The following is a 54,087-nucleotide window of genomic DNA, read 5'->3' on the forward strand; positions in this document are numbered from 1 at the left end:
GGGGGAGCTTGTGGCGGGCCTTGAAAGCCCACTCCAGGGCGGCATAGCCCATCTCAACGGCACTCGGAAAGGGGTGATCCGGCGCCAGTGGATAGTCCAGCGACATCACCACCGCGCCGGCATCGGCCAGCAGCCCGGCCACGCAGGAGCCGCCCTCCAGCGAGCCGCCCACAAAGGCGCCCGCGTGGAAATGCAGCACCAGCGGCGACACGCCCGCGCTGCCGCGGCGGCCATAGAAACGCACGTCCAGCGGCTTTTTCAGCGCAAGCTGGATCTGCTTTTCGACCCACGGGGGGCTGGTTTTGTCGTCGCCTGGCGTGGCGGGCTGCTGGCTTTTCATCGTCGTGAACCGCGTAGGGCTCCGGTTTGTTGCAATGCAGCAGAAGATACGCCCGGGGTGTCACTTAATAAATAGCCGTTCTGTTTATTCTTTATTTCACCAGTGCAACAATCGAGGGTATGCCTGTGCCCCCCACGCTGTCGTACCGGGCAATTTGCCGCGCAAGCCCCTGCCCGCTTCATTGCCGCGACTTGAGGCTTGGGACGCGAAGTGTGGGCCTTGCCCCCATGGCAGGGTCCACAGACCTCGGGAAAACCCGGACACGACCAAGGGCTATTTGGCGGCCGTCACGGGAAGCCGCCATGATGGTCACAATCGCCCCTCGCAGTTCCCCCGCGGATCTCTGTTCACGGACCTCCCCGGCTTTTCCCAGGACCCTCGCGGCCATCCACCGCCGGGGGATGAGGCAGCAGGCCTACCGGCCCGCGGCGCCTCAAATGCATTGACAGACCCTTACCAGGACCACAGGACAGGACTTTTCATGGACAAGTTTTCCGCAATGCAGGCCTTTGTACGGGTCGTGGAAGCCGGCACCTTCACCAAGGCCGCCGATTCCATGGGCATGCCCAAGCCGACCGTGACGCGGCTGATCCAGACGCTGGAGCAGTCGCTGGACACCAAGCTGCTCAACCGCACCACACGCAAGGTCACGGTCACGGCCGACGGCGCGGCCTACTACGAACGCGCCGGCCGCCTGCTCGGCGAGATGGAAGAGCTCGAATCGAGCATGTCGCGCGCCAAGGCCAGCCCGCGCGGCCGGCTCAAGGTGGACATCCCCTCCTCCCTGGGCATGGCAGTGGTGATCCCGGCCCTGCCGGATTTTTATGCGCGCTACCCCGACATCCAGCTGGAGCTGGGTGTGAGCGACCGCCCCATAGACATCCTGGCCGAAAACGTGGACTGCGTGATACGCGGCGGCGAGATCACCGACCAGTCGCTGGTGGCACGCCGCATCGGCGAGTTCTATTTGATGTCCTGCGCCTCGCCGGCTTATCTCAAGCGCCATGGAACACCGCAACATCCGCAGGAACTCGCGCATGGGCACAGGCTGATCCGCTATGTATCGCCGCGCGACGGCAAGCTCTACGGCGTGACGCTGCACAAGGACGGCGAAATGGTGGAGGTCGAGGGCTACCACCAGCTCTCTGTCAACGATTCGAACGCCGGCGTGGCGGCGGCGCTGGCCGGCCTGGGCATCCTGCAGACGGTCACCTTCCTGGTACAGCAGCACATCAGCAGCGGCGCGCTGGAGCCGCTGTTCAACGGCTGGTGCTCCGCGGCCAAGCCGATTCACGTGGTCTACCCGCCGAACCGCCACCTGAGCAACAAGGTGCGCGTCTTTGTCGACTGGATCGCCGACCTGTTCGCCAGGCACGACCTGATCCAGCGCAAGAGCAGCCTGCCGGGGCGCGCCGCGCGCGCACAGCCCGTTGCCGAAGCGCTGGTCGAGTAGCCGCCGCCCCGGCCCGGCATCTCCTACAGACGGCGTCACTGACAGCCTACAGCGCAAGCGGCATTCGCCGATTAAGGTTAAGGCCTGTCCGAACCGTCCTGCACTGCTTGCGAAAGACCTCACATGCCAAGATTAAAAGCCCCAGCGCCCGATGCCGAAAGCCGCAAGGCACTGGAGCAGCGGGCACGGGAAGCCGTGTTGCCCACACCGCCCCGGCAAAAAGGGCGCTGGCCCTTTCCCGTCACCGATGACCAGCCCGCGGGCGAAGCCGGCGACAGCCAGCGCGAATCGCCGGACGGTACACCGGCCCGCAAATCCGACTAGGAGCGCGGCTTCAGGCGTTTGGCCAAGCTGACCAGCAGCAGCACCAGCGCGCCCGCCACCAGGCCGACCAGCGCATCCATCAACAGCGGCGTGAGCGCGGCCAGGAATGCGCCGGCACCGGTTGCCACTTGCTGCGTGAGCGCTTCAATGAAGTGGTGCAAGGGCGCGAAGCCGTGCGTGAGTATGCCGCCGCCCACCAGGAACATCGCGGCCGTGCCGGCCAGCGACAGCCCCTTCATGAGCCAGGGCGCGGCCCACAGGATCGCCCGCCCCCCGCGTCGCTGCAGGCGCGGCCAGGCACCCTCGCCCGTGCGCTGGCTCAGGTAAAGCCCGCCGTCGTCGAGCTTGACGATGCCGGCCACCAGACCGTACACGCCGACCGTCATGGCCACGGCAATCCCGCAGAGCACCGCCACCTGCGTCACAAAGGGGCTGGCCTGCACCGTGCCCAGCGTGATCGCGATGATCTCGGCAGACAGGATGAAGTCGGTGCGCACCGCGCCCTTGATCTTGTCCTTTTCCAGCGCCACCAGGTCCACCGCGGGATTGGACAGCGCGGCAGCCAGCGCCTCGTGTTCGGCGGCCTGCTCGTGCGCGCTGTGCATGAATTTGTGCGCGAGTTTTTCAAAGCCCTCGTAACAAAGAAAAGCGCCGCCCACCATCAACAGCGGCGTCACCGCCCAGGGCGCGAAAGCGCTGATGGCCAGCGCCGTCGGCACCAGGATGGCCTTGTTGATGAAGGAGCCCCTGGCCACGGCCCAGACCACCGGCAGCTCGCGATCGGCCTTGACGCCGGCAACCTGCTGGGCATTGAGCGCCAGGTCATCGCCGAGTACGCCGGCGGTTTTTTTGGCGGCGACTTTGGAAAGCAGCGCCACGTCGTCGAGCACGGTGGCGATGTCGTCAATCAATGCAAGCAGGCTGCTGGCCATGGTGTTCTTTTCGTCAGGGCTGCGGCGTCGGATCGCAGCAATGTGGAAGAGGCATCCGGCGCGTGGTGTCGTATTTATGGCGCCGAGGAAGAGCCGCCACTTTACCCAACTTCCACGACGGCAAAAGAAAAGCCGCCCGCAGGCGGCTTTTCCGGATGATTTCCGTCAGGAGCACTGGCTCAGCGCGCGGTCAATCGTCCCAGGATAAAGCCCAGGGCCAGGGCCGCGCCCACGGCTTCCAGCGGCCTTTCCTGCACCCAGGATTTCGAGACTTCCAGCGCATGCGCAGGCGCCTCGCTGATGCGGCGCGTCTGGTCGGCAAAACGGTCGGCCACGCTGCTGGCGGTGCCCGCGAGCTTGTCGACACCCTGGTGCGCCGCCGAGGAAGCGCGGTCCACCGCGCTGCGTGCCGGATCGGCCACCTTGTCGATGCCGCTGTGAAGCGCCGCGCCGGCGGACTCGACACCGCGCTGGATGGGATTGCCGCCGGCGGGTGATGCTGTGGTTTTGTCCATGGTGCTTCTTTCAAAAATATTCCACAAAATACGGATGTCGCGTTGCCGGTGGCATAGGCCATCAAAAGATCATCCGGCGCGTCCGACCACTGTAGGCACAACCCAGGCAGCGGGCTGTGCGCGGCCGGACAGGCTGCATGTAGGACAAGGGAGTGTTGCAAGGCCCGGCCGGCTGTCGGACCGGGCTGACAGGAGAACGGTCACTTGGCTTGGCGGGCCGCGCCATACAGGCCCGCATCATCAAGGCCTGACCAAACCTCATCCGGACCCAAGGAGAGTTTCATGTCCAGGAATGCAAGACGCACCCCAAAATCCCGCCTGAGCGACAACGGCCAGCCCCGCTACGGCCCACCCGAAGAAGCCGCCGAAGACGACGAAGGCCTGGAGTTGCCGGTGGAACCCGATGAGGGGACGCCGCTCATTCCGGATGATGAGCGGGTCGTCAATGTGCCTTCATAAGGTCGGGATTTTCCGCTCCCTGTCCTCTGCTAGGCTTGCTGGCCACCAGGACCCGGCCAGCAGGACTCAAACTCAATCAACCAGGCGCTTGAGCCGAATCTCCTCAAGCTTGGCGCTGCCAAACGCCACCGTCTTGAGGGAGGGCATCTCCCTCTTGAAGCCGGCGGCGTGTTCATAAAACGCCAAGGCCCGTTCATTGCGCAACAGCACCCACAGCGTGACCTGGGTGCAGCCTTCATCCTTCAGGCCTTCACGCGCACCGTCCCAGAGGGCCAGGCCGGCGCCTTTGCGCCAGTGATCGGGGTGGACGTACAGAGCCCAGATTTCGCCGACGGTGGATTTGGTGCCGGCGTCACGTGAGCGGTCAAAGCCGACAAAACCCACGACCTGTTCGCCTTCGGTGGCCACCAGCAGTTGCGGTTCGCTGAATTCGATGGCTTCGCGCCAGTAGGCCTGGCGTTTTTCGACGGTGATCTTGGCCAGATAGTCCTCGGGCAGGAGGTCCTTGTAGGCGGCTTGCCAGGTGGCGACATGGATTTCGGCGATGGCTTTGGCATCGCGGGACGTGGCAGGACGGATGGAGTAACTGGACATGAAAAATCGGGGGGTTTGTTCTGGGGGTCGAAAAAAAAATCCGGCGGAGCGGAATTGTCGCCCAAATTGCCGCCCAGGCGGCAATACATTGACCCACGCCCGCCGAACGGCGCGCCGATGGCCGGAAGCGGCCGGACCTCGGGTACATTCGGCGCACCATAACCCTTACAAGTGCTCGCACCATGGCCCAACGCCTTCAGTTTCCCCTGCAAATGTCTTTCAAGCTCATGGCGTTTGCGCCGCAGTTCCTGGTCAAGGACGCCCGCGACCAGCCGGTGGCATATGTCAAACAGAAACTCTTCAAGCTCAAGGAAGCCATCTCGGTGTTCACCAACGAGAAGCAGGACCAGTTGCTGCACCAGATCAAGGCCGACCGGGTCATCGATTTTTCGGCGCTGTACCACTTCACCGATCACCAGGGTGCGGCGCTGGGCGGCATCAAGCGGCGCGGCATGCGCTCCATGTGGCGGGCCGGTTTTGAGGTGCTGGACAACGGCATCACGCTTTTCAGCATCAATGAAAAAAGCGTGACGACGCGTTTCCTGGACGGGCTCTTCAGCCAGATTCCCCTGATCGGGATTTTCTCGGGCTATGTGTTCCACCCGGCCTACCAGGTCACCCGGCCCGACGGCACGCTGGTGGCCGAACTCACCAAGCAACCCGCCCTATTTGAGGGCCGGTTCGCCGCTGCGCAGATGGCGCCGTTCAATGAGCGCGAGGAGCAGCAATTGCTGCTAGCCCTGATGACGGTGCTGCTGCTCGAGCGCATGCGCGGCTGAGGCGAACGCCACCGCGAACAGACGGCCATGGACGACGAAACCCAAGCTGGCAAGCCCGCCGCCGCGCCGGTGTTCAGCGCCCGGCTGGACCCGGAGGGAGCGCGCTTCAGCGCCTCGCCGTCCCTGCCCCTTCTTCAGTCGGCGCTCCTGGCCGGCGTGGCCATGGACAGCTCCTGCCGCAACGGCACCTGCCGCACCTGCATCCGCCGGCTGGCCAGCGGGCAGGTCGCCTACCGCATCGAATGGCCGGGCCTGAGCGCCGAGGAAAAAGCCGCAGGCTACATCCTGCCCTGCGTGGCCTACCCGCTGTCGGATGTGGTGATCGCGCCGGCCGACTGAGAGCAGCGCTAAACGGCCTGGGCCACGGGCCGGCCTCCGGGTGATGCCGCGCCCTCGCCGAGCACGCGCTGCATCAGCACCGTGTCCACCCACTCACCGAATTTGTAGCCGACGCAAGCCAGCGTGCCGACGCGCGCAAAGCCCTGCGCCTCGTGCACCCGCAAGGACCCCGTGTTCGCGCTGTTGCCGACCACCGCCACCATCTGCCGGAAGCCGCGCTGTTCGCACTCGCTGATCAGCTCGCGCAGCAAGGCGCTGCCAACGCCGGTCTGGCGCATGCCGGGCGCGACGTAAATCGAATCCTCCACGGTATGCCGGTAGGCCGGCCGCGCACGCCAGGCGCTGCCATAGGCATAACCCACCACCTCGCCGCCCTGCTGCGCCACCAGGTAGGGATAGCCGCCGCGCAGGATGTCGGCGCGGCGCGAGCGCATCTGCTCCACGGTGGGCGGCTCGAGTTCGAAGGTGGCCAGGTTGGTCGCCACGTAGTGGGCGTAGATGGCCTGGATCGCCACGGTGTCGCTCTCGGTGCAGGGGCGGATGGAAAGCGCGCCGGCCATGGGACTGGCGCAGGGCGCGAGGGGAGTCTGTGAAGAAAAATGCTGCATGCCGCCATGGTTGCGCAAGGCTCAGCATAAGTAAATATGTGAAAACTTATGATTTTCATTAGAATTTCTTTGCATGCTCAACCTGGACCACCTGCGCACCTATGCGCTCATCATCGAAACCGGCAGTTTTTCGGGTGCGGCCGAAAGGCTGGGGCTGTCGCAACCGGCCATCAGCCTGCAGGTGCGGCAGCTGGAGCAGCGGCTGGGCGTGCGCCTGGTTGAACGCGTGGCGCGCCGGGCCGCGCCCACGCCGGCGGGGCTGGACCTGCTGGCCGGCATACAGCAGGTCAACACGGCGGTGGACGGCGTGATGGCCGCCATGGCCTCGCATTCGTCCAACGTCGAGGGCCGCGTGACGCTGGGGACCGGCGCCACGGCCTGCCTGTACTTGCTGCCGCAAATCCTGCGCTCGCTGCGCAGGCGCTTTCCCAAGCTCAGCGTGGTGGTCAGCACCGGCAACACGGCAGACTTCGTCAAGGCGGTGGAAGGCAACACCCTGGACCTGGCGCTGGTGACCCTGCCGGTCAAGCGCCGCGCGCTGGTCACCACGCCGCTGCTGAACGATGAGTTCGTGGCCATCGCCTCCAAGCGCGAAGCGCCGCTGCCCACCAGGATCACGCCGGCCTTCCTGGCCAAACGCGAGCTTGTGCTCTTCGAACCGGCGGCCAACACCCGCGTGATCATCGACCAGTGGTTTCGCGATGCCGGCCACGCGCCCCGGCCCGTGATGGAGCTGGGCAGCGTGGAGGCCATCAAGGAGATGGTGGCCGCCGGCCTGGGCTGCAGCATCCTGCCGGCCATGGCCGTGACCGGCCCGGGCCAGCACCCCGAACTCGTGGTGCACCCGCTCTACCCGCGGCTGCAAAGAACGCTGGCGCTGGTGATGCGCGGCGACAAGCCGGTGAACAAGGCCTTGCACCAGGTGATCGCCGCAATCGCCCAGCGAACCGGCAACTGAAGGGGCTGCAGCGGCATTCGATACAAAAAACCCGGCCGGCATGTAGCGCGCTGTCAAACAACTGTGCCAGCATGTCAGGGATGGAAATCCCGCCGTCGACCGCCGCCGTGCAAAGTCCCCGCAGCCTGCACAGCCCCTACAGCCTGACGCCGGCGCGCGACGCGGCCGCGAGTTTTGCGGAGCTGGAGGAACTCAAGGCGATCCTGCTGGCGGGCAGCGCACACTTTGAGGTGGACGTGGTGGCCGAGGCGCACACGGCCGGGCCCTCGTTTCCGCTTTACACGGCCAGCATAGGCTCGGCCGACCCGCAGGCGCCGGCCGTCGGTTTTTTCGGCGGCATCCACGGGCTGGAACGCATAGGCACGCAGTTGATCCTGCATTACCTGCGCGCGCTGCTGTTCCGCCTGGAGTGGGACGAGCTGCTGCACCGCCAGCTCGAAAAAATTCGGCTGGTTTTCATGCCCATCGTCAACCCGGGCGGCATGTGGGCGCACAAGCGCGCCAACCCGCAGGGCGTGGACCTGATGCGCAACGCGCCGCAGCGGGCCGAAAGCCAGGTGCCCTTTCTCGCGGGCGGGCAGACCATCAGCCCCCTGCTGCCCTGGTACTGCGGCCGGCCCGGCGCGCCCATGGAGGCCGAAAGCGCGGCCTTGCTGCGGGTGGTGAGCGAGCAACTCGCCAGCCGCCCCTTCAGCCTGGCGCTGGACTGCCATTCGGGTTACGGCTTTGACGACAGCTTGTGGTTTCCCTATGCCAAGACGCGCCGGCTGATGGCGCACCTGCCCGAGATGTTCGCGCTGCGGACCATGCTGGAGCAGTCGCACCCGCACCACGCCTACAGTTTTGAGCCGCAGAGCAACCAGTACCTGCTGCACGGCGACCTCTGGGACCATGCCTACGACCACGCGCCGCCGCGCCATGTGTTCCTGCCGATGACGCTGGAGCTGGGCTCCTGGCTGTGGATACGCAAGAACCCGCGCCAGCTGTTTTCGCGGCACGGCATCTTCAACCCCATGAAGGCGCACCGCACCAAGCGCGTGTTGCGCCGCCATGCGGACTTGCTGGACTTCCTCACACGCGCCGCCTTTGCCGCGCCGAACTGGCTGCCCTCGGAGGAGCGGCGCGCACAGCTCGCGCGGCTGGCCACGGCGCACTGGCGGCCCAGGCGGGTGCTCGCATGAGCTGGGTGCTGCTCAGGGGCCTGACCCGCGAGGCGCGGCATTGGGGCGATTTCGCGGAGCGGCTGGCGCGCGCCTTGCCGGGCTCGGCCAGCGCCGCCACCCGCGTGCTGGCACTGGACTTGCCGGGCAACGGTGTGTTCCGCCGCGAAACCTCATCGGCCACAGTGGGTGCCATGGCCGACTTCGCGCGCGGACAGCTGCGCGCGCGCGGGCTTGCGCCGCCCTACAGCCTGGTGGCGATGTCGCTGGGCGCGATGGTGGCCGCCGACTGGGCACAGCGTTATCCGCAAGAGATCGAACGGCTGGTGCTGGTGAACACCAGCATGCGACCGCTGGGCCGCACGAGCGAACGCCTGCGCCCCGGCAACTGGCTGCCGCTGGCGCTGGTGGCGGCGCGCTGGAGCAACGCGGAGCATGCCGAGCGCGTGATCCACCGCATCACCTGCAACCGCACTACTTCGCTGGAGCAGGACATTGCAGCGTGGACCCGCATCCGCCAGGACGCGCCCGTGAGCATCGCCAACGCCTGGCGCCAGCTCAAGGCCGCGGCCGCCTTCAGCATGGCCGTGCCGCCGGCCTGCCCGGCCCTGGTGCTGTCGTCGTCGGCCGACCACCTGGTGCACCCGCGCTGCTCGGCCCGGCTGGCCCAGGCCTGGCAGGCCGCCCACCACGAGCACCCCTGGGCCGGCCACGACCTGCCGCATGACGATGCGGACTGGGTCTGCAGGCGCATTGCCGACTGGGTCGATGGCGGCTGAACCGGCGCCCTTTACATTCAGCTGTCAACGCTTTCCTTGGTGCCAGACCGGGTTTTGCCGGCCCGGGCCGGCGCGGCCAGGCGACTCGGGCAGAATATTGCCTTGTCTATACAAGACACGCCCGCCATGAAGAATCCTTCCCCTCCCGAGATCCAGCCCGCCGGGCCGCAGCCAGCTGATGGCGGCCAGGCCGCCGCCGCGCCGACGCGCAACAAGCGCATGTGGGCGCTGGCGCTGGGCACGGCGGCGCTCTGGAACCTGGACCCGGCCTTTGGCGAAATGGCTGAGATGATTGGCATGATCGCCTGCGCCGGCAACAAGACCCTGGCCAAGGACGCCATCGCCCAGATGCGCAGCAAGGCCGACACCCTGCGCGCGCAGATCCCGCCCCTGCCCGCCAGCGCCTTGACCAAGGTGGTGCGGCGCGCCGAAGCCGCCTGCGGCGCGGTGCTCGACAAGGGTGTACGCGTCAAGGAAGTTCAGGCCAGCTGGGACCATTTTGTGGCCTGCGTGCGCGCCTTGCCGGACAAGCACCGCTAGGCAAGCCGCCAACGCTCAGTTTGCGGCCTCTGTGTAGGGGCTCTGCCGCCGCGCCAGCATTCCCAGGCCCTGCATCGCCGCCTCAAAACGCTCGCTCCACGGATGGCCGTAATTGAGCCGCAGGCAGTGCCGGAAGTTGCGCCGCGCTGAAAACACCGGGCCCGGCGCCACGCCTATGCCCAGCTCCAGCGCCGCCTGGTGCAGAGCCAGCGCGTCAAAACCCTCGGCGAATTCCACCCACACAAAATAGCCGCCCGCGGGGCGCGACACACGCACGTCCGGCGGGAAATGGCGGGCGATGGCGGCCAGCAGGCTGGAGAGCTGCGACTCCATCGCATGCCGCAGCTTGCGCAGGTGTTTGTCGTAGCCGCCGTGCTGCAAGTAGTCGGCGATCGCCATCTGCGCGGGCAGGCTGGCCGACAGCGTGGTCATCAGCCTGAGCCGCTCTATCTGCTGGCCGAAGCGCCCGGGCGACACCCAGCCCACGCGGTAGCCGGGCGCCAGCGTCTTGCTAAAAGAGCTGCAGTGCATCACCAGGCCCTTGCGGTCAAAGGCCTTGGCCGGCAGCAAGCCGCGGTGGCCGAAATACAGCTCGGCGTACACGTCGTCCTCAATCAGCGGAATGTCATGGGCCGCCAGCAGTGCGACCAGGGCCTTCTTTTTCTCCAGCGACAGGCTGGCGCCGGTGGGGTTCTGGAAAGAGGTCATGAACCAGCAGGCCTTGACCGGGTGGCGCTGCAGCGCGTCGGCCAGCGCCGCCAGGTCCAGGCCATCCTGCGGGTGCACCGGAATTTCCAGCGCTTTCATCTTGAGCCGCTCCAGCGCCTGCAGGCTGGCGTAAAAGCCGGGCGACTCCACCGCGACCAGGTCGCCGGGCTGGGCCACGGCCGCCAGGCACAGGTTCAGCGCCTCCAGCGCGCCATGCGTGACGATCAGTTCCTCGGCCGGTTGCGCCAGCCCCAGGCCCAGGTAGCGCAGTGCGATCTGCCGGCGCAGGCCCTCGTCGCCGCGCGGCAGGCTGGCCACGGTGTCCGGCCCCTGGATAAAACGCGCGCTGCGGGCCAGCGACTTGCCCAGCCGCTGCAGCGGAAACAGCCCCGGCGCCGGGAAGGCCGAGCCCAGCGGCGTGATGGCCGGGTCCTGCGCCGCGCCCAGCACCGAGAACACCAGCTCGCTGACATCAGGCCGCGGCGCCACCCGGGCCGACTTGCCGGCCCGGCCATCGGCCGCGCCACGCGCCGGCGCCGCCAGCTGCTGCATGGCTGAGGCCGTCACGTAATAACCCGAGCGCGGCTGCGCGCGCACCAGGCCTTTTTCTTCCAGCCGGTAATAGGCCTTGAAGGCGGTGGAGGCGCTCAGGCCGTGCTGCGCCGTGATCGTGCGTATTGACGGCAGGCGCGTGCCGGGGGCCAGGCGCCCGTTGCGGATGTCGGCGGCCAGCAGTTCGACCAGTTGTTCGTAGCGCTTCATGAAATGCGTATGGGGGGCGCCCGGCTTGAGTCCGGCCAGCGCCCAATCTGATATCGCAATTTTCCGCTGTTTTTCATCTGATACGCTTTTTTCATCGGCAACTGATGCTTACGCGGACTGACCATGTGGGGCATGATCCCCTCATGCATGAGACCTGTTCTGGATATTCTTGGCTGCGCGCGTTGGCCCGGCATGCGCTGCCGGCCGCCCTGGCCTGGGTAGCGGCCGGCACCGCCGTGGCCGCGCCGCCTCCCTTTGAAGACAGCATCGCCCAGCGCGCCATGGCCTGCACCGCCTGCCATGGGCCGCAAGGCCGGGCCGCGCCCGACGGCTACTACCCGCGCCTGGCCGGCAAGCCGGCCGGTTACCTCTACAACCAGTTGCTCAACTTCCGCGACGGGCGCCGCCACTACGGCCTCATGACGCAGCTGATTGAGCCGCTGAGCGACGCCTACCTGATGGAGATCGCCACGTATTTTTCGCAGCTCGAAGTGCCCTACCCCGCGCCCCTGCCCGCCGCCGCCGCGCCCGAGGTGCTGCGCCACGGCCGCCAGCTGGTGCTGGAAGGCGATGCCGCGCGCCAGTTGCCGGCCTGTGTGCAATGCCACGGCAAGGCCATGACCGGCGTGGCGCCCGGCATCCCCGGCCTGCTGGGCCTGCCGCGCGACTACCTCAATGCACAGCTGGGCGCCTGGAAGGCCGGCCAGCGCCGCGCGCACGCGCCCGACTGCATGAAGGAGGTGGTGGCGCGCCTGACCCTGGAAGACATCAATGCCGTGGCCAGCTGGGCGGCCGCGCAGCCCCTGCCCGCCAGCACCAAGCCCGCAACCAGCCTGCCGCCACTCCCCCCGGGCGCAAGCGCCATCACCTGCGGCAGCGCGCCCGCGCCCACGAAGGCGCAAAAATGAAAAAAGCCTTGAAATTTGTCCTCATCCTGGCGCTGCTCGCCGCGGGCGCCGGCGCGCTGGTCTGGGCCCTCAATGTGCGCGACGAGGTCGACGTGAAGGCGCCGGTGGCCAACGCCGCGCCCAGCGACGGGCTAATCGCGCGCGGTGCCTACCTGGCGCGGGCCGGCAATTGCCAGGCCTGCCACACCGCGCAGGGCGGTCAGGCCTATGCGGGCGGGCGCGGCATCGCCACACCCTTCGGAACGGTCTTCACCTCCAACCTCACGCCCGACGACAAGACCGGCATAGGCGGCTGGTCGGCCGCCCATTTCTGGCGCGCCATGCACAACGGCCGCTCCAGGGACGGCCGGCTACTCTACCCGGCCTTTCCCTATACCAGCTACACCCAGGTCACGCGCGAGGACTCGGACGCGCTGTACGCCTACCTGCGCAGCCTGCCCCCGGTGGTTGCGCCCAACCTGCCGCATGCACTGCGCTTTCCCTACCAGTCGCAGGCCGCGCTGGCGGTGTGGCGCGCGCTGTTCTTCAGCCCCGGCGTGTATGAGCCCGACGCCGCGCGCGGCGCCGAATGGAACCGCGGCGCCTACCTGGTCAAGGGCCTGGGCCACTGCGCGGCCTGCCACACGGCGCGCAACGCGCTGGGCGGCAGCGACCAGGGCCTGGACCTGGCCGGCGGCCTGATCCCCATGCAGAACTGGTACGCGCCCTCCCTGGCCTCGCCCTATGAGGCGGGCGTGGGCGACTGGGACAAACAGCACATCGTGAGCCTCCTGAAAAACGGCGTGTCACCGCGCGCCTCGGTCACCGGCCCCATGGCCGAAGTCGTGCAGCGCAGCACCCAGTATTTAAGCGACGCCGACCTGGGCGCAATGGCGCAGTTCCTCAAAGAATTGCCCCCTTCGCAGACAGCGCCCCCCGAGCCGGCCGCCATCAAGACACAGGGTGAGTCGGTGCAACGCGCCGCCAAGCTCTACGAGCAGCACTGCGCCCAGTGCCACGGCGCCAAAGGCGAAGGCATCGCCAATGCCTACCCGGCGCTGGCCGGCAACCGCGCCGTCACCATGGGCCAGGCCTCCAACCTCGTGCAGATCGTGCTCAACGGCGGCTACGCACCGGCGACTGAAGGCAACCCGCGGCCCTTCGGCATGCCGCCTTTTGTGCTGGTCCTCAATGACGCCGACATGGGGCTGGTGCTCACGCACATACGCCAGTCCTGGGGCAACCGGGCGAGTGAGATCACGCCGCTGGAGGTGAACCGGATACGGGCGAGTTCCAAGCAGTGAGCGACCGTGGAGGCTATTTAGTCACCATGCGGTCGCGGCGCGACAGCGACGGAAACATCCTGAACCAGGCCGCCGCCACCAGCAGCGTGCCCACGCCGCCGGCCACCACCGAGCCCACCGGCCCCAACAAGGCAGCCGTGGCACCGGATTCAAATTCGCCCAACTGGTTGGAAGCGCCTATGAACACCGAATTCACGGCGCTGACGCGGCCTCGCATCTCGTTGGGGGTTTCGATCTGCACCAGGGTCTGGCGCACCACCACGCTGACCATGTCGGCCCCGCCCGAGATGGCGAGCACGGCCAGCGACAGCGCAAAGCTGGTGGACAGGCCGAACACCACCATGCAGACACCGTAGACCGCCACCGCCGACAGCATGGTCGGCCCGACGCGGCGCTCCAGCGGCCAGCGCGTGAGCAGCGCCGACATCAGCAAGGCGCCCGCGGCGGGCGCACCGCGCAGCAGGCCCAGGCCCCAGGGGCCGACGTGCAGGATGTCCTTGGCAAACATGGGCAGCAGCGCGGTGGCGCCGCCCAGCAGCACGGCAAACAGGTCCAGTGAGACGGCGCCCAGCAGGGCCTTGCGCTGCCAGACGAACTCCACGCCGGCCAGCAGCGTGCGCAGGGTCACCGGCTCGCGCGGCGGCGGCGCGTGATCGTAGCGCAGCGCGGCAATCAGCCCGCAGCCGGTGGCGAACAGAAAGGCGCAGGTGGCATACACCGCCGTGGCACCGGCCACAAAAATCACGCCGCCCAGTGCCGGCCCGCCTATGATCGCCGCCTGCATGCCGGCTGAGCTGAAGGCCATGGCGCGCGGCAGCATGGCCGGCGGCACCAGCACCGGGGTGAGCGCCTGCTGCGCCGGCATCTGAAAGGCGCGGGCCACACCCAGCAGGACCGACACCGCGAGCAGCAATTCGCGTGAAGCCCAGCTGTGGTGGACCTCCCCTATTTGCCAGCCCTGCGTGGCCGCTACCAGGATCACCGCCACCGTGGCCTGCGTGACCAGGCAACCGGCGATGATGCGGCCGCGGTGCACCCTGTCTGCCACATGGCCCGCCACCAGCGTGAGCAGCAGCGCCGGCATGAACTGGTACAGGCCCACCAGGCCCAGGTCCCAGGCGCTGCCGGTCAGCTCGTACATCTGCCAGCCCACGGCCACCATCAGCATCTGGCTGCCCGTAGCGCCGAAAATTCGTGCGAACCACATGCGCATGTAGGCGCGCTGGCGGGTCAGTTCTTTAAAGGTGTGTGTCGGCATGCGGGCGCCAAGCTTAACAGCGGCATGTCAACACGGCGGATCAGGGGATATTGAAGGGTGCCGGCCTGAGCCGCGGGCAGACGCCCTCGCCCGCCAGTTAACATGGAGGCATAAAAAAGAGCAACACCCCAGGAGGTTTTATGCATCGCATCGTCATCGTTGGAGGGGGCGCCGGAGGACTGGCGCTGGCTACGCAGCTGGGCAAGCGCCTGGGCAAAAAAGGCCTGGCCGAAATCACCCTGGTCGACGCCGCCCGCACCCATGTCTGGAAACCCCTGCTGCACCAGCTGGCCGCCGGCAGCTTCGACACCCATGCCGAGGAAATCGAATACCTGGCGCAGGCGCGCTGGAACCACTTCAAGTTCCGCCTGGGCAGCCTCACCGGCGTGGACCGGCAGAACAAGACGGTGCAACTGGCCGCCAGCCATGACGAGGCCGGCCGCGAGATCACGCCGGCCCAGCAGCTGGCCTACGACACCCTGGTGATTGCCGTGGGCAGCCAGACCAATGATTTCGGCACGCCCGGCGCGGCCGAACACACCATCAAGCTGGACAGCCCGCAGGCAGCCAAGCGCTTTAACGACAGGCTGATCAACGCCTGCCTGCGCGCCCAGACCGTGCCGCGCATGGCCGGCAGCGGTCGCCTGACGGTGGCCATCGTGGGCGGCGGCGCGACCGGCGTCGAGCTGGCCGCCGAGCTGCATGCCGCGGCGCGGGTGCTGGCCAACTACGGCTTCGACCACATCCATCCCGAAAAAGACCTGCAGATCGTGCTGGTGGAAGCCGCGCCGCGCCTCTTGGCCCAACTGCCCGAGCGCCTCAGCGAATCGGCCATGCGCGAGCTGCGCAAGCTGGCCATCGAGGTGCACACCAATGAAAAAGTGATCGAGGTCACCGCCGACAGCCTGAAAATGGCCAGCGGCAAGGTGGTGCCCGCCAGCATCACGGTGTGGGCCGCCGGCGTGAAGGCCGCGGACTTTTTGCGCAGCCTGGGCGGCACACCCGAAGGCGGCGAAGCGCTGGAGACCAGCAAGCTCAACCAGTTGATGGTCAACGGCAACCTGCAAACCACGCACGACGCGAACATTTACGCTTTCGGCGACTGCGCCGCCTGCCAGCAGCCCGACGGCACCTGGGTGCCGCCGCGCGCGCAGGCCGCCTACCAGCAGGCCATGTACCTGGCGCGCTCGTTGCAAGACCTGATCGCCGGCAAGCCGGTCGCGCCCTTTGTGTTCAAGGACCAGGGTTCACTGGTGTCGCTGTCCGAGTATTCCTCGGTCGGCAGCCTGATGGGCAGCCTGACCAAAGGCAGCTTTTTCATCGAGGGCCAGCTGGCCAAGTTCATGTACTGGGGCCTGCACAAGCAGCACCAGCTGGCCTTGGGCGGCTTCAAGAAAACGGCCTTGATCACGCTGTCCGAAATGCTGGACCGCACCCACCGCCCGCGCATCAAGTTGCACTGATAATCAGGGTTCGTCACTCATCAACTCATCGGAGCACACCATGGCAAAAGGACAACAAAACAGCAACAAGATGGTCAAAAAGCCCAAGAAGGACAGCTCGCCGCCCAAGCCGGTCTCACCCGACGCGGTGCGCCCGACCATCGTCACGCAGGTGATCCCGCGCGGCAAGATCAAGGACAAATAAGCCATGGCAGCCGGCACCGGCGACCTGCCTGCAAAGGCCCCGGCGGCACCCGTGCAGCCGGGCAATCCCTTGCATGGCGTGACGCTGGAAGCCATGGTCACCGCGCTTTCAGGCCACTACGGCTGGGAAGCGCTGGGGCGGCGCATCAACATACGCTGCTTCACCAGCGATCCCAGCGTGGCCTCCAGCCTCAGGTTCCTGCGCAAGACGCCCTGGGCGCGCGAGAAGGTCGAAAGCCTTTACCTCTTCATGCTGCGGGAAGCCAAACGCAGCGGCCCCACGGTCCATAACTTCCCGCCGCCCAAGCCCAGGGCCTGACCTGGGCCCGTTCTTCGATCGGGTCTATAACGGGTTGGCGAAGAGCAGCATCATGGCGATCCCCACCCCGATCAGGAAGTTGGCATCGATCAGGCCGGCCAGCAGAAACATCTTGACCTGCAGCGGCTCCATCATCTCGGGCTGGCGCACGGCGCCCTCCAGGAAGCGCCCGCCCATCGCGCCTATGCCCAGGCAAGCACCTATGGCGCCCAGGCCTATGATCAATCCACATGCAATGGCAATGGCACCTGCGTCGGTCATGGTTTCTCTCCTTGGTTAAAAACTTTGTTGATGGCTCCATCATGAAGGCCGGCACGCCGCCAAACAATGACCTCGCAGGTAATGGCGCCGCGGCCGCCGGCCTGGTCCTGCTGCATGCCGACGACAGCCTGCTGGTGCTGGACAAGCCCGCGGGCTTGCTCGCCGTGCCGGGGCGCGGCGAAGGCAAGCAGGACTGCCTGAGCGCGCGCGTGCAGGCGGTTTACCCCGATGCGCTGGTCGTGCACAGGCTGGACCAGGCCACCTCGGGCCTGATGCTGATGGCGCGCGGCGCGGCCATGCAGCGCGCGCTGAGCCTGGCCTTTGAAAGCCGCGAGGTCGGCAAGCGTTATGTGGCCGTGGTGGAGGGACGCCTGCCTCCTCCGCCGCCGTCTTCACTGGATAACGACGGCTGGGGCTCGATAGACCTGCCCATCATCGTGGACTGGCCGAACCGCCCTCTGCGCATCATTGACGCCGAACGCGGCAAGCCCAGCCGGACGCGCTGGCGCGTGCTGGCCTTTGACGCGGCGGCGAACACCACGCGCGTGGAACTCGAACCCATCACCGGCCGCTCGCACCAGCTGCGTGTGCACCTGCAGGCCCTGGGCCATCCCATCCTGGGCGATGCGCTGTATGCCCCGGCCGAAGTGCAGGCCAAGGCGCCGCGCCTCCTGTTGCATGCCGCGGCGCTGCGCTTCGCGCACCCGGCCAGCGGCGTGCCGCTGTCGTTTGAAAGCAGCCCCGGCTTTTAGCGGCGCCGGCAGCCCGGGCTCACCGGCGCTAACATGGGGCCATGAAACATCTCACCCTCATCACAGGCGCATCGCGCGGCATGGGCTTGTCCATGGCGCGCCAGCTGCTCAGTGCCGGCCACACGGTGCTTTGCATCTCCCGCACGTCGGTACCCGACCTGGACGCGCATGCCAGGCACGTGGACGCCACAGTGCTGCAATGGGAACATGACCTGGCCGACAGCGGCTCCCTGGCCGGAAAACTGGAAAGCTGGCTCAGGGATTCGCAGGCGCAACAGGCCTGGGCCAGCGCCACGCTGATCAACAACGCGGGCGTGATACCGCAGATCGCCCCGCTGAGCGAAATCGGCGCCGACGACCTGGCGCGTGCGCTGCGTGTCGGGCTGGAAGCGCCCATGCAAATCACCGCCGCTTTCCTGCGCGCCACCGAAGACTGGAAAGCACCGCGCAAGGTCCTCAATATTTCGTCGGGGCTGGGGCGACGGGCCATGGCCTCACAGGCCGCGTATTGCGCCGCCAAGGCCGGCATGGACCACTTCACGCGCAGCCTGGCGCTGGACGAAGCCTTGAAGCCGCAAGGTGCCAAGGTCTGCTCGCTGGCGCCGGGCGTGATCGACACCGGCATGCAGGAACAGCTGCGTGCGGCGCCGGCCGAGGCATTCCCGGACCGGGCCTCGTTTGTGGGCCTGAAGACTGGTGGATCGCTGACTTCGCCGGACGATGCGGCGGCGCGCATCATTGCATTCCTGGCGCGGCCTGACTTTGGCGCCAACCCGGTCGCTGACGTCAGAGATTAAAAGCCATCAGTAGGGGCCGCGGAACCGGCTTTGCCGGGCCGCAGGCGCCGCCCCCTTGAGGGGGGAACGGACTACACGAAGTGAGTCTGGACGGGGGTGTTCAATATATTTCCGGCACCACGATGTCCTGTGGGACAGGATTGCGCACATAGTCCTCATGCCGCACCCGCTCCGGCAGCACGATGGCCGGGTGTTCGGTTTCCTGGTAGGGCATCTGCTGCAGCAGGTGGTGTATGCAGTTCAGGCGCGCCTTTTTCTTGTCGACGGCCTGCACCACCCACCAGGGGGCTTCTGGAATGTGGGTGCGCTCCAGCATGATTTCCTTGGCCTTGGTGTATTCCTCCCAGCGCCGGCGCGATTCGAGGTCCATGGGGCTGAGCTTCCACTGCTTGAGCGGATCGTGGATGCGGCCCAGGAAGCGCAGGTGCTGCTCTTCGTCGGAGATGGAAAACCAGTACTTGATCAGCTGTATGCCGGATCGGCCCAGCATTTTTTCAAACTCGGGCACGGTGCGGAAAAATTCCTCGTACTGCTCGTCGGTGCAAAAGCCCATGACGCGCTCCACGCCGGCGCGGTTGTACCAGCTGCGGTCGAACAGCACGATCTCGCCGGCCGCCGGCAGGTGCGACACATAACGCTGGAAATACCACTGCGTGCGTTCGCGGTCATTGGGGGCCGGCAGCGCCGCCACGCGGCACACACGCGGGTTGAGGCGCTGGGTGATGCGTTTGATGACGCCGCCCTTGCCGGCCGCATCGCGGCCTTCAAACAGGATGACCACCTTGTGGCCGGTGGCGACCACCCAGTCCTGCAGCTTCACCAGTTCGGCCTGCAGGCGGAACAGCTCGCGGAAATACTGGCGGCGGTATTCCTTGTCCCTGGCCGCGTCCCGCGGGCTGCGGCTGTGGTCCTCGCCGATCAGTTCGTCCACGGTGCGGTCTTCGATCTCCATCTCCAGCTCTTCGTCGAGGCTGTCGAGCAGGTCGTTGCGGATACGCCGCATCAAATCTTCGTCGCTTGAATTCAAGGGTTTCTCCCGCAAAAACCGAAAACCGGCAACACGCCAGCGTAGCGGGCTTGCATGGCAGTTTGATGAAAGGCCACCAGGGCTTTGCGCGAAACGGCCCGCGAAGGACCAGTCTCAAGGCTTCTTGAGGATCTGGTAGATCTCGTCCTTCACCTTGAGCCGCCTTTTCTTGAGGTCTTCCAGCGCCTCGTCGGTGATGGCGCCCACGCCCTGCTCATAGCGGGCGATGGCGTGGTTGTCGGTGTCGTACTGGGTGAAGAGGCTGGCAAAGTGCGGGTCGGACACCTTGAGGCTGCGCATTTTCTGCAGGTATTCCGGAAACTCGTGCGCCAGGTCGTGATTCAGCAAGTCCATGGGAAGCTCCTTGTATGGCCGGAATACCAGCTTAGTCCCGAACCACCAGCACCGGCAAGTGGGCATGCGACAGCACCTGGGCCGTGACGCTGCCCAGCACCAGTTTTTCAAGGCCGCGCCGGCCATGTGAGCCCATGACGATAAGGTCGGCGTTGACAGACTCGGCAGTGTCCAGGATGCCGCGGTAGATCGCATGGCCTTCAACGATCGAGCCGGTGGCCGCGATGCCCACGCTCTCGAAAGCCTGCTTGGCGGTCTTGATGGCCTCGTTGGCCTCGGCCGTGGCCGCGCCCAGGTATTCGGCCTGGCCGTAGGCGAAGTCGGTGCCCACCCCGGTGAAGGCATAGGGGTCTATGACGTAGATGATGGTCACCTCGGCCTTGAAGGCCTGCGCGATCGCCAGCGCGTTGCCTATGGCTTTTTGCGAGGTGGCCGAGCCATCCACGGGAACCAGAATGTGTTTGTACATGATGCGCTCCTTGAAAACCCTGGACAGATTCTCAGGCACCAGCCCCTCGCGGGTCAATGCCGGCCCCGGCCGTCCCACCCGCGGAAGGACCGGCCTTGCATCATTTATAGATCAGGGCGCCCGCGGGCGCCGTCAGACAAGGCGCCGAAAACCGGCGGCCCCGGCTTACTCGGCCTTGATGTTGGCCGACTTGGCCAGCTGCGCGTAACGCGCGAGGTCGGCCTTGATGAGCTTGGACAGCGCCGCGCCATTGCCGGACAGCGGCTCGACACCGGCGCCCGAAAGGTTTTCCTTCACGGCGGGTTCGGCCAGCACCTTCTGCACGTCGGCGTAGATCTTGGCAACCACTTCGGGCTTCATTTTGGCGGGGCCCATGAGCGCGTACCAGATGGAAAAATCCAGCGGCTTGAGGCCCTGCTCTTCAAACGTCGGCACCTGCGGCATCAGCGGGTACCGCGCGGCGGTCGACACGCCGATGGCATTGAGTTTGCCGGTCTTCAGATGCGGCGCGGCGAGGTTGGCGCTCAGGATGGCCATCTGCACCTGGCCGCCCACCACGTCGGTCAGGGCCGGGGCGCAGCCCTTGTAGCCCACGTTGGTGGCGGCGACGCCGGACTTCTGCTTGACCAGCTCCATCACAAAATGCTGGGGCGTGCCGACACCGCAGGAGCCGTAGCTCAGCCCCGTCGGGTTGGCCTTGGAATAGGCGACCAGCTCCTTGAGGTTGGTGATATTGGTGCTCTGGTGCGACACCAGCGCGATCGGCGTGAGGCCCAGCAGCATGATGGGCGTCAGGTCTTTTTCGGGGTCGTAGTTGAGCTTGCCGTTGACGGCCGGGTTGACCACCATGGTGCTGTTCTGCAGCAGCAGCGTGTAGCCGTCCGGCGGCGCGTGCACCACGGCCTCGGTACCTATGTTGCCGGAGGCGCCCGCGCGGTTGTCCACCGCGACGCCCTGCCCCCACATGGCCTGCAGGCGCGCGCCTATCTGGCGCGCCAGGATGTCGGAGCCGCCGCCCGTGCCGTAGGGCACGATGACGCGCACGGCGCGCGACGGATAATCCTGCGCCAGGGCCTGGCTGGCGCCCAGGCAGCTCAGGGACATCAAGGCGGCCAGCGCCAGCAGTCGGGGAAATTTCATGGTGTGCCTTTTCGTTGACGGGTGATGTTGCGGTGATGAAAGGATTACTCGACGGTCCCGACGGCCCGGCTCCACAGCTCCCAGGGCCGCATGACCTGGCCTTCATTGGTGTTCATGGCTTTGTCGGCTTCTTCGGGCGTCAGGAATTCAATCGGTCCCAGCGCGCTGGCGCTGAGCTGCAGCTTGGCGTTTTCCTCGGCATAGACAGCGCGGTAGACCGCCCGCTCCAGCGAAGGGGCCACCACGGTGGAGCCGTGGCCGCGCATCAGCACGCAGCTATGCTGGCCCAGCGCCTTGGCCAGGTCCTTGCCCAGGCCCATGTCGCGGATCAGCAGGTCGGTGTTGCCGTTGGACTCGCGGATTTCATACAGCGACGAGCCGCTGCCCAGGAAACCGCTCATGTGGAAAATGGGACGCAGGCGTTGGCCGGTCACACCGAAGGGAATCACGCTGGGCGAATGGCTGTGCACCACCGCCATGACGTCGGGCCGCGCGCGGTAGATCTCGCCGTGGATGAAACGCTCGAGATAGGAACGCAGCGTGGACGGGACCACCAGGTCGCCGTTGAGGTCATACACCAGGATGTCGGCTTTTTTGACCAGGCCGGGCGCGCGGTTGCATGACAGCAGGAAGTGCTCCGGCGACTTGTCGTGGCGCACGCTCACATGGCCGAAGCCATCCACCACACCCTGGTCGTGGAGGATGCGGTTGGCAACCACAAGTTTTTCGACGAGCACGGGATCGGGAGTGGAAAGCGTCATGGAGTCTCCTTATCAACAACGGCCAGGGCGGCTGTTTTTAATAAGTATACATATTACATTCGGATTTTCCGGGCAAATGGAGGAGCACAAAGGGTAAACCCGACCTCCTCTACCAATCGCCAGCAGCCCGGCTGTGGCTGCGCCTCAGAACCTGTTCTCAAGGCTCGATCTTGACGCCCTTCCAGAAGGCGACATGGCCCTTGATGTTCTCGGCCTCGGGCTTGGGATCGGGGTAATACCAGGCGGCGTCGGTGTTCATCTCGCCGTTGACCAGCAGCGAGTAATAGCTGGCCTGCCCTTTCCAGGAGCACATGGTGTGGTGGTTGCTGAAGGTGATGTAGTCGCGGTTGAGCGAGCTCTCGGGGAAGTAGTGGTTGCCTTCCACCACCACGGTGTCGTCGCTTTGCGCAATCACTGCGCCGTTCCAGATGGCTTTCATGGGAATGTCTTTCTGCTGATGCGGGTGCGGATACGGATCAGGGTGAGCAGGGCCCAATGCTACGCCCTGCCAGGAGGGCTTGCGGGCCCGGGGTCTATTCTCGCCGCTCGCGTGTGCTGCGGCTGAGAAGAGTTTTTTCAAGTCAAGCTGCAGAGCTGAAGGGTGAGTAGCTTTCGTCGCCGCGATATCTTCCCGCCAGCAAGCCTGTCGCAAGGGCCGGGTCGATGTCACACATCAAAAAGCCAGCTTGGCCGTAGGGCTGAAAGACGAGCAGTGTTCCGTCCGGCTTTACGACCGCCGAGGTAGTGGGCGACCCGGCACTCGCGCAGTTGACGGCTGCAAAGTAACAACTGTTCTCCGCCGCTCGGCACAGGAATGTCTTTTCATGGAACGAGTTTCGTGGATCCGCGAACTGGCTGGGCTGAAACTCGCCAGCCTCCGCCTCGGCATAGTGCGGATGAAAGACCAGTTGCGCGCCGCGGCGAGCGGCCCAGCGCACGGTCTCCGGATAGCGGAAACCCTCGTGGCAAATCGCGATACCGAAGCGCAGTCCTGCGATCTCGAACACCCTGCGTTCGTTGCCGGGTTCGTATAGCGGGTCCTCATACGGGTCAAGCTGAACCTTGTCTTGGAACCCTGCGACAGCGCCGTCGGGCTGAATGACGAGCACGCACAGGCGTGGCTTCTCAGAGACGTAGCGCTCGGTACCGAGCAACACACCGATGCCGTTCTCAGCGGCTGCCCGGGCGACGCGTTCATGCGCCTGCTGGAGAAAGCTCGCATCAACCGCTTGCCGTTTGCGTGTCGGCCAAGGGTAACCAGGCACGTACGCCTCGGGAAAGCAAACGATATGCGCCCCCGCGCTTGCGGCCTCGCGCACGGCGACCAGCGCGCGCTCCACAGAGTCTTGGGGGTCAGCTGGAATCTCGATGTTGGCGAGGGCAATGCGAATGCTGCTCATCGGTCGACAAGAGGTAACTGGAAGGGGTGGAATCAGGCGATTTATGCAAGTGTAGCCCGCCCGTGGGGCGCCAGCCGGCGTATCAGTTCATCTCGCCCCTCTGGTCCGTCCATGGGGGTCATTCCCATCACCGGGTCGGATTTCAGCAGTTCAAATCCACCTGTCAGTTGCGGCCCCTGCCGTGCTTCTCGCCGCGGCCCTGGTCATCGCCATCACCATGCCCGCCCTTGTGTTTGTGCTTCTTGTGCTTGCCGCGTTCATAGTCCTCATCGCCCCGCACTTTCACAAAATACACAGGCTGGCCGCAGGCGTTGTACTTGGCGCAATGCTTGGACCACTTCTTCGCATGGCCGGGCGGCACATGCAGGTACAGCGGTGGCTGCTGCACCACCACCGCCGGGTGCTGGATGATGACAGGCTGCGCATAAATCACGGGCGGCGGCGCGTTGCCGATTTCAATACGGCCGTAAACGCCGGGCGACAGCGCGCCCTCGACCGTGGCGCTCGCGTAGGGGCCGGTGGCCATGGCCGCGCCGCCGGACAAGGCCGCAGCCAGGGCAAAGCCGGCCATCAGGGGCGGTTTGAGTGTTTTCATGAGGGGGTTCTTGTGATGGACAGGTGTGAACGACGCCACGCTCAGTCCAGCATGAGCCGCGTGACTGGCTTTGCCAGACCGCATGCGGGCGGCCCCGAGGGGCTGGAGCCTGCGGCTCCAAAGCTGATTGAGCAGCTTTGGAGAGGCGACAGAGCCGAAGCGGCTCGCGAGCCGCGGCCTGCAAGGCCTCGGGAGCTACACGCAGTCAGCGAACGTGGGGGCCGTGTTTTAGGCAAGACGAAGGTTCTTGCCCTCAACAATCACCTTGGCGCCCACAGCCACAGCGCTGGACAGTTCCATATTGCGCACAGAGCCGTCATCCATGCGCACGCGCACTTCATACACGGTGACTTTCTTCATGTTCTTTTCGATCTGGTTGCCGGCAAAAGCACCGCCGGCCACACCCAGCACGGTCATGGCCGTCTTGCCGTTGCCACCACCCATCTGGTTGCCCAGCAGGCCGCCGACCACGCCGCCGGCAACGGTGCCCAGGCCTATGGTGGTGTTGCCGACGTCAACGCCGTTGACCTTGCCCTGGCGCTGCACCGGCGTCACGGCTTCCACCGTACCGCAGGCCGCGCAGACATTGGCCCGCGGCGAAGCCTGGGCCACCACGGTCGGGGTGGTGTGCGGTTTGGCGGCTTGTGGTTTGGCGCTGTCAGCCGCGAGCTTGGCGGTCTTGGCGGGTTCATTGGCGGGGGCATAGGCCGATACGCCCGGCTGCGCGTCGGAGCGGTTGACGACCAGCGCGGCGGCCAGCGCCATCACGGTCACACCGAGCACGGCGACGATGGCGACCAGGGCCTTGCTGTGCTGCAGGCGCTGGGCAAAGCCCGGTTGGGAAGCGGGAACAACTTGGTTTTGGGTATCCATGGTGGAACTCCTTTGTAGGGGAGTCCCAGTTGTATCCAAGCTCCTGGATACATCCTGTAGGACGAAGTGACATTCGTAAGGAAAGCTTTCCGCATCCTGCTGAAAGTGTGCGTTTATGCGCACATTGGCCGGCCTTTATTCCTCCCTCACAAAGCCTTGACCGGTGCTTTACACGCCTGTTCAGACGCCTCCGCGGGGGTGGGTCGGGTCCACCCAGAGCACGGTGTCGGGTTTTTCGACCGGCTCGATCTCCAGGTTGACGGCCACCGCCTCGCCGTCGCTGCGGCACAGCACGCACTCCAGCACCTCGGTCGGGCTGGCGTTGATTTCCTGGTGCGGCACATAGGGCGGCACGTAAATAAAGTCGCCCGGGCCCGCCTCGGCGGTGAATTCCAGGCGCTCGCCCCAGCGCATGCGGGCCTTGCCGCGTATCACGTAGATCACGCTTTCAAGGTGGCCGTGATGGTGGGCGCCGGTTTTGGCGTCGGCATGGATGGTGACGGTGCCGGCCCACAGCTTTTGCGCGCCCACGCGGGCGAAGTTGATGGCGGCGCGCCTGTCCATGCCCGGCGTCTGCGCGGTGTTGCCGTCGAGCTGGTTGCCCGCGATCACGCGCACGCCGTCATGTTTCCACGGCGGGTCGGCCTGGCCCTGGGCATGGGGATGCGTGTGCCCGGGACCATGGGAATGGTCATGGTCGTGCGGATGGTGCGGCAGTGTGGGGTCTTGGCTCATGCCGCCAGCGTACACCACCAACGCCTCGCGCGTCCATCACGCTTGCGGCCTGAAGCAGCCGCTTATTTGTAGCGCTCGCGCGCCAATGCCGCGCCCTGAGCCAGGGCCTGCAGTTTCTTCAGTGCCACCTCCCGGTCCATGGGCGCCAGGCCGCAATTGGTGCAGGGCAGCAGGCGGTTCTTGGGCACATACTGCAGCGCCTTGCCTATGGTGTCGGCCACCTGCTCGGGCGTTTCAATCTCGTCGCTGGCCACGTCGATCACGCCGACCATCACGTCCTTGCCTTCGAGCAGGGCCATCAGGTGCGGCGGTACATGCGAGTGGTAGCACTCCAGGCTCACCTGCTGGATGCTGCTTTTGGCCAGCGCCGGGAACACGGTTTCATACTGCCGCCACTCCTCGCCCAGCGAGGCCTTCCAGTCGGTGTTGGCCTTGATGCCGTAGCCGTAGCAAATGTGCACGGCGGTCGTGCAAGTCAGGCCCCGGGCCGCGACTTCCAGCGCCTTCACGCCCCAGTCGGCGGCGTCCTTCATATAGACATTGAAGGCCGGCTCGTCGAACTGGATGATGTCCACGCCGTCGGCCTGCAGGGCCAGCGCTTCCTGGTTCAGCAGTTCGGCAAAAGCCATGGCCATCTTGACCTTGTCGCCGTAAAACCGGTCGGCCACGGTGTCGACAATCGTCATGGACCCGGGCAGGGTGAACTTGATTTTTTTGCCGGTGTGGGCGCGCAGCAGCCGGGCCTCGGCCGCATGCACCCGGCCCTTGAGCCTGAGCGCCGACACCACCTGCGGCACCATGGCGTCGTAACGGTTGTCGCGTATGCCCATCTTGACCTTGTGCTCGAAGTCGATGCCCTCGACCTGCTCCAGAAAGCCGTGCACAAAATGCTGGCGCGACTGCTCGCCGTCGCCGATCACGTCCAGGCCCGCGTCTTCCTGCGCCTTGATCCACAGCAGCGTGGCGTCGGCCTTGGCCTGCTTGAGCTCCTCGCCCTCGGCCTTCCATTGCGGCCAGAGTTTTTTGGTTTCGGAGAGCCAGGCAGGTTTGGGCAGGCTGCCGGCGATGGTGGCGCTGAAAAGCGGGCTTGCGGAGGGTGTCGTCATGGGGGCTTGTTTCCTTGTCTCAATCATTTCTTGTTCACGGCCTGCGTTTTAGAAAAACTCACGGGCCAGCAGTTCGTAGGAGCGGCGGCGGGCGGCCGGGTCATGGGCCCAGGTGATCACCACCAATTCCTCAACCTCCAGTGTATTAGCCAGGGCCCGCAGTTTGGCGGCAACCTGCGGGCCGCTGCCGACAAACGCGTTGGCCCTGAGCTTGTCGGCCTCCATCTGTTCGGCCGGCGTGTAGGGGCGCAGCGCCACCTCTTCGGGTGACGGCAGGGCCGCGAGCGCGCCGCGGTTGCGGTCTATCTTCCAGCGTTCGCGACCCGAAAAATGGTGCCAGGCCTCAGCTTCGGTATCGGCCGCCAGCGCCCAGACGCAGAGCACGGCCTGCGGCGCGGGATGGCGCGGGCTGGGCCGGTAGTTGGCACGGTAGAGATCCAGCGCCTGCCCGGCGCCCTGGCCGTCGGTGATGAAGTAAGCGAACGCATAAGGCAGGCCGTAATGCGCCGCCAGTTGCGCGCCGTAGTCGGAACTGCCCAGCATCCACATCTCGGGTGCGCTCGGGCCCATGGGGTTGGCCGTCACGCCGCGGCCCGGGTGGCCTTCGGGCAGGTCGACGCCGGCCAGCCAGGCCTGCAGCTCGCGCACCTGGATCGGAAAGTTGTCGGCCGACTGGCGCGGGTCGCTGCTGAGCAGCCGCGCCGTGCGCATGTCCGAGCCCGGCGCCCGGCCCACGCCCAGGTCTATGCGGCCCGGCGCAATGGCTTCAAGCACGCGGAACTGCTCGGCCACCTTGAGGGCCGCATAGTGCGGCAGCATGACGCCGGCGCTGCCCACGCGTATGCGGCTGGTGGTCGCGGCGATTGCGGCCATCAGCACCTCGGGCGCGGAGCCGACGATGGTCGGGTGGCTGTGGTGCTCGCTGACCCAGAAGCGGCGGTAGCCCAGCGCCTCGCAATGGCGGGCCAGGGTCAGGGTTTCACGGATGGAGGCGTCTTCCGTGCGGCCGGTGACGGCGACGGACTGGTCGAGGACGGACAATTGCATGGTCGGGCCACTATAGCCAGACCGCTTAAATCCCGCTCGGCCAGGGTTACCGGCCGCCGCTCTGTTCCAATAGAGGGTTAGTTCCCGTCCAGACCCGAGATAAAGAAGCACACCCTTATGGCACTCAAAGCCACCATCTACAAAGCCCAATTGGCCCTGTCCGACATGGACCGCAACATCTACGCCGACCACAGCGTGACGATCGCGCGCCACCCCTCGGAGGCCGACGAGCGCATGATGATCCGCCTGCTGGCCTTCGCACTCAATGTGCCGGCCGACGACAAGAACGGCAACCTCGAATTCGCCAAGGACTTGTGGGACGTGGATGAGGCCGCGCTCTGGCACAAGGACTACACCGAGCAGATCCTGCACTGGATAGACGTGGGCCAGCCCGACGACAAGCGCCTGATGAAAGCCGCGGGCCGGGCCGGGCGCGTCAGCGTCTACAGCTTTGCCAGCAGCACGCCGGTCTGGTGGAAGAACATTGAAACCAAACTCACGCGCGCCGCCAACCTGGTGGTCTGGCAAATCGACGCGGCCGAAAGCCAGGCACTGGCCAAACTCGCCGAACGCAGCATGCAGCTGCAAGTGACGGTGCAGGACGGCACGGTCTGGATGAGCACGGCGCTGGGTTCGGTGGAAATCACGCCGCGGCGGCTGACGGCCGGCGAATAAAAACTAGGCGGTCGGCGAGGCCTCGGCCTTCGCATCCTGGTGCTGGTAAGGCGGCAGCCTGGCGCCGCAGTGAAAGCAGAAATCCGCTTCAGGCAAGTGGCCTTCGGTCAGGCATTCATGGCAGCTGCGTGTGGTCGGCAAGGCCAGGTGCTGCAGGCGCCTCTCGGCCGCCATTTCGGCCGTGACGATGCCGGTGGGCACGGCCAGTATGCCCCAGCCCAGCAGCATCATGAAAGACGAGATCAGCCGGCCCAGGTCGGTCTTGGGTGTGATGTCGCCGAAGCCCACGGTGGTGACGGTGCTGATGGCCCAGTAGACCGAGGTCGGGATGCTGGTGAAGCCGTTGGACGGCCCTTCGACCACATACATCACTGTGCCCATGACCAGCACCATCATCACCACGGCCGACAGGAAGACCAGGATCTTGCGCCCGCTGGCGGCCAGCGCCCGGCCCAGCGACTGGTACTCGGCCACATAGGCCGCGAGCTTGAAGATGCGGAACACGCGCAGCAGCCGCAGCACCCGCACGTCGATAAGGGCGTGCAGCTCGGGAAAGAACAGCGCCAGATAGGTCGGCAGCACCGCGACCAGGTCGATGATGCCAAAAAAGCTGGTCGCGTACTGCAGCGGTTTGCGCACGCAGGCCAGGCGCGCGAGGTACTCGGCGGTGAACAGCAGCGTGAAGATCCATTCGACCACCGAGAACAGCTTCCCGTGCGCGGCATGCACGGACTGCACGCTGTCGGCCATCACCACCGCGACGCTGACCAGGATCAGGGCGATCAGCGCCTTGTCGAACAGCCGGCCCGCGCGCGTGTCAGCCTCGAAGATGATGGTGTAAAGCCGCAGCCGCCAGCCGGACAGCGGCTTGTCATCAAAGTCTTGCGGCGGCGGGGTGGGCTTGGCCATGGCTGGGGCGGTGCTCAGGCCGTGGCCTGGCGGAACTTCGCCCAGGCCGATTCTGTCGGCGTGGTGCTGGCGCCCGGCTGCTGCGGCAGGCTGAAGTGGCCGTCCACCACCTGGGCCGGCTCGAGGAAGCAGTCCTTGATCCAGGGGATGTATTCCAGCACCGCGCAGGCCGGGTGCGCGTGGTTCAGGTGCACATGGACCTGGCTCATATCGCCCGCATGCGGCGCCACCGGCAAGCGGAAGGAGTGCGCGGTGTCGCACACCCTCAGCACTTCAGTGATGCCGCCCATGCGTGTCACGTCGGGTTGCACCCAATGAATCGCTTCCTGGTGAAAGAACTCGGCAAACGCGTCGTGCGTGTAGAGCTGCTCCCCCAGCGCGACGGGAATGCGGGTGCCGCGCGCGAGTTGCGCGTGGCCCTTCACGTCGTCGTACCAGAGCGGCTCTTCAATCCAGTACAGGTCAAACGCTTCGGCGGCGCGGCAAAAGCGCTGGCAGGTGGGCAGATCCCATTTGCCGTTGCCGTCGGTCGCCAGGGTGATGGACGGGCCTATGGCGCGGCGCACGGCTTCCAGACGCTTCAGGTCACGGTCCACGCTGGAGCCAATCTTGACCTTGATGCCGGTAAAGCCCTCGTCCACCGCGCGCTTTGCGCCGGCCACCAGTTGCTCGTCGGGGATGCTGAGCCAGCCGATGTCGGTGTTATAGGCGCGTACCTTGTCGCGCACCTGGCCGCCCAGCAGCTTCCACAGGGGCACGCCCGCCGCTTTGGCCTTCAGATCCCACAGCGCGATGTCGATGGCCGCCTGCGACAGCGTGGTGATGCCGGCGCGCCCCACCCACTGCAGGGCCGGGTTACGCGCGAGCTTGAGCCACAGGCGGTTGGTGTCCAGCGCGTCCTCACCGACCAGCAGCGGCGCATGGCAAGTTTCTATGCAGCGCGTGATCAGCTGGTCGCTGGGCAGGTGTGCGTGGGTACCGGTAAACCCATAGCCGCTCAGCCCCGTGTCGGTGTCTATCTGCGCGCCGACCACGCCCCAGTGCGAGATGGTGTGTGTGCTGTCGGCGATCTGGGAACCCGTCACGGGCACGTGCAGGATGAAGGGCTTGACCGAGGTGATTTTCAAACAGGCTCTCCAGAAAACAGGGCGCGGCGCCCGGGAGGTTCAAGGCCCGCGCTGCTCGGCTTCCTGCAACGCGCGCCACATGACCTTGCCCGAGCCGCTCTTGGGCAGCGCATCGACAAACTGCACCACGCGCGGGTATTTGTAAGCCGCCATGTTATCCCGGCACCAGCTGATGATGTCTTCCTCGCTGGTATTGCCCTTGGCGGCGGGTCGCAGCACCACCACGGCCTTGACGGTTTCGCCGCGGTAGGCGTCGCGGGTCGAGATGATGCAGGCCTCCTGGATGGCCGGGTGCTTGAACATCAAGGCCTCCACCTCCGCTGGCCAGACCTTGAAGCCCGAGGCGTTGATCATGCGCTTGAGCCGGTCGGTGATGAAGAAGTAGCCCTGCTCGTCCATGCGGCCCAGGTCGCCGGAGCGAAAAAAGCGCTTGCCGTCGAGTTCGATAAAAGCCTGCTCCGTCGCGTCGGGGCGTTTCCAGTAGCCCTGGAACACCTGCGGCCCGCTCATGATGATTTCGCCCTGCTCGCCCTGAGGCATTTCCTTGAGCGTGATCGGGTCTATCACCCTAGCGTCGCAGCTCATGAAGGGCACGCCCAGGCATTGCTGCTTGGTGGCGTCATAGGGATTGCTGTGCGAGGGCGCGGCGGTTTCCGTAAGGCCGTAGCCTTCGGCAAAGCGCAGGCCGTACAGCTCCCACAGGCGCTGCGCCACGGCCTGCGGCATGGCCGCGCCGCCGCCGCCGATGTAGACGAGACTGCTGAGATCGAACCCGGCGAAATTGGGGCTGGCCAGCAGGTCTATCACCATGGTGGGGATGTTGGTCCAGTGCGTCACGCGCCAGCGCGAGATCAACCGCCCGGCCAGCTCGCGGTCCCAGCGCGGCATGATGACCAGCGTCGCGCTGCCGTAAATGGACGCGTGCATCACCGACACCATGCCGGTGATATGGAACATGGGCACCACGGACAGCGTCACGTTTTCAAAAGTGCTGCCGCCCCACAAACAGCTGGCCACCGCGTTGTGCATGATGCTGGCATGGGTGTGCATGCAGCCCTTGGGCAGGCCGGTGGTGCCGCTGGTGTAGGGCAGCACGGCCAGGTCCTGCGGCGTGGCGGTGTGCGGCGGCAATTCTCCGGCCTCCAGCGTTTTGCCCGAGGTCGCGTCGGCCCAGTCCATCACGCTGCCGCCTTCCAGCACCGGCAGCGCATGGCGCGTGCCCAGCCATTCGCGCCAGGCCGGCGGCATGGCCGCATCCCCCTCGCCTTCCCCCGCGATATCGAAGGCGTCGCTGTAATGCGTGACCACCATGTGCGACAGCCGCTCGCCGGGCGCCAGCTGCGCACTGGCCCTGGCGAGTTCGGCCGCCAGGTCGGCCGCCGTGATGGCGACTTTCACGTCGGGATCGGTGATGTAGTGCTTGAGCTCCTCGGCCCGGTTCATGGGGTTCACCGGCACCACCACCGCATTGGCGCGCAGGATGGCAAAGTGCGCAACCACCCACTGCGGGCAGTTCTGCATGTCGAGCAGCACGCGGTCGCCGCTGCGCACGCCCAGGCTGTGCAGCGTGGCGGCCAGGCGCTCAGCCTGGCGCATGACTTCGGCGTAGCTGAGCACGCGCTTGAAGAACACCAGCGCGGGCTTGTCGGGAAAACGCAGCGCGCTGACCGCGAGGTTGTGCCACAAGGAGGTGGCCGGCGGCGTGATGCTGTGCGGCAGGCGCTTGGGCCAGACCTGGTGGTGCAAGGTGTGCGAGGTCGTGGCGGGAACGGCCTGGCCGGTATCGGATTCAAGGGACAAGAAGGGCTCCAGGCGAGTGCTGACTTGGGGGCTTCAGCCTACCCCGAGTCCGCGGCGCCCACATCCGGGAAGCCCCCGATAAAACACTGTCACTTGAGCGACCGGTGCTCACTATGATCAAACGGCACCGCGTGCTCCAGGCGTCGCTTACACGCGGAAACACCCCCAACAGGAGACTCTATGAATCGCATCCTCGCCTTGCCCCGCAAAGCGCTCACGCTGCTGGCCGTCGCCGCACTCGCCTGCTCCTCGGCCGTGGCGGCATTTCCCGACAAGCCCATACGCGTCGTCATAGGCTTTCCGGCCGGCGGCCCGCTGGACCAGCATGCACGCCTGCTGACCGAGCGCCTGCAGGCGGTGCTGGGCCAACCCATCGTGATCGACTACAAGTCGGGCGCCGGCGGCACCGTGGGCGCGCAGGATGTCATGAAGGCCGCGCCCGACGGCTACACCCTGATGCTGGCCAACACCGGCGTGATGGTGATCAACCCCGCGCTGTACAGCAAGCTGCCTTACAGCACGCTCAAAGACTTCACGCCCATCGCGCGCACCGCCATGCAGCCGCTGGCCCTGCTGGTCAACCCCAAGCTGCCGGTGAACAACCTCCAGGAGTTCATCGCCTATACCAAGGCCAGGCCCGGCCAGGTCAACTACGGCTCGGCCGGCAATGGCGGCATCAGCCACCTCGTGCCCGAGATGTTCAAGAACGCCACCGGGCTTTTTATGGTTCACATTCCCTACCGCGGCAGCGCGCCGGCCTTCACTGACCTGATGGCCGGCCAGGTGCAGTTCATGGGCGAGTCCATTCCACAGGCCGCCAACTACCACAAGCAGGGCAAGGTGCGCGCCCTGGCCGTGACCAGCAAGGAGCGCAACCCGGCCCTGCCGGATATCCCGACGGTCATCGAATCGGGCATCAAGGGCTTTGAGGTCGTGGGTTTTTACGGCTTTCTTGCACCGGCCGGCCTCCCTAAGGACGTGACCGCCAAACTGAGCGACGCCTTCAAGCAGGTGATGAGCAACCCGGACATCCGCAACCGCATGGTGACCCAGGGCGCCGACCCGGCCTTTATGGGCAGCGAGGAGTTCACGCAATTCCTGGCCGCCGAGATGCCGCGCTGGGCCCGGGCCGTCAAGGCCTCCGGCGCCAAGATGGACTAAGGGCTCGCCGGGGCAATCCCCTTTCTGGTGCGGCCAGCCACTCGAAAAGCCGCAAGCCGGTGCACAGACACGCCAGACAGGTGCACATATCTTGCATACCAAATAGTGACAAATTCAACAGAATCACCGCAAAAAGGGGTAAATGCCGGGCGCAAAAAATAAGAAGAAGGTATAGGCTGACAAGGTCAACGGTTGAGCCAGATATGTCCATCAGGAATCGTGCAGGCCCGCCAGCCCTTCTTTTTGCGCCGGAAATTGGACTCCCTTTTTTGGGCCGAAGATTGGCACAAGACTTGCACGCAAGATTCAGGATTCAGGTCGCATCGGCGCAAATCGGTATGACTTTTTCAACCCACGGAGCGTGCCATGACCTCAAGTAAATTCCTGCTTTCGCTGACCCTGACGGTTCTTTCACTCCTGTCGAGCTTTGGCGTCCATGCGCAAAACGCCCTGGACACCATCCTCAAGAACAAAAAAATCACCATCGCGGTTCCGCCCGACTTTCCGCCTTATGGCTCCATGGGGGCGGACTTCAAGATCCAGGGCCTGGACGTCGACATGGCCAACTACATTGGCGCCAAACTGGGCGTGGCTGTCGATGTGATTCCCGTCAGCAGCGCCAACCGCATTCCTTACTTGCAGACGAAAAAGGCATCGCTGGTGATTGCCACCCTGGGCAGAAACCCGGACCGCGAAAAGCAGATCGATTTCGCCGGTGCGTATTCGCCTTTCTTCCAGGCCGTCTTTGGCCCAAGAACACTCAACATCAAGAGCTTCACGGACCTGGCGGGAAAAACCATTGGGGTGACGCGCGGCTCGGTCGAGGACGAGGAACTCAACAAGCTGGCGCCCGCGGGCACCGATATCCGCCGCTTTGACGACAACTTCAAGACGGTGAACGCCTTCACCGCCGGCCAGGTGCAGCTCATCGCCACGGGCGCTTCCGTTGCCGGCAACATCATGAGCAAGAGCCCGCAGTTGCGCACCGAGTACAAGCTGCTGCTCAAGGAGAGCCCCAACTTTATCGGCGTGCCCAAAGGGGAAGACACGCTCCGCCTGACCGTCAACGGCATTCTTGCCGAGGCCAAAAAGAACGGCGACCTGGACAAGATTTCGCTCAAATGGCTGGGGCGCCCCGCAGGCGATTTGCCGCAATAAATTCATGCGACCGGGAGGGGACCACCCTCCCGAGAAAATCCCGATTAGACACACCAATCTTGTATACCAATATTGCGCTAGCTCATCTACATTTTCACCATGGCCACTGCCCCCGACATCAGCAACCGCATCATCGAAGCCGTGATGGCGCAAAAGCTCGCCCCCGGCTCGCGCCTGGGCGAGCAGCAGCTGGCCCTGCTGTTTGACTGCAGCCGCACCATCGTCCGCGAGGCCCTGACCCGGCTGGCGGTGCGCGGCATCGTCACTGTCAGCAGCCGGCGCGGCTGGTACGTGATCGAGCCTTCCCAGGAAGAAGCGCGCGAGGCCTTCGAGGCGCGCCGCGTGATCGAGATGGGCTTGATCCGCTGCACCACCGACGTGAGCAAGGCCGCCATCAAGCAGCTCAAGGGCCACCTGACCCGCGAAAAAGCCGCCATCAAGGGCGACGACGTGGGCCTGCGCAGCTTTTTGCTCGGCGACTTCCATGTCTGCCTGGCCGAATGCCTGGGCAACAGCCTGCTGGCCGACACCTTGCGCGACTTCACCGCGCGCACCACGCTGATCGCCATGCTGTACCAGTCCTCGCACGACGCGGCGCAGTCCTGCGAAGAGCATGTGCTCATCGTGCAGGCCCTCGAAAAAGGCGACCTGGCGAAAGCCGAAAAGCTCATGCAGGCGCATATCGGCAGCGTGCAGGCCGCGCTCAAGCTGCAGGCCGGCGCCGGCGATCCGCTGGCGCAGCTGCGCAGCGCGCTGAGCCCGCTGGATGCGCAAGGCAACAAACCGGCATCTTCCTCGCCTTCCCGTGTTCGCAAAACCGGCCGTGCATCGGCCAAACCCTCTGACGATTCCTCAACCTACCTTGGAGCCCTGCTATGAAGTCCAGCAAACGCGTTTTTTCCTTCGCCCTCGCCGCAGCCGCGGTGCTGGCCGCCACCGGCGCCCATGCGCAAACCGCGCTGGACGACATCATGAAAGCCAAGGAAATCAAGATCGCCATCCCGACCGACTTCCCGCCCTACGGCATGGTCGGCACTGACTTGAAGCCCCAGGGCCTGGATGTCGAGATGGCCGGCTACATCGCGCAAAAACTCGGCGTCAAGGTGGAACTGGTTCCCGTGACCAGCGCCAACCGCATCGCCTACCTGCAAACCAAAAAGGCCGACCTGGTGATTTCCACGCTGGGCAAAACCGCGGAGCGCGAAAAAGTCATCGACTTCACCGCCGCCTACACCCCCTTCTTCCAGGCCGTGTTCGGCCCCAAGAGCATGAGCGTGAAGTCTTTTGCCGACCTCAACGGCAAAACCATCAGCGTCACGCGCGCCGCCCTGGAGGACCAGGAACTGAGCAAGGTCGCGCCCGCCGGTGCGGACATCAAGCGCTTTGAAGACAACAACACCACCGTGTCGGCCTACACCGCCGGCCAGGTGCAGCTGATCGCCACGGGGGCCTCGGTGGCCGGCAACATGATCGCCAAGAACCCGCAACTCAACACCGAGTACAAGCTGCTGCTGAAAGACTCCCCCAACTTCATCGGCGTGGCCAAGGGTGAAGACAAACTGCGCCTCAAAGTCAATGAAGTGATTGCCGAAGCCAAGAAAAACGGCGACCTCGACAAACTGGCCCTCAAGTGGCTGGGTCGTCCTGCCGGCGATCTTCCACAATAAGTTGCACACCCCCGTTGCGGTTCGCTTCGCGTAACCGCCTCCCCCCTTGCAGGGGGCGCCGCTTGCGGCCCGGCGAAGCCGGTTCCGCTGCGGCTGCTGGCCTGCAGGCAGCCCCTCTCAACAGGAAGTGAATCAGATGCGTGTCGAGCTTGATTTCATGGCGGTGCTGTCGCAGTGGCCGCTGCTGGCCACCGGCGTCGTCTGGACGCTGGGCCTGACGGCGATCTCGTCGGTGGCCGGCGTCTTTGTGGGCATGGGCTTTGCCTGGGCGCGCGCCAGCGGCCCCACCTGGCTGCGCTGGGTGGTGGGCACTTACGTCGAGCTGATACGCAACACGCCTTTTATCGTGCAGCTGTTCTTCATCTTTTTCGGCCTGCCGGCCCTGGGCTTCAAGCTCTCGCCCGAGGTCGCCTCGGTGCTGGCCATGGTGATCAACCTGGCGGCCTATGCCACCGAGATCATTCGCGCCGGCGTTGAAGCCACGCCGCGCGGCCAGATCGAGGCGGCCGAAAGCCTGGCGCTCAACCGCGTGCAGATCTATACCCGCGTGGTGCTGCCGCCTGCGCTCAAGAAAGTCTGGCCCGCCATGGTGAGCCAGATCATCATCGTGATGCTGGGCTCGGCCGTCTGCGGCCAGATCTCGACACAGGAACTGTCTTACGCCGCTAACCTGATCCAGGGCCGCAACTTCCGGGCCTTTGAGGCCTTCATCGTCGCCACGTTGATTTACCTGGCGCTGTCAGTGGCGGTACGCAAGCTCCTCAATTGGGCCGGGCCGAAATTTCTCTTCGGCCGCTAGAAATGAAGCCCCCACGTTCGCTCACTGCGTGTAGCTCTCTGCCCCCCGAGGGGGCGCTGCGCCTGCGGCCCGGCAGAGCCGGTTCCGCGGCCCCTGCTGGTATGAACACTGTTCAAAAGGAATCGCCATGATTGAGTTTTCAATCTGGGACATCTTCCGCAACCTGCTGCTCGCGGCGCGCTGGACCGTCGTGCTCTCGCTGGTCGCCTTCATAGGCGGCGGGCTGGTCGGTGCGCTGCTGCTGGTGGGCCGGCTGTCGGCCGCGCGCTCCGCGCCGGGCGCGCAAAAAGCCGCGCGCATCGTGCGCCGCGTGCTGGACGGCTATGTGCTGCTGTTCCAGGGTACGCCGCTGCTGATGCAGCTCTTTCTGGCCTATTTCGGTTTAGCGCTCTTCGGCATCAATGTGCCGGCCTGGGTGGCGGCCGGGGTGGCGCTCACGCTGTACACCAGCGCCTACCTGGCCGAAATCTGGCGCGGCTGCGTCGACGCGATTCCCAGGGGCCAGTGGGAGGCCGCGCAAAGCCTGGCGCTCAATTTCGGCGAACAGCTGCGCTACATCGTGCTGCCGCAGGCCGTGCGCATCGCCGTGCCGCCCACCGTAGGTTTCCTGGTGCAGGTCATCAAGGGCACGGCACTGGCCTCGGTGATCGGTTTTATCGAGCTGACCAAGGCCGGCACCATGATCACCAACGCCACCTTCAAACCCTTTGTGGTCTACAGCTGCGTGGCGCTGATGTATTTCGCGCTGTGTTTCCCCGTGTCCCTGTATGCCCGCAAGCTTGAGAGGAAAGCCCGCAATGGACGTTAACGTCACCCCATCCCCCGCAACGGCCGACAGGACTCTGGTCGAGATCAACCAGCTGCGCAAGAGCTTCGGCGCCAACGAGGTGCTCAAAGGCATAGACCTCGAGGTCAAGGCCGGCGAAGTGATCGCCATCATCGGCAAGAGCGGTTCGGGCAAAAGCACGCTGCTGCGCTGCATCAACGGGCTGGAAGTGTTCCAGAGCGGCACGCTGCGCGTGGACGGCAAACACCTGCTGCACGACAACCCGCAGGTCATGCGCGAGCTGCGCCAGCGCGTGGGCATGATTTTCCAGAGCTTCAACCTGTTCCCTCACCTGACCGTCGGCAAGAACATCATGCTGGCGCCCACGCTGGTCAAGAAGACGGCCGGCGCGCCCGCGGCCGAGCATGCGCGCGCGCTGCTGCAGCGCGTGGGCCTGGCCGAGAAATTCGACGCCTGGCCCGACCAGCTCTCGGGCGGGCAGCAGCAGCGCGTGGCGATCGCGCGGGCGCTGGCCATGCAGCCTTCTGTGCTGCTATGCGATGAAATCACCTCGGCGTTGGATCCGGAACTGGTGGGCGAGGTGCTGCAGGTGGTGGAAAGCCTGGCCGCCGAAGGCATGACGCTGCTGATGGTGACGCACGAGATGAACTTCGCCCGCAAGGTCTGCGACCGCGTGGTCTTTATGCACCAGGGCCGCGTGCACGAGATCGGGCCACCCGAAGAGGTGTTCTCGAATCCGCAAACCGCCGAGCTCAAGCAGTTCCTCGGCATGATCCAGTAGGCGCGCGCGGCAAACGCGCCCCGTCCGGCTTCGGGATTGCGCAAAGCGCACCAAAGCCGCGCGTCCCATGGGCCGTGGCCGGTCCAGGCCCGGCTTTTTCGGCACCGGCTTGACCCCGGCCCTGCAGGGTCGCGCGGCTTCCCGCACAATGGCGGGGTTAAACCTGCCCCTCTCTTGATGGGACAGCTACCGCCGCCCACCGCCCCTGGGCGGCTTGTGCCGTCCCCGCTTACCCGCCGCCGCCTTCATGAACACCATGCCTCCCATTCTGTATTTCTTCGCGCTGTGCAATCTGGTCATAGGCAGCGGCGCCTTTGTGCTGGGCGGCATCCTGCAGCCCATGAGCGCCTCGCTTGGCATCAGCGTGGCGGCGGCCGGCCAGGCCATGACGGCCTATGCGGTGGCCACCGCCGTACTGGCGCCGCTGCTCATCATCCTCACGGCCCGCTGGCCGCGCAAACGCGCCGTGCAGCTGGCGCTGGCACTGTTCACCGCGGGTTGCCTGGTGTGCGCCCTCGCGCCCAACCTGCCCCTGCTGCTGCTGGGCCGCGTGCTGATGGGCGCGGGCGCGATGTTCACCGCGGCGGCCTCGGCGCTGGCCGTCAGCATGGTGGTGCCCGCGCTGCGCGGCCGGGCGCTGTCCATCACCTTCCTGGGCATGAGCATCAGCTATGCCGTGGGCCTGCCCATAGGCGCCTGGCTGGGTTTTGAATTCGGCTGGCGCGTGCCGGTGTGGCTCTCGGCGGCCGCCAGCGGCGCGGCATTGGCCGCGGCCAGTTGGCTGATTCCCGCCAACATGGCCAGTGCCGGCACCAGCTTCGCGGGCTTTCAGGCGGCTGCGCGCCAGGGCGCGGTGCTGCGCGTATGGGGCCGCACCTTGCTGTATTTCATCGCCATTTTCAGCGTTTTTGCCTACGTCGGGCCGGTGCTGCACGCGCTCAACCCCATGAATTCGGCGCAGCTCTCGGCCACGCTGGCCGTCTTCGGCCTGGCCGGTGTGGGCGGCACGCTGATGGGCGGCTGGGCCACCGACCGCTTCGGCGCATTGCGCACCATGCGCGTGCAGCTCGCCGTGCTGGTCGCGATGATGTGCCTGCTGCCGCTCACGCGCGGCAGTGTGCCGGCCACCATGGCCGTGCTGGTGCTGTGGGGCATCGCCGGCTTCGGCCTGATGGCGCCGCAGCAAAGCCGGCTGGCCAGCCTCTCGCCGGCACAGGCGCCCTTGCTGCTGAGCCTCAACGGCTCCATGCTGTATGTGGGTACGGCGCTGGGCGCGGTGATCAGCGGCGCGCTGCTGGACCATGTGGGCTTTGCGCAGCTGGGCTGGGTGGGTGTGCCTTTCGGCCTGCTGGCCATGCTCACCCTGGTGTTTGACCGCATGCCCGCGCGTGTGCCGGCGTCGGCCGCCGCATAACCCTGACATCGCACCATGACAGCACAGGGCCAGCTCGACAGCGTGCAAACCGCCTTGCGGCAGTTGCGCAGCGGTGCGCTCGGCATGGCGGCTTTTTCGCAGGTCGCGATGGAGCAGCACAGCCTGGCGGCAGCCTTGCCTGAGCGTTTTGGCGAAGTGCTGTCGCAGTTGCTGAACCGGCTCGAGTCCAGCGCGCTGTTCACCGAGGAAAGCTGCTCGTTCAGCCAGCAGGATTTGCTGGACAGCCTGCAGCTGTGGCTGGACAAGGCACGGCTGCAGTTGCAAAAAACCGAGGCCAAAAACTGAACTCGCGGTAACTTATCCGGATCCTGCCTGGCATTCACCCCTGCGCCATTTGCTGTGTGACGGCGATCGACAAAAAAGCACCGTAGCGGAACGCCCCCGGCGCATGCTAAGGTTGGTGCATGCCCAAAGCCATACGCTACACCCTGCTGTCGCTGCGCGACCTGGCCGCCTCGGCTGGGCCTTTCATCGTGCTGGCCTTTGCCTTGCTGGCGCTGGCCTACTGGTGGCTGGACCCGAACCCGCCCAAGCGCGTGACGCTGGCCACCGGGCCGGCGCAAAGCGCGTACGAGGAGTTCGGCAAACGCTACGCCAAGGCGCTGGCGGCCGAGGGCATAGAGGTGGTGCTCCGGCCCTCCGAAGGCTCGGCCGCCAATCTGCAGCTGCTGCGTGAAGGCAAGGTCGACGTGGGGTTTGTCCAGGGCGGCACCAGCGACTACACCGAGCAGGACGAAGAGGACCTGGCCTCGCTCGGCAGCCTGTTTGTGGAGCCGCTCTGGCTGTTTTACCGCGAGGACGCCGCGCGCAAGGTGGCCGCGGCGGCGCGAACTGGCAAAACCAAGGCCAGCCAGGCTGCTGGCAAGGCCGATCCGGCCGAAGACGCCAGCCTGAGTTCGCTCACGCAGTTGCAGGGCCTGCGCGTCAACACCGGCACGCCCGGCAGCGGCGTTCCCAGCCTGATGGCCAAGCTGCTGGAAAGCAACCACATTGACCCGGCCTCGCTGAAGATATCCCGGCTGGAGCAGACGCCCGCCACCGTGGCCTTCCTGGGCGGTGAGCTGGACGCCATCGTGTTCGCCTCCGCGCCCGAGTCGCTGATGGTGCAGATGCTGCTGCAGACACCCGGCGTGAAGCTGATGAACTTCGCGCAAAGCGAGGCCTACTCCAGGCGCTTTGCCTTCCTGACACCGACCCGCCTGCCGCGCGGTGTGGTGGACCTGGCCGCCAACATCCCGCCCGACGACGTGCGGCTGGTGGCCTCCACCACCTCGCTGATCACGCGCACCACCACCCACCCTGCCCTGCAGCAGCTGCTGGCGCAGGCCGGCAACGAGATCCACGGCGGGGCCGGCTGGTTCAAGAGCGCCCGCGAATACCCGAATCGCGACAACAGCGAGCTGCCCATCGCCAAGGAAGCCGAACGCGCCATCAAGAACGGCACGCCGGTGCTGCAGCGCTACCTGCGGTTCTGGGTGGCCAACCTGGTGGAGCGCATGTGGCTGGTGATGGGCATCATCATCGCCATCATGCTGCCGCTGTCGCGCATCATCCCGCCGCTGTACGCCTTTCGCGTGCGTTCACGCATCTTCCGCTGGTACGGCCGGCTGCGCGACATCGAGAACCGTGTGGAAAACAGCGGCGACAGCGACCGCAACAGCAGCAAAAACAAGGCCCTGCTGGAAGAACTCAACGACCTGGAACGCCGGGCCGAAAAAATCACGGTGCCGCTGTCCTATACCGACGAGCTGTACGCGCTGCGCGGCAATATTCACCTGGTGCGCAGGAAGCTGCAGCGGCTTTAGCGGGCCGGCCCGCCGTTTTGAGGCAGGCGGGCGGCACCTAAAAAGGGCGTGCCGGGCCCTGTTTGGGGCGGCAACAGGGCCGCGCAAAGCGTTTCCAGGCGCCGCGTTGTTTCTTTAACCCTAAAGTAAACCCCTGTGTCGGCATATCATTTGCTCTGCTAGTATCGCCCGATACTTTTTTCTTTGGCCGATGCTTGCTTTTATTCTGCGCCGCCTGATCCAGGCCGTGATCGTGATGGTCGTGGTCGCCCTGATCGCCTTCATGCTGTTCCAGTATGTCGGCGACCCGGTGGTGTTCCTGCTGGGGCAGGACGCCTCACCCGCACAGATCACGCAGCTGCGCGCCGATCTGGGCCTGGACAAGCCCTTCATCGTGCAGTTCTGGCACTTCCTCATGAACGCCGCGCAGGGTGAGTTCGGCCTGAGCCTGCGCCAGGGCGCCAAGGTCTCACGCCTGATCGCCGAGCGCTTTCCGGCCACGCTGGAACTGGCCCTGGTGGCGGCTTTCATGGCGCTGCTGATCGGTATCCCCATGGGCGTGTATTCGGCGCTGCGCCGCGGCAGCTTCCTGAGCCAGGTGTTCATGACGATCTCGCTGTTGGGCGTGTCGCTGCCCACCTTCCTGATCGGCATCCTGCTGATCCTGGTGTTTTCCGTGGGCCTGGGCTGGTTCCCCAGTTTCGGCCGCGGCGAGACGGTGCAGCTCGGCTGGTGGAGCACCGGCCTCTTCAGGGCCGACGGCTGGCACCACATCGTGCTGCCGGCCGTCACGCTGGCGGTGTTCCAGCTCACGCTGATCATGCGGCTGGTGCGCGCGGAAATGCTGGAAGTGCTGCGCACCGATTACATCAAGTTCGCGCGCGCCCGCGGCCTGCCCGACCGCGCCATCCACTTCGGCCACGCGCTCAAGAACACGCTGGTGCCGGTGATGACCATCACCGGGCTGCAGCTGGGCGGGCTGATCGCCTTCGCCATCATCACCGAGACCGTGTTCCAGTGGCCCGGCATGGGCCTGCTGTTCATCCAGGCCGTGACCTTCGCCGACATCCCGGTGATGGCGGCCTACCTGTGCCTGATCGCGCTGATTTTTGTCCTCATCAACCTTGTGGTCGACCTGCTGTACTTCGCAGTGGACCCCAGGCTGCGCATAGGCAACCCCGCCGGCCAATGACGCCACGGGCCGCACCCTTTTCCCCGACTCCCTCCGTTTTTCCCCGCAAGCCCTCATCCCTTCCACAAGGAGTTCCTGATGAAATTCAAGTCCCACCTGCTCTCGGCCAGTGTCCTGTGCGCCTTCGCGGCCACCGGTTTTGTCGCATCCGCGCAGACCCTGAGGGTCGCCAACCAGGGCGACTCGCTGTCCATGGACCCGCACTCGCTCAACGAATCGCTGCAGCTCAGCGTGACCGGCAATGCCTATGAGGGCCTGGTCATCCGCAACAAGGACCTGAGCCTGGCGCCCGGGCTGGCCACCTCGTGGAAACAGACCTCGCCGACCGTGTGGCGTTTCGAGCTGCGCAAGGGCGTGCAGTTCCATGACGGCACGCCGTTCACGGCCGACGACGTGGTCTTCAGCTTCCAGCGCACGCAGGCCGAGGGCTCGGACATGAAGAGCTACACCAACGATTTCAAGGAAGTGCGCAAGATCAACGACCACGTGGTCGAGATCGAAACCAAGACGCCCTTCCCCATCCTGCCAGACGTCATCTCGTTGGTCTACATGATGAGCAAGAAGTGGTGCGAAACCAACCAGGCGACCCGGCCGGTGGACCGCCGCAAGGGCATAGAGAACGCGGCCTCCTTCCGCGCCAACGGCACCGGCCCCTACCGCGTGCGCGAGCGCCAGCCCAATGTGCGCACCACCTTTGTCCGAAACGGCAACTACTGGGGCAAGATCGAAGGCAACGTCCAGGAAGTGATCTACACCCCCATCGGCAATGACGCGACCCGGGTCGCCGCCCTGCTGTCGGGTGAGGTCGACGTGATGGAACCCGTGCCGGTGCAGGACATAGACCGCGTCAACGGCAACGCCGGCACCAAGGTGCTGGTCGGTGCCGAGCTGCGCACCATCTTCCTCGGCATGGACCAGAAACGCGACGAGTTGCTGTACTCGAACATCAAGGGCAAGAACCCCTTCAAGGACAAGCGCGTGCGTCAGGCCTTCTACCAGGCCATCGATATTGAGGGCATCAAGAAAACCGTCATGCGCGGTGCCTCCAGTCCGACGGCGCTGCTGATTGGCCCCGGCATCAACGGTTTCCAGCAAGAGCAGAACAAGCGCCTGCCTTACGACCCGGAAGCCGCGAAAAAGCTGATGGTGGAAGCCGGCTACCCGAACGGCTTTGAAGTGTCCATGAACTGCCCGAACGACCGCTACGTGAACGACAGCCGCATCTGCCAGGCCGTGGCCGCCAACCTGTCGCGCATCAACGTCAAAATCAACCTGCAGGCCGAAACCAAGGGCACCTACTTCCCCAAGGTGCTGCGCCGCGACACCAGTTTCTACATGCTGGGCTGGACGCCGGCCACCTATGACGCCCACAATGCGCTCAATGCGCTGGTCGCCTGCGTGGACGACAAGGGCGCCGGCCAGTTCAACCTGGGCGCGTATTGCAACCCCAAGGTCGACGAGCTGACCAAAAAGATCCAGTCAGAAACCGACAAGACCAAGCGCAACGCGCTGATCAAGGAGGCCTTCGACATCCACGGCGCCGACATCGGCCACCTGCCGCTGCACCAGCAGTCGCTGGCCTGGGGCACGAGCAAGAAGGTCGAACTGGTCCAGCTGGCCGACAACTTCATGTTCTTCAAGTGGATGACTATAAAAAAATAACACCCCTGTTGCCGTCTCGCTTCGCGTAGCGGCCTCTCCCCTCAAGGGGACAACAGCTGCGGCCCGGCAAAGCCGGTTCCGCGCTGTTGGCTGGCACGGGTCTCGCTTCACTGACTTTTGATAACACGGACTGCACACTTCTCCCGATGAAAACAACGATTGCGCGCTGGCTTGACAGTGATGTGGGCCACAGCTTTCGCACCTCGCCGGTGGCGATGGTGGCGGCCGCCATTGCCCTGGTCTGCATTTTTTGCTCGGTGTTCGCCGGTTGGGTGGCCCCGCACGACCCCTTCAACCTGAGCACGCTGGAGCTCGGCGACGCGCGCCTGCCGCCGGCCTGGTACGCGCAGGGCAGTTCCAAATACCTGCTGGGCACCGACGACCAGGGGCGCGACATCCTGTCGGCGCTAATGTATGGAGCGCGCATCTCGCTGATCGTGGGTGTGGCCTCGGTCATCCTGTCCATGCTGGCCGGTGTGTCGCTGGGCCTGATTGCGGGGTTCAGGGGCGGCTGGATCGACTCGGCCCTGATGCGGGTTTGCGACGTGATGTCCTCGTTTCCGCCCATCCTGGTCGCGCTGTTGATCGCGGGCGTGGGCCGCGCGGTGTTTCCCAATGCCAGCCAGTTGCTGGCCATGGGCGTGCTCATCCTGTCGATCTCCATGGGGCAGTCGGGCTGGGTGCAGTACGCGCGCACGGTGCGCGGCTCCACCATGGTGGAGCGCGGCAAGGAATATGTGCAGGCCGCACGCGTCACCGGTGTGGCGCCGCTGCGCATCATGCGTCGACATGTGCTGCCGAATGTGATGGGGCCGGTGCTGGTGCTGGCGACCATCCAGGTGGCCACCGCCATCATCACCGAAGCCACGCTGTCCTTCCTGGGCGTGGGCGCGCCGCCGACCTCCCCCTCGCTGGGCACGCTGATCCGCGTGGGCAACGACTATCTGTTCTCGGGTGAATGGTGGATCACCGTGTTCCCGGGCCTGATGCTGGTGCTGATCGCACTGAGCGTGAACCTGCTGGGCGACTGGCTGCGCGACGCCTTGAATCCACGCCTCAGGTAAGGGACGAGTTAGAAAATGAGTCTTCTGCAAATCAAGAACCTGGTGGTCGAGTTCCCCGGCCGGCGCGGCACGCTGCGCGCGCTGGACGACATTTCCTTTGACATCGCGCCCGGCGAAATACTCGGCGTGGTGGGCGAATCTGGCGCGGGCAAGTCGCTGACCGGCGCCGCCATCATCGGCCTGCTGGAGCCGCCCGGGCGCGTGGCCGGGGGCCAGATCCTGCTTGAAGGCGAGCGCATCGACAAGCTGTCCCATGAGCGCATGCGCCATATCCGCGGGCGCAAGATAGGCGCGATCTTCCAGGATCCGCTGACCTCGCTGAACCCGCTTTACACCATAGGCCGGCAGCTGGTGGAAACCATACAGGCCCATCTGCCGGTGACGGCGCGGGAGGCCCGCCTTCGCGCCATCGAGCTGCTCAACGACACCGGCATACCGGCGGCCGCGCAGCGCATAGACCACTACCCGCACCAGTTCTCGGGCGGCATGCGCCAGCGCGTGGTGATCGCCCTGGCCCTGGCGGCCGAGCCCAAGCTGATCGTGGCCGACGAGCCGACGACCGCGCTCGACGTGTCCATCCAGGCACAGATCATCACCCTGCTCAAAAACATCTGCAAACAGCGCGGCGCCGCCGTCATGCTGATCACCCACGATATGGGCGTGATCGCCGAGACCTGCGACCGCGTGGCCGTGATGTATGCGGGGTGCATCGCCGAAATAGGCCCGGTGCACCAGGTGATCAACCACCCCTCGCATCCCTATACCGCGGGCCTGATGGCCGCGATTCCCGACATCACGGTGGAGCGCGAGCGCCTCTACCAGATCGACGGCGCCATGCCGCGCCTGAACGCCATCCCCCGGGGCTGCGCTTTCAACCCGCGCTGCCCCAAGGCTTTTGACCGCTGCCGCCAGGACAGGCCCGACCTGATGCCGGCCGGCGCCACGCGCGCAGCCTGCTGGCTGCACGATGCGCATGCGGGGGTGGCGGCATGAGCGGTACGGTAAAAAGCGTGGAGGCTCCACTGGTCCAGGCCCATGACCTGGCCAAGACCTTTGACGTGTCGCCCCCTTGGCTCAACCGCGTGCTGGAACGCAAGCCCCGGCTGCTGCTCAAAGCCGTCGACGGCGTGAGTTTCGAGATTGAAAAAGGCAAGACGCTGGCGCTGGTCGGCGAATCGGGTTGCGGCAAGAGCACCGTGGCGCGCCTGCTGGTGGGCCTGTATGAGCCTACGCGCGGCGGCCTGAATTTCGACGGCCAGGATGCGCACGCGGTGTTCAAAACACCGGCCGGCCGGCAACTGCGCAGCCGCATCCAGATGATCTTCCAGGATCCCTACGCCAGCCTGAACCCGCGCTGGACGATTGAAGACATCATCGCCGAGCCGCTGCGTGAGCACGGCATCCTGGAGGGCGGCGCCGCGCTCAAAGAGCGCGTGGGCGAACTCCTCAAATCGGTGGGCCTGTCGCCGCTGGACATGCCCAAGTATCCGCACCAGTTCTCGGGCGGGCAGCGCCAGCGCATCTCCATCGCGCGCGCCCTGGCCACCGAGCCCGAATTCCTGGTCTGCGACGAGCCCACCTCGGCGCTGGACGTGAGCGTGCAGGCGCAGGTGCTCAACATCATGAAGGACCTGCAACGCACGCGGGGCCTGACCTACCTCTTCATCTCGCACAACCTGGCGGTGGTGCGCCATGTCAGCGACCAGGTCGGCGTGATGTACCTGGGGCGCCTGGTGGAACTGGCCGACAAGCACAGCCTGTTCGACAGGCCGCGCCATCCCTACACGCGCATGCTGCTGGACGCCATCCCCAAGATGCATGACACCGGCCGCGCCCGCACGCCGGTCTCTGGCGAGGTGCCCAATCCGCTGAACCCGCCGGACGGCTGCACCTTCCATCCGCGCTGCCCGCATGCCAACGCGCGCTGCCAGAGCGAAAGGCCGCGGTTCCTGCAGCTTGAAGGCGTGCGCGTGGCCTGCCATGCGGTTGAAGAGGGCAGGATTTAGGGAACAAATACCGGGAACCCGGCACTGTCGTGCAAAGCGCAACCGGCTTGGTTACCATGTACTTTTAGGGGCATCGCCATGAAAATCATTGACTCCATCCTGGCCGGGGCGGCCGACATCGCGGCCGTGCGCCGCGACATCCACGCCCACCCTGAGCTGTGTTTCCAGGAAGTGCGCACCGCCGACGTGGTCGCGAAAAAACTCGAATCCTGGGGCATCCCCATCCACCGCGGCATGGGCACCACCGGCGTGGTGGGCATCGTGCATGGGCGCGACGGCGGCGCCTGCGGCCGCGCCGTGGGCCTGCGCGCCGACATGGACGCCCTGCCCATGCAGGAGTTCAACACCTTCGCCCATGCGAGCACGCAGCCGGGCAAGATGCACGCCTGCGGTCATGACGGCCACACCGCCATGCTGCTGGCCGCGGCGCGCCATTTCTCGCAGAACCGGGACTTTGACGGCACGGTCTACCTGATCTTCCAGCCGGCCGAGGAAGGCGGCGGTGGCGCGCGCGAGATGATCAAGGACGGCCTGTTCGAGAAGTTCCCCATGGAGGCCGTCTTCGGCATGCACAACTGGCCCGGCGCACCTGTGGGCACCTTCGCGGTCAGCGCGGGGCCGGTGATGGCGTCGAGCAACGAGTTCAAGATCACCATACGCGGCAAGGGCAGCCACGCCGCCATGCCGCACAACGGCATAGACCCGGTGCCGGTGGCCTGCCAGATGGTGCAGGGCTTCCAGAACATCATCAGCCGCAACAAAAAACCCGTGGACGCGGGCGTCATTTCGGTGACCATGATCCACGCCGGCGAGGCCACCAACGTGGTGCCCGACTCCTGCGAGCTGCAGGGCACGGTGCGCACCTTCAGCATTGAGGTGCTGGACCTGATTGAAAAGCGCATGAAGGAAGTCGCCGAACACACCTGCGCCGCCTTTGAGGCGCGCTGTGAGTTCAAATTCCATCGCAACTACCCGCCCACCGTGAACAGCGCCGCCGAGGCCGATTTCGCGCGCCGGGTGATGAGCGACATCGTGGGACCGGCCAATGTGCTGGCGCAGGAACCCACCATGGGCGCCGAAGACTTCGCCTACATGCTGCAGGCCAAGCCCGGCGCCTACTGCTTTATCTCCAACGGCGACGGCGCGCACCGCGACATGGGCCATGGCGAGGGTCCCTGCACGCTGCACAACCCGAGCTACGACTTCAACGACGACCTCATTCCCCTGGGCGGCACCTATTGGGTCCAGCTGGCCACTCGCTGGCTGGGCACGGCCGACGGGGCCTGAATCCTGACCACGCCAACATCACCATGAACACACACGCGGCTTTTTCGGCCAGCTACGCCGCTGCGCGCGCCAAATTCCTTGAGTCGGCCGGTGCCGCCGGCATGACGCTTCGCGCCTACGAACACCCGCTCAAAGGCCGCGACGGCGAAACCCTGGCCGTGGACGTGGCCCTGGACGGCTCGCCCGACGCCGAGCGCCTCTTCGTGGTCAGCAGCGCTTGCCACGGCGTCGAAGGCTATTGCGGCTCAGGCGTGCAGGTGTATGCCGCGCGCGACGCCGAGTGGCGCGCCAAGGCCCGCGCCGGCGGAGTGGCCGTGCTCTACATCCATGCGCTCAACCCCCACGGCTTCTCGTACGCACGGCGCACCACGCATGAAAACGTGGACCTGAACCGCAACTTTCACGACTTCGGCCAGTCGCTGCCCGTCAACGAGGCCTATCGGGAGGTCCATGACCTGCTACTGCCCGCGCAATGGCCGCCCACGGACCAGAACGAAGCTTCCATCGCGGCCTACATCGACACCCACGGCGTTGCGCGCTACCAGGCGGCGGTGTCGCAGGGGCAGCATGAATACGCCGACGGCATGTTCTTCGGTGGCACCGCGCCGACCTGGAGCAACCAGACCCTGCGCGAAGTGCTGCGAACCTTCGGGCGGCAGGCCAGGCACATCGCCTGGATGGACCTGCACACGGGCTTGGGACCCAGCGGCCTGGGCGAACGCATTTTTGCCTGTGAGAACGACGCCAAAGTCCTGGCGCGCGCGCGCGCCTGGTGGGACGGCGGCGGCGCGACGCCTGTGACCTCTTTCTACGACGGTTCCTCCACCTCGGCCAAACTCACGGGACTGATGTGGAGCGCCGTGTACGACGAATGCCCGCAGGCCGAATACACCGGCATGGCCATGGAGTACGGCACGCTGCCGATTCTTGACATCATCGCCGCCCTGCGCGCCGACCACTGGCTGCACAAGCACCCCGAGACGCCGCCCGAGATGCAGGCGGCGATCAAGCGCAAGATGATGAACGCCTTTTATGTCGATACCGACGAATGGCGCATGCAGATCGTCGCGCAGGCGCGCCAGGCCATGTTCCAGACGGTGGACGGTCTGGGCGCGGCCTGAAGGCCACATAATGGGGCGTGGCGGCCCCGACCCGGGCGGCCGTCTTTCCACCCGAGCACGAAAGCCGCGCCATGCCGTCTGACGCCGACCTGCAACGCCAGCTCCAGCAGCTGCAACAGCAATACCAGGCGCTGCAGGCCGATTACCGGGACCTGCAGCTTGAAAAGCAGAAGCAGGAAACTTCAGCCACCCTGTGGCTGGAGCAACGTACCCGCGAACTGCAAGCTGAAGCGCGGGAGCAGAAAAAGGCCGAAACCCTGCAGCGGGTGTTTTACCGCATCGCCGAACGGGCTGCGGCGGACCTCTCCTTTTACGATTTCCTGCAGTCGGTGCACGGCCTGCTGGGCGAGCTGCTTTACGCGAAGAACTGCTACGTGTGCCTCTATGACGCGCAAAAGCAGCGCAAGGATTTTCCCTACTACGTGGACGAGCGCGACGGCGACACCCTGCAGCGCAGCAACGTGCCCTACCGGCGCGGGCTGACCGAGTTCGTGCTGAGCACCGGCCGGCCGCAGATCATCGACGCCGCGCGGCTCAAGCTGCTGGAGGCCGGCGGCCAAGTGACCGAAGGCAGCGGCGACATGACCTTCAGTTCCTGGCTGGGCGTGCCCATGCACATACGCGGCGCCATAGGCGGCGTGCTGGCGGTGCAGGGCTATGAACCGGGCGTGGCCTACAGCGACACGGACGCCGACATCCTGTCCTTTGTGGCCAACCACGTGAGCAGCGCGATCGAGCGCTACCAGGCGCTGGACGAGCTGCGCAAATCGGAAGAGCGCTACCGCACGGTGATTGAAAACGTCGGTGTCGGCGTGGTGGTGGTGCAGGACGACCGCATGGTGTTCGTCAACCCCAGCCTGGAGCGCATCGTGGGCCATCCGCGCGAATACCTGCTGTCGCAGCCCTACACGGCGACGGTCCACCCCGAGGACTTGCCGGTGATGCGCGATCGCCACGAACGGCGTCTGCGCGGCGACGAGGTGGACTCGATGTACGGCTTTCGCGTCATCACCCAGTCCGGCGAGGTGCGCTCGCTGGAGCTTTCCGCCGTGAAGATCGAATGGGGCAAGCGCGAAGCGACGCTGATCTTCGTGGTGGACGCCACGGCCCGCCTGCAGGCCGAACTCACGCAGCGCCAGACCCTGCAGCGTCAGACCGAGCTCAACGACATGAAGTCGCGCTTCATCTCGGTGGCCTCGCACGAATTTCGCACGCCGCTGGCCTTCATCCTGTCGTCGGCGGAGCTGCTCAAACACTACGGCGACCGCCTGCCCGAGCCCGAGAAAGCCGACGTCATCGCCACCATAGAAACCGGCGTGCGGCGCATGACCCAGATGCTGGACCGCGTGCTGCTGCTGGGCAAGGTGGAGGCGCAGATGCTGGAGTTCCAGCCGGCGCAGGTCAACCTCCAGGTACTTTGCCAAAACCTTGTCGAGGACGCCCGCATCCAGCACTCGGAGGCAGGCTGCGAGCTGGCGCTGGAGTTCGAGGCCTGGCCGGCGGTCGGGCTTTTTGATGAAAAGCTGCTGCGCCATATTTTCGGCAACCTGCTGTCCAACGCCATCAAATACTCGCCGCAGGGCGGAAAAATCCTGTTTCGGGTCTCCTCGTCGGAGGGTCGGGTGGTTTTTGAGGTGTCGGACCAGGGCATAGGCATTCCGGCCGAAGAGCTTCCCCACCTGTTCGAATGGTTCCACCGGGCCAGCAATGTCGGCGAGATCCAGGGCACGGGCCTGGGGCTGGCCATCGTGAAAAACTCCGTCGACCTGCACGGCGGCCGCATCGAGGTCGGCAGCGTGGTGGGCCAGGGCACGCGCTTCACTGTCACGATTTAAGCCCACGAGAACCCGGCCCGCGACCGACCAGAGCACCGGGTGAACCAGGGAAACAACGTCGGCAGGAACCATTTCACGGCCTCGATGAGGGCTTCTTCATCCAGCAGTAAAAAAGTTCTAAGATGGGCCTCAAGTCAGCGCGGCGGCACGAGCTGCGCCCTGGCGTCTCAGGGAAATCCGCCCCTTCCAACAATGACAGCCGGGGCCTTCGCTACGAAAGAACCATGGCGCGCATTCTGGTGATTGAAGATGAGTCCCATATCCGGGACAACCTGCTGCGCTTCGTCCGGCTCGAGGGCCACGAAGGCCTGGCGGCGGCGGACGGCGGCGCCGGCCTGCAGCTGGCCCGCGAGCAGCGGCCGGACCTGATTTTCTGCGACGTGATGATGCCGCAGATGAGCGGCATTGAAGTGCTGGCCGCGCTGCAGGCGGAACCCGCGCTCAAGGAAGTGCCTTTAGTATTCCTGTCGGCCAGCGCGGAATCGGAGCGGCTCGAGGAAGCCCTGCGCCTGGGCGCCAGCGCCTATGTGACCAAGCCCTTTAATTTCGCCCAGTTGCAGGCAGTGCTCAAGCAGTACCTGCCCAAGTAACAAAGCCGCTCCGGGAAGGCTACAGGCCCAGCGCCTTCCAGCCCTGGTGGCCCAGTTTTTCGAGCGCCTGGATGTTCTGCTCGAAAATCGCTTCGGCCTCGGGAAAGGCCTCCACGGCCCGCTCCACGCTGTCCTCGCGCAGCAAATGCAGGATGGCAAAAGGCGCGCGGTTGGTGTAGTTGCCGATGTCCTCGGGCTCGGTGCCCTCAAACTGGAAACGCGGGTGAAAGCTGGCCAGCTGGATCACGCCCTCCAGGCCATGCTCGTCCACCACGCCTTCGGCAATCTCCAGGAAGTCGTTGAAGTCCAGGAAGTCCTCGAACAGCGTGGGATGGATCAGCAGCGTGGTGTCGACCTCTTCGGCCGGCGTGGCGACCAGCAGGTCCAGCTCGCGGTCCAGTTCCTCAAGCAGGTCGTCCGCATGCCGGGCATGGCTGACCACCAGGCGCACCTGGTTCTTGACGTAGACCGCCTTGGCAAACGGGCACAGGTTGAGTCCGATCACGGCTTTTTCGAGCCACAAGCGGGTTTTGTCCAGAACCTCCTGGTCTGTCATGGCTGCGTCCAGGCTTAGTGCAGGGCCTTGAAACGGACACGTTTTGGCTTGGCGCCTTCTTCACCGAGGCGCTTCTTCTTGTCGGCTTCGTACTCCTGGTAGTTGCCGTTGAAGAAGGTCCACTGGCTGTCGCCCTCGGCGGCCAGGATGTGGGTCGCGATGCGGTCCAGGAACCAGCGATCGTGGCTGATCACCAGCACCGAGCCGGCGAACTCCAGCAACGCGTCTTCGAGCGCGCGCAGGGTTTCCACGTCCAGGTCGTTCGAGGGTTCGTCAAGCATCAGCACGTTGCCGCCCGCAATCAGGGTCTTGGCCAGGTGCAGACGCCCGCGCTCGCCGCCCGACAGCATGCCGACGCGTTTTTGCTGGTCGGCGCCGTTGAAATTGAAACGGCCGGCGTAGGCACGGCTGGGCATGGTGAACTTGCCGACGGTCAGCATGTCCAGGCCGCCGGAAATGTCTTCCCAGACGGTTCTGTCGTTGGCCAGGTCGTCGCGGTGCTGGTCGACAAAGGCCATGCGCGCGGTCTTGCCGATAGCGACTTCGCCGCTGTCGGGCTGCTCCTTGCCGGCGATCAGCTTGAACAGCGTGGACTTGCCCGCGCCGTTGGGACCGATGATGCCGACGATGGCGCCCGCAGGCACCTGGAAGCTCAGGTTGTCGATCAGCAGGCGGTCGCCGAAGGACTTGCTGACGTTCTTGAACTCGAT

The 54,087-nt window shown here is 65.5% G+C and carries 61 protein-coding genes (1 of these 61 only partly in view); 36 read left to right on the forward strand and 25 right to left on the reverse strand.

Features of this window, described 5'->3' with window-relative positions:
- The coding region (locus PMI15_RS10985) for an alpha/beta hydrolase (RefSeq protein ID WP_007868261.1) at positions 1-340 on the reverse strand (340 nt) is incomplete at its 3' end.
- A 481-nt stretch (positions 341-821) separates the two neighbouring features.
- On the opposite strand from PMI15_RS10985, the gene PMI15_RS10990 reads away from it, so the two are divergent.
- Both PMI15_RS10990 and PMI15_RS24745 read left to right on the forward strand, forming a co-directional pair.
- The gene (locus PMI15_RS10990) at positions 822-1,793 is read left to right on the forward strand and encodes a LysR family transcriptional regulator (protein ID WP_007868264.1); all 972 of its coding nucleotides are present in this window, start codon (positions 822-824) and stop codon (positions 1,791-1,793) included.
- A 123-nt stretch (positions 1,794-1,916) separates the two neighbouring features.
- Positions 1,917-2,117: a hypothetical protein gene (locus PMI15_RS24745; RefSeq protein ID WP_007868268.1), complete on the forward strand. Its 201-nt coding sequence runs from the start codon at positions 1,917-1,919 to the stop codon at positions 2,115-2,117.
- On the opposite strand, the gene PMI15_RS10995 is transcribed toward PMI15_RS24745, so the two are convergent.
- Together PMI15_RS10995 and PMI15_RS11000 are read right to left on the reverse strand one after the other, a co-directional pair.
- Complete coding sequence (locus tag PMI15_RS10995; RefSeq protein WP_007868272.1) at positions 2,114-3,049, reverse strand: DUF808 domain-containing protein; 936 nt, start codon at positions 3,047-3,049, stop codon at positions 2,114-2,116. The two genes, PMI15_RS24745 and PMI15_RS10995, sit on opposite strands and share 4 nt — an antisense overlap.
- Before the next feature lie 179 nt (positions 3,050-3,228).
- The gene (locus PMI15_RS11000) at positions 3,229-3,564 is read right to left on the reverse strand and encodes a YqjD family protein (protein ID WP_007868274.1); all 336 of its coding nucleotides are present in this window, start codon (positions 3,562-3,564) and stop codon (positions 3,229-3,231) included.
- Between the two features lie 282 nt (positions 3,565-3,846).
- On the opposite strand from PMI15_RS11000, the gene PMI15_RS24750 reads away from it, so the two are divergent.
- Positions 3,847-4,023: a hypothetical protein gene (locus PMI15_RS24750; RefSeq protein WP_007868278.1), complete on the forward strand. Its 177-nt coding sequence runs from the start codon at positions 3,847-3,849 to the stop codon at positions 4,021-4,023.
- Positions 4,024-4,095: 72 nt separating this feature from the next.
- Here PMI15_RS24750 and PMI15_RS11005 read toward each other — a convergent pair whose 3' ends face one another.
- A complete protein-coding gene (locus PMI15_RS11005; RefSeq protein WP_007868281.1) occupies positions 4,096-4,617 on the reverse strand; it encodes a GNAT family N-acetyltransferase in 522 nt (173 codons plus the stop codon).
- Positions 4,618-4,799: 182 nt separating this feature from the next.
- On the opposite strand from PMI15_RS11005, the gene PMI15_RS11010 reads away from it, so the two are divergent.
- Together PMI15_RS11010 and PMI15_RS11015 are read left to right on the forward strand one after the other, a co-directional pair.
- Entirely contained in the window at positions 4,800-5,396 is a 597-nt protein-coding gene (locus PMI15_RS11010) for a hypothetical protein (protein WP_007868284.1), read from the forward strand.
- Between the two features lie 27 nt (positions 5,397-5,423).
- Positions 5,424-5,735 carry a 2Fe-2S iron-sulfur cluster-binding protein gene (locus PMI15_RS11015; RefSeq protein ID WP_007868285.1) on the forward strand — a complete coding sequence of 104 codons (312 nt, stop codon included), beginning with the start codon at positions 5,424-5,426 and terminating at the stop codon, positions 5,733-5,735.
- Positions 5,736-5,743: 8 nt separating this feature from the next.
- On the opposite strand, the gene PMI15_RS11020 is transcribed toward PMI15_RS11015, so the two are convergent.
- Positions 5,744-6,295: a GNAT family N-acetyltransferase gene (locus tag PMI15_RS11020; RefSeq protein WP_007868288.1), complete on the reverse strand. Its 552-nt coding sequence runs from the start codon at positions 6,293-6,295 to the stop codon at positions 5,744-5,746.
- Between the two features lie 121 nt (positions 6,296-6,416).
- Between PMI15_RS11020 and PMI15_RS11025 the strand changes: the two genes are divergently transcribed.
- The 4 genes from PMI15_RS11025 (at position 6,417) to PMI15_RS11040 (ending at position 9,780) form a co-directional block, all read left to right on the forward strand.
- Entirely contained in the window at positions 6,417-7,301 is an 885-nt protein-coding gene (locus PMI15_RS11025) for a LysR family transcriptional regulator (protein ID WP_007868290.1), read from the forward strand.
- Positions 7,302-7,381: 80 nt separating this feature from the next.
- Positions 7,382-8,482, forward strand: coding sequence for a M14 family zinc carboxypeptidase (locus PMI15_RS11030; protein ID WP_007868292.1), 1,101 nt, complete (start codon positions 7,382-7,384; stop codon positions 8,480-8,482).
- Entirely contained in the window at positions 8,479-9,240 is a 762-nt protein-coding gene (locus tag PMI15_RS11035) for an alpha/beta fold hydrolase (protein WP_007868295.1), read from the forward strand. Before PMI15_RS11030 ends, PMI15_RS11035 begins: the two co-directional genes overlap by 4 nt.
- Before the next feature lie 126 nt (positions 9,241-9,366).
- Positions 9,367-9,780 (forward strand): hypothetical protein, encoded by a 414-nt coding sequence (locus tag PMI15_RS11040; RefSeq protein ID WP_007868298.1) that lies wholly within the window; start codon positions 9,367-9,369, stop codon positions 9,778-9,780.
- A 15-nt stretch (positions 9,781-9,795) separates the two neighbouring features.
- Here the strand turns inward: PMI15_RS11040 and PMI15_RS11045 are convergent, their stop codons facing one another.
- A complete protein-coding gene (locus PMI15_RS11045; RefSeq protein ID WP_007868303.1) occupies positions 9,796-11,250 on the reverse strand; it encodes a PLP-dependent aminotransferase family protein in 1,455 nt (484 codons plus the stop codon).
- 143 nt (positions 11,251-11,393) lie between these two features.
- Between PMI15_RS11045 and PMI15_RS11050 the strand changes: the two genes are divergently transcribed.
- Positions 11,394-12,158, forward strand: coding sequence for a c-type cytochrome (locus PMI15_RS11050; protein ID WP_051001954.1), 765 nt, complete (start codon positions 11,394-11,396; stop codon positions 12,156-12,158).
- Entirely contained in the window at positions 12,155-13,441 is a 1,287-nt protein-coding gene (locus tag PMI15_RS11055; protein WP_007868308.1) for a cytochrome c, read from the forward strand. Before PMI15_RS11050 ends, PMI15_RS11055 begins: the two co-directional genes overlap by 4 nt.
- Before the next feature lie 13 nt (positions 13,442-13,454).
- On the opposite strand, the gene PMI15_RS11060 is transcribed toward PMI15_RS11055, so the two are convergent.
- Positions 13,455-14,699, reverse strand: coding sequence for an MFS transporter (locus PMI15_RS11060; protein ID WP_007868311.1), 1,245 nt, complete (start codon positions 14,697-14,699; stop codon positions 13,455-13,457).
- Between the two features lie 140 nt (positions 14,700-14,839).
- On the opposite strand from PMI15_RS11060, the gene PMI15_RS11065 reads away from it, so the two are divergent.
- The 3 genes from PMI15_RS11065 to PMI15_RS11070 are packed head-to-tail and all read left to right on the forward strand — an operon-like array spanning position 14,840 to position 16,664.
- Positions 14,840-16,162: an NAD(P)/FAD-dependent oxidoreductase gene (locus tag PMI15_RS11065; protein WP_007868313.1), complete on the forward strand. Its 1,323-nt coding sequence runs from the start codon at positions 14,840-14,842 to the stop codon at positions 16,160-16,162.
- Positions 16,163-16,202: 40 nt separating this feature from the next.
- Positions 16,203-16,346: a hypothetical protein gene (locus PMI15_RS25085; protein ID WP_007868315.1), complete on the forward strand. Its 144-nt coding sequence runs from the start codon at positions 16,203-16,205 to the stop codon at positions 16,344-16,346.
- A gap of 3 nt (positions 16,347-16,349) precedes the next feature.
- The gene (locus PMI15_RS11070; protein ID WP_007868316.1) at positions 16,350-16,664 is read left to right on the forward strand and encodes a VF530 family DNA-binding protein; all 315 of its coding nucleotides are present in this window, start codon (positions 16,350-16,352) and stop codon (positions 16,662-16,664) included.
- Between the two features lie 24 nt (positions 16,665-16,688).
- Here the strand turns inward: PMI15_RS11070 and atpE are convergent, their stop codons facing one another.
- Positions 16,689-16,925, reverse strand: a complete 237-nt coding sequence (atpE, locus tag PMI15_RS11075; RefSeq protein WP_007868318.1) for a F0F1 ATP synthase subunit C — start codon at positions 16,923-16,925, stop codon at positions 16,689-16,691.
- A 41-nt stretch (positions 16,926-16,966) separates the two neighbouring features.
- On the opposite strand from atpE, the gene PMI15_RS11080 reads away from it, so the two are divergent.
- The gene (locus PMI15_RS11080) at positions 16,967-17,677 is read left to right on the forward strand and encodes a pseudouridine synthase (protein WP_007868321.1); all 711 of its coding nucleotides are present in this window, start codon (positions 16,967-16,969) and stop codon (positions 17,675-17,677) included.
- A gap of 41 nt (positions 17,678-17,718) precedes the next feature.
- Entirely contained in the window at positions 17,719-18,474 is a 756-nt protein-coding gene (locus PMI15_RS11085; protein WP_036838486.1) for an SDR family NAD(P)-dependent oxidoreductase, read from the forward strand.
- Between the two features lie 100 nt (positions 18,475-18,574).
- On the opposite strand, the gene ppk2 is transcribed toward PMI15_RS11085, so the two are convergent.
- From ppk2 to PMI15_RS11145, 12 genes are all read right to left on the reverse strand, one after another.
- Positions 18,575-19,477, reverse strand: coding sequence for a polyphosphate kinase 2 (ppk2, locus tag PMI15_RS11090; RefSeq protein WP_036838491.1), 903 nt, complete (start codon positions 19,475-19,477; stop codon positions 18,575-18,577).
- A gap of 138 nt (positions 19,478-19,615) precedes the next feature.
- The gene (locus tag PMI15_RS11095) at positions 19,616-19,855 is read right to left on the reverse strand and encodes a YdcH family protein (protein WP_007868336.1); all 240 of its coding nucleotides are present in this window, start codon (positions 19,853-19,855) and stop codon (positions 19,616-19,618) included.
- Positions 19,856-19,886: 31 nt separating this feature from the next.
- Positions 19,887-20,324, reverse strand: coding sequence for a universal stress protein (locus tag PMI15_RS11100; protein WP_007868339.1), 438 nt, complete (start codon positions 20,322-20,324; stop codon positions 19,887-19,889).
- 165 nt (positions 20,325-20,489) lie between these two features.
- Positions 20,490-21,464, reverse strand: coding sequence for a tripartite tricarboxylate transporter substrate binding protein (locus tag PMI15_RS11105; RefSeq protein WP_007868342.1), 975 nt, complete (start codon positions 21,462-21,464; stop codon positions 20,490-20,492).
- 44 nt (positions 21,465-21,508) lie between these two features.
- Positions 21,509-22,225, reverse strand: a complete 717-nt coding sequence (locus tag PMI15_RS11110; protein WP_007868346.1) for a class II aldolase/adducin family protein — start codon at positions 22,223-22,225, stop codon at positions 21,509-21,511.
- A gap of 157 nt (positions 22,226-22,382) precedes the next feature.
- Complete coding sequence (locus PMI15_RS11115; protein WP_007868348.1) at positions 22,383-22,664, reverse strand: DUF427 domain-containing protein; 282 nt, start codon at positions 22,662-22,664, stop codon at positions 22,383-22,385.
- 142 nt (positions 22,665-22,806) lie between these two features.
- A complete protein-coding gene (locus PMI15_RS11120; RefSeq protein ID WP_007868349.1) occupies positions 22,807-23,625 on the reverse strand; it encodes a carbon-nitrogen hydrolase family protein in 819 nt (272 codons plus the stop codon).
- Between the two features lie 163 nt (positions 23,626-23,788).
- On the reverse strand, positions 23,789-24,220 hold the full coding sequence (locus tag PMI15_RS11125; protein ID WP_007868351.1) for a hypothetical protein: 432 nt from the start codon (positions 24,218-24,220) through the stop codon (positions 23,789-23,791).
- Between the two features lie 228 nt (positions 24,221-24,448).
- A complete protein-coding gene (locus PMI15_RS11130; RefSeq protein ID WP_007868354.1) occupies positions 24,449-25,093 on the reverse strand; it encodes a glycine zipper 2TM domain-containing protein in 645 nt (214 codons plus the stop codon).
- Between the two features lie 180 nt (positions 25,094-25,273).
- Complete coding sequence (locus PMI15_RS11135) at positions 25,274-25,828, reverse strand: cupin domain-containing protein (RefSeq protein ID WP_051001955.1); 555 nt, start codon at positions 25,826-25,828, stop codon at positions 25,274-25,276.
- Between the two features lie 62 nt (positions 25,829-25,890).
- The gene (locus tag PMI15_RS11140) at positions 25,891-26,934 is read right to left on the reverse strand and encodes a methionine synthase (RefSeq protein ID WP_007868360.1); all 1,044 of its coding nucleotides are present in this window, start codon (positions 26,932-26,934) and stop codon (positions 25,891-25,893) included.
- A gap of 48 nt (positions 26,935-26,982) precedes the next feature.
- Positions 26,983-27,981, reverse strand: coding sequence for an LLM class flavin-dependent oxidoreductase (locus PMI15_RS11145; protein WP_007868363.1), 999 nt, complete (start codon positions 27,979-27,981; stop codon positions 26,983-26,985).
- 117 nt (positions 27,982-28,098) lie between these two features.
- Between PMI15_RS11145 and PMI15_RS11150 the strand changes: the two genes are divergently transcribed.
- Positions 28,099-28,656 (forward strand): YaeQ family protein, encoded by a 558-nt coding sequence (locus tag PMI15_RS11150; RefSeq protein WP_007868366.1) that lies wholly within the window; start codon positions 28,099-28,101, stop codon positions 28,654-28,656.
- Between the two features lie 3 nt (positions 28,657-28,659).
- On the opposite strand, the gene PMI15_RS11155 is transcribed toward PMI15_RS11150, so the two are convergent.
- The 3 genes from PMI15_RS11155 to PMI15_RS11165 are packed head-to-tail and all read right to left on the reverse strand — an operon-like array spanning position 28,660 to position 32,492.
- Positions 28,660-29,565, reverse strand: a complete 906-nt coding sequence (locus PMI15_RS11155) for an ion transporter (RefSeq protein ID WP_007868370.1) — start codon at positions 29,563-29,565, stop codon at positions 28,660-28,662.
- A gap of 14 nt (positions 29,566-29,579) precedes the next feature.
- Positions 29,580-30,692, reverse strand: coding sequence for a mandelate racemase/muconate lactonizing enzyme family protein (locus tag PMI15_RS11160; protein ID WP_007868374.1), 1,113 nt, complete (start codon positions 30,690-30,692; stop codon positions 29,580-29,582).
- 39 nt (positions 30,693-30,731) lie between these two features.
- Positions 30,732-32,492, reverse strand: a complete 1,761-nt coding sequence (locus PMI15_RS11165) for a long-chain fatty acid--CoA ligase (RefSeq protein WP_007868377.1) — start codon at positions 32,490-32,492, stop codon at positions 30,732-30,734.
- A gap of 180 nt (positions 32,493-32,672) precedes the next feature.
- Between PMI15_RS11165 and PMI15_RS11170 the strand changes: the two genes are divergently transcribed.
- The 19 genes from PMI15_RS11170 to PMI15_RS11260 all read left to right on the forward strand — a co-directional run bounded on the left by PMI15_RS11170 (position 32,673) and on the right by PMI15_RS11260 (position 52,821).
- Positions 32,673-33,653, forward strand: a complete 981-nt coding sequence (locus PMI15_RS11170) for a tripartite tricarboxylate transporter substrate binding protein (protein ID WP_007868380.1) — start codon at positions 32,673-32,675, stop codon at positions 33,651-33,653.
- A gap of 366 nt (positions 33,654-34,019) precedes the next feature.
- On the forward strand, positions 34,020-34,811 hold the full coding sequence (locus tag PMI15_RS11175; protein WP_007868381.1) for a transporter substrate-binding domain-containing protein: 792 nt from the start codon (positions 34,020-34,022) through the stop codon (positions 34,809-34,811).
- 99 nt (positions 34,812-34,910) lie between these two features.
- On the forward strand, positions 34,911-35,690 hold the full coding sequence (locus tag PMI15_RS11180; protein ID WP_007868384.1) for a GntR family transcriptional regulator: 780 nt from the start codon (positions 34,911-34,913) through the stop codon (positions 35,688-35,690).
- Positions 35,687-36,478, forward strand: a complete 792-nt coding sequence (locus tag PMI15_RS11185; RefSeq protein ID WP_007868385.1) for a transporter substrate-binding domain-containing protein — start codon at positions 35,687-35,689, stop codon at positions 36,476-36,478. Before PMI15_RS11180 ends, PMI15_RS11185 begins: the two co-directional genes overlap by 4 nt.
- Before the next feature lie 136 nt (positions 36,479-36,614).
- A complete protein-coding gene (locus tag PMI15_RS11190; RefSeq protein WP_007868387.1) occupies positions 36,615-37,277 on the forward strand; it encodes an amino acid ABC transporter permease in 663 nt (220 codons plus the stop codon).
- A 127-nt stretch (positions 37,278-37,404) separates the two neighbouring features.
- Complete coding sequence (locus PMI15_RS11195) at positions 37,405-38,085, forward strand: amino acid ABC transporter permease (RefSeq protein ID WP_007868390.1); 681 nt, start codon at positions 37,405-37,407, stop codon at positions 38,083-38,085.
- Positions 38,075-38,845 (forward strand): amino acid ABC transporter ATP-binding protein, encoded by a 771-nt coding sequence (locus PMI15_RS11200; protein WP_007868392.1) that lies wholly within the window; start codon positions 38,075-38,077, stop codon positions 38,843-38,845. The genes PMI15_RS11195 and PMI15_RS11200 overlap by 11 nt, the downstream gene beginning before the upstream one ends.
- 247 nt (positions 38,846-39,092) lie before the next feature.
- Entirely contained in the window at positions 39,093-40,259 is a 1,167-nt protein-coding gene (locus PMI15_RS11205) for an MFS transporter (RefSeq protein ID WP_007868394.1), read from the forward strand.
- Between the two features lie 15 nt (positions 40,260-40,274).
- On the forward strand, positions 40,275-40,565 hold the full coding sequence (locus PMI15_RS11210) for a hypothetical protein (RefSeq protein WP_007868396.1): 291 nt from the start codon (positions 40,275-40,277) through the stop codon (positions 40,563-40,565).
- Positions 40,566-40,684: 119 nt separating this feature from the next.
- Positions 40,685-42,085: a TAXI family TRAP transporter solute-binding subunit gene (locus PMI15_RS11215; protein ID WP_007868397.1), complete on the forward strand. Its 1,401-nt coding sequence runs from the start codon at positions 40,685-40,687 to the stop codon at positions 42,083-42,085.
- A 190-nt stretch (positions 42,086-42,275) separates the two neighbouring features.
- Complete coding sequence (locus PMI15_RS11220; RefSeq protein WP_007868399.1) at positions 42,276-43,256, forward strand: ABC transporter permease; 981 nt, start codon at positions 42,276-42,278, stop codon at positions 43,254-43,256.
- A 78-nt stretch (positions 43,257-43,334) separates the two neighbouring features.
- Positions 43,335-44,918: an ABC transporter substrate-binding protein gene (locus PMI15_RS11225; RefSeq protein WP_007868401.1), complete on the forward strand. Its 1,584-nt coding sequence runs from the start codon at positions 43,335-43,337 to the stop codon at positions 44,916-44,918.
- Between the two features lie 146 nt (positions 44,919-45,064).
- Positions 45,065-45,982 carry an ABC transporter permease gene (locus PMI15_RS11230; RefSeq protein ID WP_007868403.1) on the forward strand — a complete coding sequence of 306 codons (918 nt, stop codon included), beginning with the start codon at positions 45,065-45,067 and terminating at the stop codon, positions 45,980-45,982.
- Positions 45,983-45,997: 15 nt separating this feature from the next.
- Positions 45,998-46,975 (forward strand): ABC transporter ATP-binding protein, encoded by a 978-nt coding sequence (locus PMI15_RS11235; protein WP_007868406.1) that lies wholly within the window; start codon positions 45,998-46,000, stop codon positions 46,973-46,975.
- Complete coding sequence (locus PMI15_RS11240) at positions 46,972-47,988, forward strand: ABC transporter ATP-binding protein (protein WP_007868409.1); 1,017 nt, start codon at positions 46,972-46,974, stop codon at positions 47,986-47,988. The genes PMI15_RS11235 and PMI15_RS11240 overlap by 4 nt, the downstream gene beginning before the upstream one ends.
- Before the next feature lie 78 nt (positions 47,989-48,066).
- The gene (locus tag PMI15_RS11245; protein ID WP_007868411.1) at positions 48,067-49,275 is read left to right on the forward strand and encodes a M20 aminoacylase family protein; all 1,209 of its coding nucleotides are present in this window, start codon (positions 48,067-48,069) and stop codon (positions 49,273-49,275) included.
- Positions 49,276-49,298: 23 nt separating this feature from the next.
- Positions 49,299-50,396 (forward strand): M14 family metallopeptidase, encoded by a 1,098-nt coding sequence (locus PMI15_RS11250; protein ID WP_007868413.1) that lies wholly within the window; start codon positions 49,299-49,301, stop codon positions 50,394-50,396.
- 71 nt (positions 50,397-50,467) lie between these two features.
- Positions 50,468-52,231, forward strand: a complete 1,764-nt coding sequence (locus PMI15_RS24025) for an ATP-binding protein (RefSeq protein ID WP_007868415.1) — start codon at positions 50,468-50,470, stop codon at positions 52,229-52,231.
- Between the two features lie 224 nt (positions 52,232-52,455).
- Positions 52,456-52,821, forward strand: coding sequence for a response regulator (locus tag PMI15_RS11260; RefSeq protein ID WP_007868416.1), 366 nt, complete (start codon positions 52,456-52,458; stop codon positions 52,819-52,821).
- A 19-nt stretch (positions 52,822-52,840) separates the two neighbouring features.
- On the opposite strand, the gene PMI15_RS11265 is transcribed toward PMI15_RS11260, so the two are convergent.
- Entirely contained in the window at positions 52,841-53,377 is a 537-nt protein-coding gene (locus tag PMI15_RS11265; protein WP_007868418.1) for a DUF1415 domain-containing protein, read from the reverse strand.
- 14 nt (positions 53,378-53,391) lie between these two features.
- Positions 53,392-54,087 carry the end of an energy-dependent translational throttle protein EttA gene (gene ettA / locus PMI15_RS11270; RefSeq protein WP_007868421.1) on the reverse strand. The gene runs 966 nt beyond the window's last position, so 696 of the gene's 1,662 nt are visible here — the last part of the coding sequence; its start codon lies beyond the right edge, outside the window — the gene reads right to left on this strand; its stop codon occupies positions 53,392-53,394.

Source organism: Polaromonas sp. CF318, from assembly GCF_000282655.1.
Classification (GTDB): Bacteria; Pseudomonadota; Gammaproteobacteria; order Burkholderiales; family Burkholderiaceae_C; genus Polaromonas.

Bases quoted from the DNA above. Each gene is read 5' to 3' on its own strand.
- PMI15_RS11190 (WP_007868387.1), top strand. From the start codon at position 36,615: ATGCGTGTCGAGCTTGATTTCATGGCGGTGCTGTCGCAGTGGCCGCTG.
- PMI15_RS11265 (WP_007868418.1), bottom strand. From the start codon at position 53,377: ATGACAGACCAGGAGGTTCTGGACAAAACCCGCTTGTGGCTCGAAAAA.
- PMI15_RS11085 (WP_036838486.1), top strand. From the start codon at position 17,719: ATGAAACATCTCACCCTCATCACAGGCGCATCGCGCGGCATGGGCTTG.
- PMI15_RS11080 (WP_007868321.1), top strand. From the start codon at position 16,967: ATGAAGGCCGGCACGCCGCCAAACAATGACCTCGCAGGTAATGGCGCC.
- atpE (WP_007868318.1), bottom strand. From the start codon at position 16,925: ATGACCGACGCAGGTGCCATTGCCATTGCATGTGGATTGATCATAGGC.
- PMI15_RS10995 (WP_007868272.1), bottom strand. From the start codon at position 3,049: ATGGCCAGCAGCCTGCTTGCATTGATTGACGACATCGCCACCGTGCTC.
- PMI15_RS11210 (WP_007868396.1), top strand. From the start codon at position 40,275: ATGACAGCACAGGGCCAGCTCGACAGCGTGCAAACCGCCTTGCGGCAG.
- PMI15_RS11235 (WP_007868406.1), top strand. From the start codon at position 45,998: ATGAGTCTTCTGCAAATCAAGAACCTGGTGGTCGAGTTCCCCGGCCGG.
- PMI15_RS11175 (WP_007868381.1), top strand. From the start codon at position 34,020: ATGACCTCAAGTAAATTCCTGCTTTCGCTGACCCTGACGGTTCTTTCA.
- PMI15_RS11185 (WP_007868385.1), top strand. From the start codon at position 35,687: ATGAAGTCCAGCAAACGCGTTTTTTCCTTCGCCCTCGCCGCAGCCGCG.
- PMI15_RS11005 (WP_007868281.1), bottom strand. From the start codon at position 4,617: ATGTCCAGTTACTCCATCCGTCCTGCCACGTCCCGCGATGCCAAAGCC.
- PMI15_RS11120 (WP_007868349.1), bottom strand. From the start codon at position 23,625: ATGAGCAGCATTCGCATTGCCCTCGCCAACATCGAGATTCCAGCTGAC.
- PMI15_RS11055 (WP_007868308.1), top strand. From the start codon at position 12,155: ATGAAAAAAGCCTTGAAATTTGTCCTCATCCTGGCGCTGCTCGCCGCG.
- PMI15_RS24745 (WP_007868268.1), top strand. From the start codon at position 1,917: ATGCCAAGATTAAAAGCCCCAGCGCCCGATGCCGAAAGCCGCAAGGCA.
- PMI15_RS11150 (WP_007868366.1), top strand. From the start codon at position 28,099: ATGGCACTCAAAGCCACCATCTACAAAGCCCAATTGGCCCTGTCCGAC.
- PMI15_RS11095 (WP_007868336.1), bottom strand. From the start codon at position 19,855: ATGGACTTGCTGAATCACGACCTGGCGCACGAGTTTCCGGAATACCTG.
- PMI15_RS11215 (WP_007868397.1), top strand. From the start codon at position 40,685: ATGCCCAAAGCCATACGCTACACCCTGCTGTCGCTGCGCGACCTGGCC.
- PMI15_RS11240 (WP_007868409.1), top strand. From the start codon at position 46,972: ATGAGCGGTACGGTAAAAAGCGTGGAGGCTCCACTGGTCCAGGCCCAT.
- PMI15_RS11125 (WP_007868351.1), bottom strand. From the start codon at position 24,220: ATGAAAACACTCAAACCGCCCCTGATGGCCGGCTTTGCCCTGGCTGCG.
- PMI15_RS11110 (WP_007868346.1), bottom strand. From the start codon at position 22,225: ATGACGCTTTCCACTCCCGATCCCGTGCTCGTCGAAAAACTTGTGGTT.
- PMI15_RS11205 (WP_007868394.1), top strand. From the start codon at position 39,093: ATGAACACCATGCCTCCCATTCTGTATTTCTTCGCGCTGTGCAATCTG.
- PMI15_RS11000 (WP_007868274.1), bottom strand. From the start codon at position 3,564: ATGGACAAAACCACAGCATCACCCGCCGGCGGCAATCCCATCCAGCGC.
- PMI15_RS11245 (WP_007868411.1), top strand. From the start codon at position 48,067: ATGAAAATCATTGACTCCATCCTGGCCGGGGCGGCCGACATCGCGGCC.
- PMI15_RS11260 (WP_007868416.1), top strand. From the start codon at position 52,456: ATGGCGCGCATTCTGGTGATTGAAGATGAGTCCCATATCCGGGACAAC.
- PMI15_RS11100 (WP_007868339.1), bottom strand. From the start codon at position 20,324: ATGTACAAACACATTCTGGTTCCCGTGGATGGCTCGGCCACCTCGCAA.
- PMI15_RS25085 (WP_007868315.1), top strand. From the start codon at position 16,203: ATGGCAAAAGGACAACAAAACAGCAACAAGATGGTCAAAAAGCCCAAG.
- ppk2 (WP_036838491.1), bottom strand. From the start codon at position 19,477: ATGCGGCGTATCCGCAACGACCTGCTCGACAGCCTCGACGAAGAGCTG.
- PMI15_RS11225 (WP_007868401.1), top strand. From the start codon at position 43,335: ATGAAATTCAAGTCCCACCTGCTCTCGGCCAGTGTCCTGTGCGCCTTC.
- PMI15_RS11230 (WP_007868403.1), top strand. From the start codon at position 45,065: ATGAAAACAACGATTGCGCGCTGGCTTGACAGTGATGTGGGCCACAGC.
- PMI15_RS11170 (WP_007868380.1), top strand. From the start codon at position 32,673: ATGAATCGCATCCTCGCCTTGCCCCGCAAAGCGCTCACGCTGCTGGCC.
- PMI15_RS11180 (WP_007868384.1), top strand. From the start codon at position 34,911: ATGGCCACTGCCCCCGACATCAGCAACCGCATCATCGAAGCCGTGATG.
- PMI15_RS11060 (WP_007868311.1), bottom strand. From the start codon at position 14,699: ATGCCGACACACACCTTTAAAGAACTGACCCGCCAGCGCGCCTACATG.
- PMI15_RS11145 (WP_007868363.1), bottom strand. From the start codon at position 27,981: ATGCAATTGTCCGTCCTCGACCAGTCCGTCGCCGTCACCGGCCGCACG.
- PMI15_RS11020 (WP_007868288.1), bottom strand. From the start codon at position 6,295: ATGGCCGGCGCGCTTTCCATCCGCCCCTGCACCGAGAGCGACACCGTG.
- PMI15_RS11155 (WP_007868370.1), bottom strand. From the start codon at position 29,565: ATGGCCAAGCCCACCCCGCCGCCGCAAGACTTTGATGACAAGCCGCTG.
- PMI15_RS11010 (WP_007868284.1), top strand. From the start codon at position 4,800: ATGGCCCAACGCCTTCAGTTTCCCCTGCAAATGTCTTTCAAGCTCATG.
- PMI15_RS11065 (WP_007868313.1), top strand. From the start codon at position 14,840: ATGCATCGCATCGTCATCGTTGGAGGGGGCGCCGGAGGACTGGCGCTG.
- PMI15_RS11030 (WP_007868292.1), top strand. From the start codon at position 7,382: ATGGAAATCCCGCCGTCGACCGCCGCCGTGCAAAGTCCCCGCAGCCTG.
- PMI15_RS11140 (WP_007868360.1), bottom strand. From the start codon at position 26,934: ATGACGACACCCTCCGCAAGCCCGCTTTTCAGCGCCACCATCGCCGGC.
- PMI15_RS11070 (WP_007868316.1), top strand. From the start codon at position 16,350: ATGGCAGCCGGCACCGGCGACCTGCCTGCAAAGGCCCCGGCGGCACCC.
- PMI15_RS10990 (WP_007868264.1), top strand. From the start codon at position 822: ATGGACAAGTTTTCCGCAATGCAGGCCTTTGTACGGGTCGTGGAAGCC.
- PMI15_RS11130 (WP_007868354.1), bottom strand. From the start codon at position 25,093: ATGGATACCCAAAACCAAGTTGTTCCCGCTTCCCAACCGGGCTTTGCC.
- PMI15_RS11195 (WP_007868390.1), top strand. From the start codon at position 37,405: ATGATTGAGTTTTCAATCTGGGACATCTTCCGCAACCTGCTGCTCGCG.
- PMI15_RS11105 (WP_007868342.1), bottom strand. From the start codon at position 21,464: ATGAAATTTCCCCGACTGCTGGCGCTGGCCGCCTTGATGTCCCTGAGC.
- PMI15_RS11250 (WP_007868413.1), top strand. From the start codon at position 49,299: ATGAACACACACGCGGCTTTTTCGGCCAGCTACGCCGCTGCGCGCGCC.
- PMI15_RS11115 (WP_007868348.1), bottom strand. From the start codon at position 22,664: ATGAAAGCCATCTGGAACGGCGCAGTGATTGCGCAAAGCGACGACACC.
- PMI15_RS11015 (WP_007868285.1), top strand. From the start codon at position 5,424: ATGGACGACGAAACCCAAGCTGGCAAGCCCGCCGCCGCGCCGGTGTTC.
- PMI15_RS11220 (WP_007868399.1), top strand. From the start codon at position 42,276: ATGCTTGCTTTTATTCTGCGCCGCCTGATCCAGGCCGTGATCGTGATG.
- PMI15_RS11035 (WP_007868295.1), top strand. From the start codon at position 8,479: ATGAGCTGGGTGCTGCTCAGGGGCCTGACCCGCGAGGCGCGGCATTGG.
- PMI15_RS11050 (WP_051001954.1), top strand. From the start codon at position 11,394: ATGCATGAGACCTGTTCTGGATATTCTTGGCTGCGCGCGTTGGCCCGG.
- PMI15_RS11135 (WP_051001955.1), bottom strand. From the start codon at position 25,828: ATGAGCCAAGACCCCACACTGCCGCACCATCCGCACGACCATGACCAT.
- PMI15_RS11025 (WP_007868290.1), top strand. From the start codon at position 6,417: ATGCTCAACCTGGACCACCTGCGCACCTATGCGCTCATCATCGAAACC.
- PMI15_RS11200 (WP_007868392.1), top strand. From the start codon at position 38,075: ATGGACGTTAACGTCACCCCATCCCCCGCAACGGCCGACAGGACTCTG.
- PMI15_RS24025 (WP_007868415.1), top strand. From the start codon at position 50,468: ATGCCGTCTGACGCCGACCTGCAACGCCAGCTCCAGCAGCTGCAACAG.
- PMI15_RS11040 (WP_007868298.1), top strand. From the start codon at position 9,367: ATGAAGAATCCTTCCCCTCCCGAGATCCAGCCCGCCGGGCCGCAGCCA.
- PMI15_RS11045 (WP_007868303.1), bottom strand. From the start codon at position 11,250: ATGAAGCGCTACGAACAACTGGTCGAACTGCTGGCCGCCGACATCCGC.
- PMI15_RS24750 (WP_007868278.1), top strand. From the start codon at position 3,847: ATGTCCAGGAATGCAAGACGCACCCCAAAATCCCGCCTGAGCGACAAC.